The sequence below is a fragment of the Bacillus sp. SH5-2 genome (assembly GCF_008368905.1).
Lineage (GTDB): Bacteria > Bacillota > Bacilli > Bacillales > Bacillaceae_G > Bacillus_A > Bacillus_A luti.
This window is the reverse complement of the sequence record NZ_QOSD01000016.1, coordinates 1-57,671: the sequence shown is the minus strand read 5'-3', so window position 1 is coordinate 57,671 and position 57,671 is coordinate 1. Positions and strand designations below refer to the sequence as shown.

The 57,671-nt window shown below is 35.2% G+C and carries 47 protein-coding genes, 4 pseudogenes, 1 riboswitch and 3 other annotated features (1 of these 55 running past the window's edge); of the genes and pseudogenes, 37 read left to right on the top strand and 14 right to left on the bottom strand.

Features of this window, described 5'->3' with window-relative positions:
* A protein-coding gene (locus DN410_RS12365) for a ketoacyl-ACP synthase III (RefSeq protein WP_149176738.1) crosses the window boundary here: on the bottom strand, nt 1-789 show its 5' portion. Its footprint begins 195 nt before the window's first position; 789 of the gene's 984 nt are visible here — the first part of the coding sequence; the start codon lies at nt 787-789; its stop codon lies off the left edge, out of view.
* Nucleotides 790-969: 180 nt separating this feature from the next.
* On the opposite strand from DN410_RS12365, the gene DN410_RS12360 reads away from it, so the two are divergent.
* The 6 genes from DN410_RS12360 to DN410_RS12335 all read left to right on the top strand — a co-directional run bounded on the left by DN410_RS12360 (nt 970) and on the right by DN410_RS12335 (nt 7,187).
* Nucleotides 970-1,509 carry a cobalamin biosynthesis protein CbiN gene (locus DN410_RS12360; RefSeq protein ID WP_149176737.1) on the top strand — a complete coding sequence of 180 codons (540 nt, stop codon included), beginning with the start codon at nt 970-972 and terminating at the stop codon, nt 1,507-1,509.
* Nucleotides 1,510-1,992: 483 nt separating this feature from the next.
* Nucleotides 1,993-3,252, top strand: a complete 1,260-nt coding sequence (gene hflX, locus DN410_RS12355; protein WP_149176736.1) for a GTPase HflX — start codon at nt 1,993-1,995, stop codon at nt 3,250-3,252.
* 285 nt (nt 3,253-3,537) lie between these two features.
* A complete protein-coding gene (locus DN410_RS12350; protein ID WP_149176735.1) occupies nt 3,538-4,749 on the top strand; it encodes an MFS transporter in 1,212 nt (403 codons plus the stop codon).
* A 10-nt stretch (nt 4,750-4,759) separates the two neighbouring features.
* A complete protein-coding gene (gene cysK, locus DN410_RS12345) occupies nt 4,760-5,677 on the top strand; it encodes a cysteine synthase A (protein WP_149176734.1) in 918 nt (305 codons plus the stop codon).
* Nucleotides 5,678-5,756: 79 nt separating this feature from the next.
* Nucleotides 5,757-6,269: a GNAT family N-acetyltransferase gene (locus DN410_RS12340; RefSeq protein WP_149176733.1), complete on the top strand. Its 513-nt coding sequence runs from the start codon at nt 5,757-5,759 to the stop codon at nt 6,267-6,269.
* A gap of 93 nt (nt 6,270-6,362) precedes the next feature.
* Nucleotides 6,363-7,187 (top strand): DUF4037 domain-containing protein, encoded by an 825-nt coding sequence (locus DN410_RS12335; protein WP_149176732.1) that lies wholly within the window; start codon nt 6,363-6,365, stop codon nt 7,185-7,187.
* Here the strand turns inward: DN410_RS12335 and DN410_RS12330 are convergent.
* A pseudogene (locus DN410_RS12330) lies at nt 7,180-8,754 on the bottom strand (putative polysaccharide biosynthesis protein); the annotation flags it as partial. The gene DN410_RS12335 and the pseudogene DN410_RS12330 overlap by 8 nt on opposite strands.
* Nucleotides 8,755-8,974: 220 nt before the next feature.
* Nucleotides 8,975-9,197: a binding site (T-box leader), on the top strand.
* Between the two features lie 300 nt (nt 9,198-9,497).
* On the opposite strand from DN410_RS12330, the gene DN410_RS12325 reads away from it, so the two are divergent.
* The gene (locus tag DN410_RS12325; RefSeq protein WP_149176731.1) at nt 9,498-10,835 is read left to right on the top strand and encodes a sodium-dependent transporter; all 1,338 of its coding nucleotides are present in this window, start codon (nt 9,498-9,500) and stop codon (nt 10,833-10,835) included.
* Nucleotides 10,836-10,866: 31 nt separating this feature from the next.
* On the opposite strand, the gene DN410_RS12320 is transcribed toward DN410_RS12325, so the two are convergent.
* Nucleotides 10,867-11,580 (bottom strand): polysaccharide deacetylase family protein, encoded by a 714-nt coding sequence (locus DN410_RS12320; protein WP_149176730.1) that lies wholly within the window; start codon nt 11,578-11,580, stop codon nt 10,867-10,869.
* Nucleotides 11,581-11,906: 326 nt separating this feature from the next.
* On the opposite strand from DN410_RS12320, the gene DN410_RS12315 reads away from it, so the two are divergent.
* The 5 genes from DN410_RS12315 to DN410_RS12295 all read left to right on the top strand — a co-directional run bounded on the left by DN410_RS12315 (nt 11,907) and on the right by DN410_RS12295 (nt 15,252).
* Nucleotides 11,907-12,170, top strand: a complete 264-nt coding sequence (locus tag DN410_RS12315; RefSeq protein ID WP_149176729.1) for a CD3324 family protein — start codon at nt 11,907-11,909, stop codon at nt 12,168-12,170.
* Nucleotides 12,171-12,330: 160 nt separating this feature from the next.
* Complete coding sequence (locus tag DN410_RS12310) at nt 12,331-13,017, top strand: DUF421 domain-containing protein (protein WP_002193997.1); 687 nt, start codon at nt 12,331-12,333, stop codon at nt 13,015-13,017.
* A 110-nt stretch (nt 13,018-13,127) separates the two neighbouring features.
* The gene (locus DN410_RS12305) at nt 13,128-13,769 is read left to right on the top strand and encodes a FusB/FusC family EF-G-binding protein (protein WP_149176728.1); all 642 of its coding nucleotides are present in this window, start codon (nt 13,128-13,130) and stop codon (nt 13,767-13,769) included.
* Nucleotides 13,770-13,932: 163 nt separating this feature from the next.
* Nucleotides 13,933-14,829: an RCC1 domain-containing protein gene (locus DN410_RS12300; RefSeq protein WP_149176727.1), complete on the top strand. Its 897-nt coding sequence runs from the start codon at nt 13,933-13,935 to the stop codon at nt 14,827-14,829.
* 222 nt (nt 14,830-15,051) lie between these two features.
* Nucleotides 15,052-15,252, top strand: coding sequence for a hypothetical protein (locus DN410_RS12295; RefSeq protein WP_149176726.1), 201 nt, complete (start codon nt 15,052-15,054; stop codon nt 15,250-15,252).
* 162 nt (nt 15,253-15,414) lie between these two features.
* Here DN410_RS12295 and msrA read toward each other — a convergent pair whose 3' ends face one another.
* Both msrA and DN410_RS12285 read right to left on the bottom strand, forming a co-directional pair.
* Nucleotides 15,415-15,951 carry a peptide-methionine (S)-S-oxide reductase MsrA gene (gene msrA / locus DN410_RS12290; RefSeq protein WP_149176725.1) on the bottom strand — a complete coding sequence of 179 codons (537 nt, stop codon included), beginning with the start codon at nt 15,949-15,951 and terminating at the stop codon, nt 15,415-15,417.
* 90 nt (nt 15,952-16,041) lie between these two features.
* A complete protein-coding gene (locus DN410_RS12285) occupies nt 16,042-16,800 on the bottom strand; it encodes an SDR family oxidoreductase (protein WP_149176724.1) in 759 nt (252 codons plus the stop codon).
* A gap of 259 nt (nt 16,801-17,059) precedes the next feature.
* Nucleotides 17,060-17,305, top strand: a binding site (T-box leader).
* A 38-nt stretch (nt 17,306-17,343) separates the two neighbouring features.
* Nucleotides 17,344-17,583: a binding site (T-box leader), on the top strand.
* A gap of 151 nt (nt 17,584-17,734) precedes the next feature.
* Between DN410_RS12285 and ilvE the strand changes: the two genes are divergently transcribed.
* From ilvE to ilvA, 6 genes are read left to right on the top strand one after another with little or no spacing between them, the layout of a single operon-like run.
* The gene (ilvE, locus tag DN410_RS12280; RefSeq protein ID WP_149176723.1) at nt 17,735-18,634 is read left to right on the top strand and encodes a branched-chain-amino-acid transaminase; all 900 of its coding nucleotides are present in this window, start codon (nt 17,735-17,737) and stop codon (nt 18,632-18,634) included.
* Between the two features lie 22 nt (nt 18,635-18,656).
* Nucleotides 18,657-20,372, top strand: a complete 1,716-nt coding sequence (ilvB, locus tag DN410_RS12275; RefSeq protein ID WP_097951479.1) for an acetolactate synthase large subunit — start codon at nt 18,657-18,659, stop codon at nt 20,370-20,372.
* Nucleotides 20,369-20,599, top strand: coding sequence for an ACT domain-containing protein (locus DN410_RS12270; protein ID WP_071730313.1), 231 nt, complete (start codon nt 20,369-20,371; stop codon nt 20,597-20,599). Before ilvB ends, DN410_RS12270 begins: the two co-directional genes overlap by 4 nt.
* 14 nt (nt 20,600-20,613) lie before the next feature.
* Nucleotides 20,614-21,621 carry a ketol-acid reductoisomerase gene (ilvC, locus tag DN410_RS12265; RefSeq protein WP_149176722.1) on the top strand — a complete coding sequence of 336 codons (1,008 nt, stop codon included), beginning with the start codon at nt 20,614-20,616 and terminating at the stop codon, nt 21,619-21,621.
* A 50-nt stretch (nt 21,622-21,671) separates the two neighbouring features.
* Nucleotides 21,672-23,345: a dihydroxy-acid dehydratase gene (ilvD, locus tag DN410_RS12260; RefSeq protein WP_149176721.1), complete on the top strand. Its 1,674-nt coding sequence runs from the start codon at nt 21,672-21,674 to the stop codon at nt 23,343-23,345.
* A gap of 31 nt (nt 23,346-23,376) precedes the next feature.
* Nucleotides 23,377-24,639, top strand: a complete 1,263-nt coding sequence (gene ilvA, locus DN410_RS12255) for a threonine ammonia-lyase IlvA (RefSeq protein ID WP_149176720.1) — start codon at nt 23,377-23,379, stop codon at nt 24,637-24,639.
* An 80-nt stretch (nt 24,640-24,719) separates the two neighbouring features.
* Here the strand turns inward: ilvA and DN410_RS12250 are convergent, their stop codons facing one another.
* Nucleotides 24,720-24,947, bottom strand: coding sequence for a hypothetical protein (locus DN410_RS12250; RefSeq protein WP_149176719.1), 228 nt, complete (start codon nt 24,945-24,947; stop codon nt 24,720-24,722).
* Nucleotides 24,948-24,999: 52 nt separating this feature from the next.
* On the bottom strand, nt 25,000-26,103 hold the full coding sequence (locus tag DN410_RS12245; protein WP_149176718.1) for a CapA family protein: 1,104 nt from the start codon (nt 26,101-26,103) through the stop codon (nt 25,000-25,002).
* Nucleotides 26,104-26,320: 217 nt separating this feature from the next.
* Between DN410_RS12245 and DN410_RS12240 the strand changes: the two genes are divergently transcribed.
* From DN410_RS12240 to DN410_RS12230, 3 genes are all read left to right on the top strand, one after another.
* Nucleotides 26,321-27,037 carry a DUF554 domain-containing protein gene (locus DN410_RS12240; RefSeq protein WP_149176717.1) on the top strand — a complete coding sequence of 239 codons (717 nt, stop codon included), beginning with the start codon at nt 26,321-26,323 and terminating at the stop codon, nt 27,035-27,037.
* A gap of 18 nt (nt 27,038-27,055) precedes the next feature.
* Nucleotides 27,056-27,907, top strand: a complete 852-nt coding sequence (locus DN410_RS12235) for a GNAT family N-acetyltransferase (RefSeq protein ID WP_149176716.1) — start codon at nt 27,056-27,058, stop codon at nt 27,905-27,907.
* Between the two features lie 167 nt (nt 27,908-28,074).
* Nucleotides 28,075-29,289, top strand: coding sequence for a multidrug efflux MFS transporter (locus tag DN410_RS12230; RefSeq protein WP_097951487.1), 1,215 nt, complete (start codon nt 28,075-28,077; stop codon nt 29,287-29,289).
* Nucleotides 29,290-29,337: 48 nt separating this feature from the next.
* On the opposite strand, the gene DN410_RS12225 is transcribed toward DN410_RS12230, so the two are convergent.
* Nucleotides 29,338-30,099: a DODA-type extradiol aromatic ring-opening family dioxygenase gene (locus DN410_RS12225; RefSeq protein WP_149176715.1), complete on the bottom strand. Its 762-nt coding sequence runs from the start codon at nt 30,097-30,099 to the stop codon at nt 29,338-29,340.
* A gap of 203 nt (nt 30,100-30,302) precedes the next feature.
* Between DN410_RS12225 and DN410_RS12220 the strand changes: the two genes are divergently transcribed.
* The 6 genes and pseudogenes from DN410_RS12220 (at nt 30,303) to DN410_RS12195 (ending at nt 36,082) form a co-directional block, all read left to right on the top strand.
* The gene (locus tag DN410_RS12220) at nt 30,303-31,226 is read left to right on the top strand and encodes an alpha/beta hydrolase (RefSeq protein WP_149176714.1); all 924 of its coding nucleotides are present in this window, start codon (nt 30,303-30,305) and stop codon (nt 31,224-31,226) included.
* 193 nt (nt 31,227-31,419) lie between these two features.
* Nucleotides 31,420-32,064, top strand: coding sequence for a LytTR family DNA-binding domain-containing protein (locus DN410_RS12215; protein WP_149176713.1), 645 nt, complete (start codon nt 31,420-31,422; stop codon nt 32,062-32,064).
* Nucleotides 32,065-32,191: 127 nt separating this feature from the next.
* Nucleotides 32,192-33,706 carry an acetyl-CoA hydrolase/transferase family protein gene (locus tag DN410_RS12210; RefSeq protein ID WP_149176712.1) on the top strand — a complete coding sequence of 505 codons (1,515 nt, stop codon included), beginning with the start codon at nt 32,192-32,194 and terminating at the stop codon, nt 33,704-33,706.
* A gap of 170 nt (nt 33,707-33,876) precedes the next feature.
* Nucleotides 33,877-34,320 (top strand): GNAT family N-acetyltransferase, encoded by a 444-nt coding sequence (locus DN410_RS12205; RefSeq protein ID WP_149176711.1) that lies wholly within the window; start codon nt 33,877-33,879, stop codon nt 34,318-34,320.
* Nucleotides 34,321-34,347: 27 nt separating this feature from the next.
* Nucleotides 34,348-34,703 (top strand): annotated as a pseudogene (locus DN410_RS12200) (YunG family protein).
* Nucleotides 34,704-34,756: 53 nt separating this feature from the next.
* Nucleotides 34,757-36,082 carry a bifunctional S-methyl-5'-thioadenosine deaminase/S-adenosylhomocysteine deaminase gene (locus tag DN410_RS12195; protein ID WP_149176710.1) on the top strand — a complete coding sequence of 442 codons (1,326 nt, stop codon included), beginning with the start codon at nt 34,757-34,759 and terminating at the stop codon, nt 36,080-36,082.
* 132 nt (nt 36,083-36,214) lie between these two features.
* Here the strand turns inward: DN410_RS12195 and DN410_RS12190 are convergent, their stop codons facing one another.
* Entirely contained in the window at nt 36,215-37,618 is a 1,404-nt protein-coding gene (locus DN410_RS12190) for an alpha/beta hydrolase family protein (RefSeq protein WP_149176709.1), read from the bottom strand.
* A 590-nt stretch (nt 37,619-38,208) separates the two neighbouring features.
* On the opposite strand from DN410_RS12190, the gene DN410_RS12185 reads away from it, so the two are divergent.
* Nucleotides 38,209-39,834 (top strand): peptide ABC transporter substrate-binding protein, encoded by a 1,626-nt coding sequence (locus tag DN410_RS12185; RefSeq protein WP_149176708.1) that lies wholly within the window; start codon nt 38,209-38,211, stop codon nt 39,832-39,834.
* Nucleotides 39,835-39,888: 54 nt separating this feature from the next.
* Here the strand turns inward: DN410_RS12185 and DN410_RS12180 are convergent, their stop codons facing one another.
* On the bottom strand, nt 39,889-40,419 hold the full coding sequence (locus DN410_RS12180) for a GNAT family N-acetyltransferase (RefSeq protein ID WP_149176707.1): 531 nt from the start codon (nt 40,417-40,419) through the stop codon (nt 39,889-39,891).
* 237 nt (nt 40,420-40,656) lie between these two features.
* Complete coding sequence (locus tag DN410_RS12175; RefSeq protein ID WP_149176706.1) at nt 40,657-41,952, bottom strand: Nramp family divalent metal transporter; 1,296 nt, start codon at nt 41,950-41,952, stop codon at nt 40,657-40,659.
* A gap of 494 nt (nt 41,953-42,446) precedes the next feature.
* Here DN410_RS12175 and trhO point away from each other — a divergent pair, with 494 nt between their 5' ends.
* The gene (trhO, locus tag DN410_RS12170) at nt 42,447-43,406 is read left to right on the top strand and encodes an oxygen-dependent tRNA uridine(34) hydroxylase TrhO (RefSeq protein ID WP_149176705.1); all 960 of its coding nucleotides are present in this window, start codon (nt 42,447-42,449) and stop codon (nt 43,404-43,406) included.
* A gap of 177 nt (nt 43,407-43,583) precedes the next feature.
* Here trhO and DN410_RS12165 read toward each other — a convergent pair whose 3' ends face one another.
* The gene (locus tag DN410_RS12165) at nt 43,584-45,059 is read right to left on the bottom strand and encodes a hypothetical protein (protein WP_149176704.1); all 1,476 of its coding nucleotides are present in this window, start codon (nt 45,057-45,059) and stop codon (nt 43,584-43,586) included.
* Between the two features lie 175 nt (nt 45,060-45,234).
* Here DN410_RS12165 and panE point away from each other — a divergent pair, with 175 nt between their 5' ends.
* The gene (gene panE, locus DN410_RS12160) at nt 45,235-46,179 is read left to right on the top strand and encodes a 2-dehydropantoate 2-reductase (protein WP_149176703.1); all 945 of its coding nucleotides are present in this window, start codon (nt 45,235-45,237) and stop codon (nt 46,177-46,179) included.
* Nucleotides 46,180-46,233: 54 nt separating this feature from the next.
* Here the strand turns inward: panE and DN410_RS28475 are convergent, their stop codons facing one another.
* Nucleotides 46,234-46,362 (bottom strand): hypothetical protein, encoded by a 129-nt coding sequence (locus tag DN410_RS28475; protein WP_255446740.1) that lies wholly within the window; start codon nt 46,360-46,362, stop codon nt 46,234-46,236.
* A 139-nt stretch (nt 46,363-46,501) separates the two neighbouring features.
* Nucleotides 46,502-46,648: riboswitch (cyclic di-AMP (ydaO/yuaA leader) on the top strand.
* 144 nt (nt 46,649-46,792) lie between these two features.
* On the opposite strand from DN410_RS28475, the gene DN410_RS12155 reads away from it, so the two are divergent.
* From DN410_RS12155 to DN410_RS12135, 5 genes are all read left to right on the top strand, one after another.
* Nucleotides 46,793-48,619, top strand: coding sequence for an APC family permease (locus tag DN410_RS12155; RefSeq protein ID WP_149176702.1), 1,827 nt, complete (start codon nt 46,793-46,795; stop codon nt 48,617-48,619).
* A gap of 602 nt (nt 48,620-49,221) precedes the next feature.
* Nucleotides 49,222-50,382, top strand: coding sequence for a non-hemolytic enterotoxin NHE subunit A (gene nheA, locus DN410_RS12150; RefSeq protein WP_149176701.1), 1,161 nt, complete (start codon nt 49,222-49,224; stop codon nt 50,380-50,382).
* Between the two features lie 37 nt (nt 50,383-50,419).
* Complete coding sequence (gene nheB, locus DN410_RS12145) at nt 50,420-51,628, top strand: non-hemolytic enterotoxin NHE subunit B (RefSeq protein WP_149176700.1); 1,209 nt, start codon at nt 50,420-50,422, stop codon at nt 51,626-51,628.
* A 118-nt stretch (nt 51,629-51,746) separates the two neighbouring features.
* Nucleotides 51,747-52,826, top strand: a complete 1,080-nt coding sequence (gene nheC, locus DN410_RS12140; RefSeq protein WP_149176699.1) for a non-hemolytic enterotoxin NHE subunit C — start codon at nt 51,747-51,749, stop codon at nt 52,824-52,826.
* 233 nt (nt 52,827-53,059) lie between these two features.
* The gene (locus DN410_RS12135) at nt 53,060-53,686 is read left to right on the top strand and encodes a LysE family translocator (RefSeq protein WP_149176698.1); all 627 of its coding nucleotides are present in this window, start codon (nt 53,060-53,062) and stop codon (nt 53,684-53,686) included.
* A gap of 284 nt (nt 53,687-53,970) precedes the next feature.
* On the opposite strand, the pseudogene DN410_RS12130 reads toward DN410_RS12135, so the two are convergent.
* Nucleotides 53,971-55,401: pseudogene (locus DN410_RS12130) on the bottom strand (IS4 family transposase).
* Between the two features lie 187 nt (nt 55,402-55,588).
* Here DN410_RS12130 and DN410_RS12125 point away from each other — a divergent pair.
* Both DN410_RS12125 and DN410_RS12120 read left to right on the top strand, forming a co-directional pair.
* The gene (locus DN410_RS12125; RefSeq protein ID WP_149176697.1) at nt 55,589-55,987 is read left to right on the top strand and encodes a BlaI/MecI/CopY family transcriptional regulator; all 399 of its coding nucleotides are present in this window, start codon (nt 55,589-55,591) and stop codon (nt 55,985-55,987) included.
* A gap of 2 nt (nt 55,988-55,989) precedes the next feature.
* Nucleotides 55,990-57,653: pseudogene (locus tag DN410_RS12120) on the top strand (M56 family metallopeptidase).
* Nucleotides 57,654-57,671: the final 18 nt, after the last annotated feature.

Below are 57,671 nucleotides of genomic sequence, written 5' to 3'. Positions count from 1 at the left end.
TTCACAAATAGATTCGATCATTCGTAAGTTAGCACTATGAGGAATGAACCAGTCTATATTATCTATTTGCATATTTGCGGTATGTAATAGTTCTTTTATACCTGCTGGCACTGTGCGTGTTGCCCATTTATATACTTCTCTTCCATTTTGAACGATTTTTTCATTTGTTTGCAGTGGTGTGTCATTCATAGTAGTAGATAAGTTTGTTCTGTATAGATGAATTCCGCCGTCACCATTTGTTCCCATGTGAGCGGCGATAAAGCTTGGTTTTTTTTCATCTTTTTCTAACAAAATAGCTCCAGCGCCATCACCGAATAAAATACAGGTCGTTCTATCGGTGTAATCAGTAACTTTAGATAATGTCTCTGTCGCTACGACAAGTACTTTTTCATGTGATCCAGAAGTGATTAAGCTATTACCAACATGTAGACCATATGTGAAACCAGCGCAAGTCGCATTTAAATCAAAAGCTAGTGTATGAGGTATGTTGAAGTGTTGTTGTATTTGACACGCGACACTAGGAAAAACATAGTCAGCGGTTGTTGTAGCAACAATGATACAGTCGACATCTTCTAAGTTCTTTTTAAATGTTGTACATAAATTTTCAATTGCTTTAATGGCTAAGTTTGAGGAGTATTCTTCTTCGCTAGCAATCCTTCTTTCTTTCATTCCTGTTCGTTGTACAATCCATTCATCATTCGTATCGATCATTTTTTCTAAATCATTATTAGACAATATTTGATCTGGAACATGAGTACCAATTGCAGTAATACGTGACTTAGAATGCATAGGAACATCTCCTAACTTATTTTTTATAACTTGATACTAATACTAGATACTAATGAAGTCAATAAAGAACTTTATAATTTAATATATTTATATAAAAATAAACAAAAAGGAGTTTGAGAGAGAATGTCAAAATAATATACAGAAAGCTTCTGAAATTGATAATGAAAGGGTCTGAGATTCTTGAAAAGAATCATATATTTGTTATCTCTTGTTTTAATTTGTAGTTTTATTTTTTCAGATAAGTCCTATGCTTGTGATTGTACTAAAGCATCACCAGAAGATAGGTTACAAAAAAATGATGTAGTGTTTGAAGGTAAAGTTTTAGAAGTTCAAGAGAAAGATGGGGAAATGAAAACATTATTTGAAGTGAAGAAAATTTGGAAAGGGACAAGCTCTTCGCAAATTATTATAAATACAAGTTTTAGTAGCTGTACATTTCGTTTTGCAGAGGGAGGAGAGTATCTAGTCTTTTCTTCTTATAAAGGGAAGAAGCAGTTAGAGACATCTATTTGCAGTGGAACGAAGAGATTAGATGAGGCAGAGATGGAGAAACAGGCTTTAAGACATATTGCAAAAGAGTCTGTTCCGACGAAGAAAGTGGATTTAAAAGGAGAGATGGTGAGCAGTTTAAGTTGGTGGGAAGTTGCTATCATTTCCGTTGGTCTATTATTAATCATTGCTTTTGTTATTTTTGTTGTGAGAAGAACTCGCAAAAAATGACGATTAAAGTAAAAATATAAAGATTTTCTTTCGTGTGATATAGGTTGTTAAACCTTGTGAAAGCGAATTACTTATGCTACACTTTATGTAACTTAAAATGAACGGAGGGGCTTCCTTTGATCTTAATCAGATTACGTCTCAATACTTTGTGCCAATAATTGAATAGCGCTCAAAGGCTCTGTCTGTGTGCAGAGTGAACGGGATTGGTCTGCCTATTTTAAAGGAACCCTTTATTAAGCTTATATGTGAAAAAGAGGGAGGGACGAATACGCCCTCTTTTTGTTTTGCCTTTATAAATAGAATGGGATCGTATAGGTGAACACTTATTGTGGATACGTATATGATCTTGAGGCTTATTGACTATGAGATAGGATGAAAGTATAGCTTTCTCCTGTTTCTTTGGTGAACCCTTATCCGTTTACGAAAACACAGGCAGCGACCTGTGTTTTTTATTTTACGTAATCGAAATGGAGGAATAAATATATGGAAGAATTATTACAAAGAGCAGTTTTAGTTGGAGTAAATTTAGGTAATGAAGCTGATTTTGCATATTCGATGGAAGAGTTAACAAATCTTGCAGAAGCTTGTGATGTAGAGGTAATTGGGCAGGTAACGCAAAATTTACAACGAGTAAATCCGTCACATTATATTGGAAAAGGGAAGATTGAAGAAGTAGCAGCCTATGTTAATGAAGTAGATGCGAATATGGTCATCTTTAATGACGAATTATCTCCTTCGCAAATTCGAAATTTAGAAGCGGATTTAGATTGTAAAGTAATCGATCGTACCATATTAATTTTAGATATTTTTGCGCAACGTGCGAAAACGAAAGAAGCGCAGCTACAAGTAGAAGTAGCACATCTTCAATATATGATGCCTCGTTTAATCGGTCTTCGTGAGTCGTTAGGGAGACAGAGCGGCGGCGTTGGTACGAAAAATAAAGGTGTCGGTGAGAAGAAATTAGAGTTAGATCGTCGTAAAATTGAAGAACAGATTTCAGTTTTAAATAAAGACCTAGAAGCACTTGTTGCACAGCGTCAAACACAGCGAAAGCAACGTAAGAAAAATGAAATTCCTGTTGTAGCATTAGTAGGTTATACGAACGCAGGAAAATCAACGACGATGAATGCGATGCTTGAAATTTATAATGGTACAGAAGAAAAACAAGTATTTGAAAAAGATATGTTATTCGCGACGTTAGAAACATCTGTACGAAATATTGATTTGCCAGATAATAAATCATTCTTATTAACAGATACAGTTGGATTTGTAAGTAAATTACCACATCATCTTGTGAAAGCATTCCGTTCAACGTTAGAAGAAGTAGCGGAAGCAGACTTACTTATTCATGTTGTAGATTACGCAAATCCAAATTATGAACAGTTAATTGATATTACAAATGAAACGTTAAAGAAAATTGGAGTAGAAAATATCCCAACCATTTATGCGTATAACAAATCAGATATGGTAGATGTTGAAATTCCGAAAGTACAAGAGGAGCGCGTTTATTTATCAGCGAAGAAACATGTTGGAATGGAAGAACTTGTAGAAATGATTCGCTCAAACATTTATAAAGAGTATACGAAATGTGAAATGTTAATTCCGTATGATCAAGGACAGGTAGTTTCTTATTTCAATAATCATGCGCACGTTCTATCTACGAGTTATGAAAACGAAGGTACGAAATTAGAAATAGAATGTAAGACGAGTGATTACGAAAAGTATAAGCGTTTTGCGATATAAAAAAAGGCGATCCTGATATGTTTTAGGATCGCCTTTTTTGCGTAGATGCAAGCCTACTTATTGTCCTAACTTAGTATAAAAGAAAATACAGAGAGTGTATATGAAAAAAATCTGATGAAACAGATGTGAAAAATATGTTATTTCGGAAGTGATATTTCTGGAAAAAGAAACGAAACCAGTATAGAATAGAAATGTTTCAAAAGTCAGAATTTATTGGGGTTAAAGTTTTCCTTTATTACACTTAATGTAATAAATATATTTTGTACAGGAAGGAGCGATTCATATATGCAGGCAGTTTCACAAAAAAACACAGTAGAAACACCGACAATATACCGAATATTATTTGCGATTAGTTTCGGGCATTTTTTAAATGATTCGATGCAAGCCGTGGTGCCGGCGCTGTTTCCTATTTTGGAAAAAACAATGAATTTATCCTATATGCAAGTAGGATGGATTGCGTTTGCGTTAAATATGACTTCATCGATTATGCAGCCGGTTTTTGGTATGTATTCGGATAAGAAGCCGTCACCATTTTTGTTACCGCTCGGTATGTTTTCGAGTATGCTTGGGATGATCGGACTTGCTTTTGCATCGAACTTTATTATTGTTATTATTTCTGTTTTATTTATCGGATTAGGTTCTGCAGTCTTTCATCCAGAAGGTGCCCGAGTTGCTTATATGGCGGCAGGGGCAAAACGAGGTTTAGCGCAAGCGATTTATCAAGTGGGAGGAAATACAGGGAATTCTCTAGCTCCTATTTTTACAGCATTAATTTTCGTTCCGCTCGGTCAAATTGGTTCTTTAGGTTTTACCGCCTTTGCTGCGGTAGGAATTGTATTATTAATTTTCGTATCTAATTGGTATAAGAATGAATTAGCAACTGGAGCTGTGAGAAGGAAAAAGAGGGCTGCGCTTGAGGCGGAAAATGCAATTGTAAGTACGCATATTAAATTTGTTATTATACTTCTTGTTTTCCTTACTTTTGTACGCTCTTGGTACGGTGCTGGTATCGGGAATTTCTATCAATTTTACTTAATTGAACATTACGGTTTATCTATAAAAAATGCACAGTATTTCGTATTCGCATTTATGATTGCTGGTGTATTAGGAACTTTCTTTGGTGGACCGTTAGCAGATCGATTTGGTAAGAAGAAAATTATTGTATTTTCAATGCTAGGTTCGGCGCCACTGGCACTTTTGCTACCTCACGTTTCGCTCGTTTGGGTCGTACCGTTATTTTTATGTATCGGTTTTATTAGCTCAAGTAGTTTTAGTGTAATTGTTGTTTACGCGCAAGAGCTTGTTCCTGGAAAAGTAGGAATGGTATCTGGATTAATTGTAGGGCTTGCGTTTGGACTCGGCGCTTTAGGATCTGTAGTCCTTGGGAAATTAGCTGATATATATAGTCTACAATTTATTATGTTACTATGTAGTTGTCTACCATTAATTGGACTTACTTCATGGTTATTACCAAGTGATAAGAAAACGATAGAATAGGGGATGCACTATGAAATTATGTGAAAACGTAACAGAATTAATAGGGGATACACCTGTTGTCCGATTATCTAAATTTATTCCAGAAGACGCAGCGGATGTGTATGTGAAATTAGAAATGTTTAATCCGTCACGTAGTGTGAAAGACCGTGCTGCATATAATTTACTGCACGTTGCTGAAGAGAAAGGTCTCATAAAACCAGGAGATACGATTATTGAACCAACGAGTGGGAATACTGGGATTGGTTTAGCAATGAATGCAGCTGCTAAAGGATATAAAGCGATTTTAATTATGCCGGATAATATGTCTAAAGAAAGAATTAACTTATTGAAAGCATACGGAGCAGAAGTAGTTTTAACACCAGCAGAACAAAGAATGCCAGGAGCAATTGCGAAGGCGTTAGAACTACAAAAGCAAATTCCAAATAGTTTTATTCCGCAACAATTTGAAAATCCAGCAAACCCGAATATTCACCGTTATACGACTGCACTTGAAATTTATGAACAAATGGATGGAGAGCTTGATGCTTTTGTTGCAACGGCAGGAACAGGCGGAACGATTACAGGGACTGGGGAAACGTTAAAAGAGAAACTACCAAACTTATATATTGCAGTAGTAGAACCAAAAGGATCACCTGTTTTATCAGGCGGTGTTCCGGGTCCTCATAAACTAGTAGGAACAAGTCCAGGGTTTATCCCGAAAAACTTAAATACAGAAGTGTATAACGAAATTATTCAAATTGCAGACGAAGAGGCGTTAACGACAATGAGAAATTTAGCTAGACAAGAGGGGTTATTAGTTGGGCCGTCTTCAGGGGCCTCTGTTTACGCAGCAATTATGATTGCAAAACGATTAGGTGCTGGTAAAAAAGTTTTATGTATTGCACCTGATACAGGTGAACGTTATTTGAGTATGGGATTATTTGAATGAAAATGATAGAAACAGCTTAATCGTGAAATTGTCACGATTAAGCTGTTTATTTTAGGGTGTAAAGAGGGGGAGAATGACAATGAAACTATTAAAACCAATGCATGAATATAGCGAACAAATTATGGGGTATCGAGAGGCGTTTTTACAATCAGGAGAACAACCACATGGCAGCAGTTCTTTACAAAATTTTGATTCCCTCGATGAATGGTTTGAAAAAGTGAGAAAGCAGGAACTAGGAGAAAATTTACTGGCTAATCGAGTACCATCTAGTCAATTTTTAAGTTTTGAAAAAGGGGAACTTGTAGGTTTTGTGAATATTAGACATCGATTAAACGAAGAATTATTGCGGGAAAGTGGACATATTGGATATAGTGTCCATCCGAATAAACGTCGTCAAGGTTACGCTACGAAACAACTACAACTTGCGTTAGGTGAAGCACAAAAATTAGGATTGCAGAAAGTGTTAATAACTTGCGATAAAGTTAATATCGGTTCTGCTAAAACGATTCAAAAGGTTGGCGGTGTGTTAGAAGATGAAGTAGTTTCTGTTCGTACTGATGAAGTAGTTCAGTGTTATTGGGTAGAAATATGATGTAGTGAGAGTTTGAAAAGGAAATATAATGTGTAATATTGAAATAGATAAATGGAAAGCAAGGGGAGTATAGCAGTTTTAGGGGGAAATGAAATGAGATTAAAAGAGAAAGCAATAGAAATGTCGGAGATTTATAGGGGAAATCCGAAAGTGGAGGCTATTATTTTAGCAGGCTCTGTAGCAAGAAAATTAGAAGATGAACATTCAGATATTGAATTACATATTTTATGGTCAGAACCACCAGAGGATGAAGATCGTAGGGCTCCTATTAATAGTATTGATGGGACAATTTTGTCATATCATCCTTATGAGGAAGAAGAATGGTCGGAAACATATTTGACGAAAGAAGGAATTAAATTAGAGATTAGTAATTTTTTAACAGCAACAGTAGAGAAGGTTATTTCGGATGTGGTAGATCAATATGATATAAGTTATGAAAAACAATGTATTGTATCATCGGTGCATGATGGTGTTAGTTTGTATGGGGAAGAGAAAGTGAATGAACTAAAAGAGAGAGTGGTAGTATATCCAGAAGATCTAGCGAAACGGATGATTTCAGAAAACCTTTGGTTAAGCAATCGTTGGCATAATCGAGAGGCTCTTTTAAAACGAAAAGATTGGCTTATGCTATATGATGTTATTTGTGAAGTGCAAAGAAATATATTTGGGACCTTATTTGGTTTGAATAAAATGTATGTGCATCATCCTGCATTTAAATGGATGCCGCATAATGTAGAACGAATGAGTATTAAGCCTGAAAACTTATATGAGCGTATGGCGAATACGTTGATAGAGAAACCGGAGTATAGTGTACAGGAGTTAGAAATGTTAATAAAAGAGGTATTACATTTAGTAGAACACCATGCTCCAGAATTACATATCGCTGAACAACAAAAACATATTCAATATGCAAAATAAAAAGAAGAGATGTAACAATAGAGTAAACAACCCCTCCTACAGCGCCACATATAAATACAATAAGCAGTGATTCGATATAAGATTGTCCAGGGATTAACCATTTTAAAATTACTTTTAATGCAATTACAACAGCAGACATTGCCGCGGAGTAAATCGTAATAAGGAATACTGTTTTTGCTGTTTCACCCATTTTAAATTTCGCAAATTTAATGATGCAGTACAACATAATAACATTTGAAACGAGGTATCCAAGAATTGTTCCAAGTACAGCACCGTGTCCGCCAAATAAGTGTAAGAGCGGTGTATTCACTAAAACCTTAACGAGAATACCGACTGAGAATGCAATCATTGTTTTTCTTTGATAATCAATGCCTTGTAAAATAGCTGCTGAAACTGTGAAAACTGCACTTAATATAGCGGAAGGTGCAAATGAAATTAAATATTGTGATCCATCAAGTGCAATTTTAGGATCTACATAAACCATGCGGAATGCATCATAAGCGATGCTAGCAAGGCCGAATGCAGCTGGGATGGTGAAGAATAACAATACTTGGAATATCTTTGAAATTTGTTCTTGTAATTCTTCTAGTTTCCCGCTTGTATAAGATTTCGTTATAGCCGGAATAATTGTTAACGAAAATCCAGTTGCAAGTGAAGCTGGAATCATAATTAACTTTTGTGCATAGTTCGTTATATAAGCGAACACTGCATTCGCTGTTTCTAACGGCTCTCCCATTGCTCTAAGGACATCAGCTACAGTATATTGATCTACTAACGTATAGAGCGGAATTGCAATACCGACAAAGACAATCGGGATTGCATAGCGAAGTAATTCTATATAAATATTTTTTAATGGAATATTGGATGCCCTTGATTTTAATTCGCCTTCGGGAGGTTTTAATCGGTTATATTTTTTCCAGTACATCATTAAAATAGAAACGCTGGCAAGTGCCCCGATAACAGCACCAAACGTAGCAACTGCAACAGAAGAAGCTACTGAACCTCCTAATAATTTTGAGACGATAAAACTACCAACTAAAATGAAAACAACGCGTGCAATTTGTTCTACCACTTGAGAAACAGCACTAGGTTTCATATGTTGAAATCCTTGGAAATAACCACGCGTAACACTCATAGCTGGTACGATAATAAGTGCGAAGCTTAATGCTCGCATCGTAAGTGTTACATCGGCAATAAATTGTGGATCTGGCGTTTTCGAGCGAATAATAAATTGTGATATGTACGGTGCTCCAATAAATAAAATTAAAAATCCTAAAAAGCCCATAAACAACATCAATTTTACGCTCGAGTTATATAATTTTTTACTTGTACTATAATCACCAAGCGCATTATGTTTTGCAACAAATTTGGAGACGGCAATAGGAATGCCAGCTGTTGAAAAGCTTAATAAAATACCGTACCAAGAGTATGCATATCCATATAAAGCAACCCCTTGCGTTCCAACTAATAATTGAAAAGGGAAGAAGTATATAAAACCTAATATACGTGAAATCATTGTGGCACCGCTTAATAAAGCAGTTCCTTTTAAAACTTTTGACGTCGACAAAATTCTTTCCTCCTACTCACGCTATCTTACATTCATCGTATACTACTATAAACCTGCTAGAGAAGTTAATACAGTATAAACCATAAATGTTCTAATACTATTCATTTAAAAGTCATATTTTGAATTTTTAAATAGAATGTAATACATAAAAATTCAAAATATAAGTTGACACTATTTTTAATGTATGATAAAAATGATAGTAATCAATTCGGAAAATAATATTTGGGCAATGAAAGGGTATAGTAGTGAATATCTCCCTATTTCAGAGAGCTGATGGTTGGTGTGAATCAGTATATAGATTATTCATGAAGTTCGTCCTGGAGCATCTTTCATAAATCTCGCGTTGTGAGGAAATGAAAGACGGTAGTTTATACCGTTATCAAATAAAGTGGTGAAGATTGTTTCACAACTAGGGTGGTACCGCGATATTTATCGTCCCTACGTATTTACGTAGGGACGTTTTTTATTTAGGTCTTACTTTGTTGTGGCTTCATAACTAGGGTGGTACCGCGATATTTTATCGTCCCTACGTATTTGCGTAGGGACGTTTTTTATTTAGGTCCTAACTTTGTTGTATCTTCATAACTAGGGTGGTACCGCGATATTTTTGTCGTCCCTACGTATTTGCGTAGGGGCGTTTTTTATTATTAGGGAGGAAGTGAGGGTATTAGAAAAGAGTATTGATAGAACAATATAAATACTGAATTGTAAAAAAGAAAAAGATAAAGAGAGGAGATTAAAAGATGAATTCACAGCAATGGACATCGAAATTAGGTTTCGTATTAGCTGCAGCAGGTTCAGCAATTGGTCTAGGGGCGATTTGGAAGTTCCCGTATATGGCCGGAATTGGAGGAGGCGGCGCGTTCTTCCTTATTTTCATCGGTTTCACATTATTAATTGGTTTACCGCTATTATTAGCTGAATTCGTTATCGGAAGAAGCACACAAAAAGAGGCCGTTGATGCGTATAGAGAAATTGCACCAAAAACATTATGGCCATGGTTAGGGAAATTAGGAATTGTAACATGTTTCATATTACTTTCTTTCTACAGTGTTGTAGGAGGATGGATTTTATTATATTTATGGAATGCAATTACAGGTAGACTATGGGAAGGAAATGGAGCATACGAAGCTACGTTTGGTGAAATCATTTCCAATCCGTATTTAGCAGTTGGATCACAGCTATTATTCATCCTTATTACTATTTTTATCGTAAGTAAAGGTGTACAAAATGGTGTTGAAAAAGTAAATAAATATTTCATGCCAGCACTATTCGTTTTATTCTTTGTATTAATCGTTCGTGCACTTACATTAGACGGTGCTGGAGAAGGAGTTCGTTTCTTCTTACAACCTGATTTCTCACATGTAACATCAGAAATCGTTTTATACGCAATGGGACAATCGTTCTTCTCGTTATCTGTCGGTGTAGCCGTTATGGTAACGTATAGCTCTTACTTACCGAAAGAAGAAAGTTTACCGCGTTCAGCATTTTCTATCGTAGCTTTAACGCTTGTGATTACATTACTTGCAGGACTTGCAATTTTCCCAGTAGTGTTCGCATTTGGGATGGAACCATCTCAAGGACCGGGGCTATTATTTATCGTACTGCCAGCTATTTTCAGTAAAATGGCATTCGGAAAATTATTCTTCATCGTTTTCTTATTACTATTCTTCTTTGCTACTATTACATCAGCAATTTCGATGTTAGAAATTAGCGTTGCGTCTTTAACTGCGAAAGGTAAAGGGAAACGCGAAAAAATGGCTTTAATCGTAGGGTTATTAATCTTCGTTGTTGGAGTACCATCAGCATTATCATTTGGTATATTAAGTGATCTGAAGATTTTTGGAAAGACAGTCTTTGATTTAGCAGATTATGCAGTTAGTAACGTATTAATGCCACTTGGTGTTTTATTAGTTTCCATCTTTGTTCCTTTAAAAATGAAGAAAGATGTATTAATGAAAGAGCTTGGTGTAAGTAAAAATAAAGGCTATAAACTGTTCGTATTATGGTTATTCTTACTTCGTTTTATCGCACCAATTGCGATTATTATCGTATTCTTAAATGTACTTGGCATTATATAAAAAGAAAGGTAGCGTATCGCTCTAGGATACGCTACCTTTTTATTTTGCTCTTTTTTTGCAATTCATTTACTGTTACGAACTGATATCCCTTCTTAGATAAAGAGTCTAAAATACCTTCAATGGTCTGTAAATTTTCATTAGACTCATCATACATAGAGTGTAATAAAATGATAGAACCTGGTTTTACATTTTTATTAACGTAGTCAATTTTATCAGCCGCAGATTTATAAAAAGTATCAGGTTCAAGATCCCATGTAATCGTTTCGATATTATTTTTATTTAAATAATATGGTAGTCCAATTAATTTTTTTCCGTTAGGGGGTCTAAAATCAATTTCGTCTGTAAATCCTGTTTGACGGATTAATGAATTTGTTTTTTCTATTTCTTCTTTAATAAAAGATGGTGTTTTAAAAACCATTCTGTTATGAGAATATGTATGGTTTCCAATTTGGTGTCCTGATTGTACGATAGCTTCTCCTAACGATAGCTTTTTTTCTAATTCATTTCCAATTAAAAAGAAAGTAGCTTTCGCATTGTATTTATCTAGTAGCGGTAATATTTGTTTTACATTGTTAGTAGGACCATCATCAAAAGTTAAAGCAATCACTTTTTCATTTGTTTTTACGTGGTTTGTTAAATCTCCAAACAATTGAAAGCTTCTTGCGTTCATCAATTTGTATGTTCCGAATAACGCTATAGTAATAATGAATAATGTAACGACTGTAATGATTATTTTCTTCTTCATAACGTAACCTCACTATATTTTTGTATTGGACTAAAAAGTATTATATCAAACTAAGTAATTTCGTGCGTTAAAAAGGATGTGGATGCAAGGAGAAGGGATTTATCATATAATAAAATGCAAAAGGTATATTAGGAGGTGTTTACATGGCGATTATAATTCAATTGCCAGACACTGCAGCGTCTCATGCAAAGCCAAGTATGGAAATGGCGATACTTTGCGTGAGGTAGACAAGTAATATACAATCGCCTAAATGAGCTCGTATCATTTTTTATATTTGGCTTTGCACCTTATTGAAATGAACCATAAAAAATAAGGGGCGAGCAGAAATGAAATACGTTAAAGCTGCGACGGTTTTACCAGAAAGTTTAATTATTGAAATTCAAAAGTATATACAAGGTGAAACAATTTACATTCCAAAACAAGAAACAAAACATTATAAATGGGGTACACGATCTGGAGGAAGAAAACAATTAGATGAAAGAAACAAAGCCATTAAAGAAGCGTTTAAAAGCGGAATTGCTATTCATCAACTTGCAGAAGAGTATTTTCTTTCCGGAGAAACGATTAAAAAGATTGTGTATTCTAAATAAGAGAAAAAGAGTCTGATTCAAATGTTATTTTGCATCAGACTCTTTTTGTTTTATATGTATTGGATATATGGACTGTGACTGGGCATACTAATAGAAAAAATGTGCCGTTTTTTTATTAAAAGGTATACAGAGCACTTGAAAAGTAGAAAGGTGAGCATCTATGAATCATATTGGACAAATAACGATAGAGCTTTTAATTGGTTTTTTTGTTCTGTTAATTGCTACGAAAATATTAGGGAAAACACAAATATCTCAGCTAACACCCTTTGATTTTATTTCTGCTATTGTTCTTGGTGAGCTTGTTGGAAATTCAATATATGACCCTAAAATTAAAGTGTGGTCTATTTTATATTCAGTATTTGTATGGGTAATTTTAATTTATACAATAGAAGTGATAACACAAAAAATAAGAGGAACAAGAAGGTTTTTTGAAGGATATCCTTCAATTATTATTCGTAATGGAAAGATTGACCGTGAACAATTAAGTGTAAATCATTTGGACATTAACCAATTACAACAAATGCTTAGGCAACAAAAAGACATATTCTCAATCCGAGAAGTTGAGTATATGATATTGGAACCGAACGGAAATATAAGTGTATTGAAAAAAAGTAAATATGAATCTCCCACTATAAATGACTTAAGTTTAAAACATAAGCCTGTATACTTACCAATTTCATTAATTAGTGATGGAAAAGTAGTGAAAGATAATTTGAGGGAAGCAGGTTTTGATGAAGGATGGCTATATAAACAAATAAAGCAAAAGGGGATTACTAAATTTGAAGACGTATTATACGCAGAATGGAAAACAGATGATGGCTTCTTTTGTCAGGAAATGCAGCGGTAGAGAATAAGCGATGTATGTAATGTTTGTTTCTAAGTTATCTTTTACATATCAAAAAACGTAATCATTGTATACAATAAAACTAGATCAACAATTTGTATGGAGTGATAAAGATGGAAGCTTTTATTAGAAGTGATCAATATAATTTTATAAAATCACAAGCTTATATTTTAGCGAATGGGCATGCAACGGCAAATGATAGAGGAGTAATTCAAGCGTTAAAATCACTTGCGATTGAAAAGATAATACATGTATTTGAGAATTTAACGGATGAGCAGAAAGAGTTAATCGACACGGTATTAACAGTTCAAAATAGAGAAGATGCAGAATCGTTTTTAATGAAAATAAATCCGTATGTCATTCCGTTTCAGGAAGTTACAGCACAAACATTAAAAAAATTATTTCCTAAAGCGAAAAAGTTAAAACTGCCTGATATGGAAGAAATAGATATGAAAGAAATATCTTATTTAAGCTGGATTGATAAAGGATCAAGCAGGAAATTTATTATAGCGAAAAATGATAAAAATAAGTTTGTTGGTCTGCAAGGAACGTTCCAAAGTTTAAATAAAAAGAGCATTTGTTCATTATGTCATGGACATGAAGAAGTTGGTATGTTTTTAGTTGAAATTAAAGGTGATGTACCAGGAACTTTCGTTAAAAAGGGAAACTATATTTGTAAAGATGGTGTAGCTTGTAATCATAATATGAAATCGCTTGATAAATTAAACGATTTTATTGAGAGATTAAAGAAATAAAATGGAAGACCTCTAGTGCTTAAACTGGAGGTCTTTATTTGGGAAGAAGTAATAACAGGCTTCTTTTGTAGCTGTAGATTTATAAAAAAAGTCAGGTCATTTATAATGAAATTTGATAAAAATATCTAATTGGACACGGTTGTTTATATGCAAGGAGGTAAACATGAATTATATTTCACCGAAAGAAGAGGTATTAAAAGTGAAACGGTGGTCTAGAGATACGATAGCAGCAGGTCGTGGTCATACCGTTGCTCTTAAATCGGATGGTACGGTTGTGGCAGTGGGACGAAATAAAGAAGGAGAATGCAATGTAAGCAGTTGGTGTGATATTGAAGCCGTCGCAGCGGGCAATGTTCATATGGCGACGAACACAGGTAATGCTCATACAATCGCTCTTAAAAGTGATAATACTGTGGAAGCGGTGGGATGGAATAAGCATGATCAATGCGATGTGAACGACTGGCATAATATTGTAGCGGTTGCAGCAGGGTGGCGTCGTACCATTGGCCTTAAACCGGATGGCACGGTAATGGCAGTAGGGCGAAATAAAGAAGGAGAATGCAATGTAAGCAGCTGGCGAGATATTGTGGCGGTCACGGCGGGTGACTGGCATACAGTCGGTCTTCAATTGGACGGTACGGTGACAGCAGTGGGTAATAATCGATATGGCCAATGCAGTGTAAGTAGCTGGCTTGGCATTGTGGCGGTCGCGGCAGGTTATCTTCATACTGCTGGTTTGAAACGAGATGGTACGGTGATGGCAGTGGGTAATAATAAGCATAACCAATGCGACGTAAGTGGCTGGAGAGGTATTGTAGCAATAGCAGCTGGTACGAATCATACAATCGGTCTTAAATTAGACGGTACAGTGGTGGCAGTAGGTTGGAATGAGTATGGCCAATGTAATGTAAGTGATTGGCACGACATTGTAGCGATAGCGGCTGGTTGTGCGCATACGGTCGGACTGAAATCAGACGGTACGGTGGTTGCGGTAGGTAATAATGAATTTGGTCAATGTGATGTAGGTAGCTGGTGCAACATTCGATTGCCTGGAAAATAGTCAATTTACAATAAATCATTAGTAATATTATTCTATTTTAGGAGTAATTATGGAATAGGATATGTAGAAAATAATTAAACTTAAATCTGCTGAATAAGAATCCCTTTTGAAAAGGGATTCTTATTATTTTTCGTAAAATGAGGGTCTAAATGGAATTTTTAAACAAACTTTATTGCAAAGTTACAGTAGAAGAGATAAATAAAGTATAGGGGAGATAAAGGAATGTTTAAAAGGTTTTCACTTTCTTTACCGGATGTTTTACTTATATGTATCGTTCTCTACATAACGTACACAAATTCTTTTAGTTTTGGCCAAATGTTAGTAATTTCAATTGCAATCGGAATAATAGGTGCTCTTATTACAAGAATATGTAAGGATTTATTTACTTTCATCTGGTGGACAATTAAACAAAAGAAATCTTGAACATGTTTAATTATTATAAGGAGAGATAAAATGACTAATAAAAAGAATAAAGCTAAAAATGAGATAATACTTTGGACATTAACAGCTGTTGTTTTTGCCATTGTATGGTACTTTTATCAAAAATAAAAACGCATCGTACTAAAAAAGCACGATGCGTTTTTATTATTTTTTTTGCCAATTTTCTTTTATAAAGTCTGCACGACCAGATTCTTTTTGCTCAGTAGCATATTTCTCTGGGTTCTTTTTATAGAAATGCTGGTGGTATTCCTCTGCTTCATAAAAAGGTGCAGCCGGGCGAATTTCAGTTACGATTGGATCTTTAAACACACCGCTTTCTGCTAGAGTTTGTTTTGATTTTTCAGCAAGTTCTTTTTGCGTTTCACTATGATAAAAAATAGCAGTGCGATAAGATGGACCACGGTCAAAGAATTGTCCGCCATCATCAGTTGGATCGATTTGTGGCCAATATAAATCTAGTAATTTTTCATATGGAAAAATAGAAGGATCGAATGTAATTTGTACTACTTCTAAGTGCCCAGATGTTCCAGCTTTTACTTGTTCATATGTTGGGTTTTCTACATGACCACCTGCATAGCCAGAAAGCACTTTATGAATGCCGGGAAGTTCATCAAATGGCTTTACCATGCACCAAAAGCAACCGCCTGCAAAGGTTGCGAGTTCGTATGTTTTTTCGGACATTACTGTAATCCTCCTAAATATATATATTTTATATAGTATTATACAAAAAGTTTTGTTACGCAATAAAAAAGATTCGAAAATATATGTTTTTTATAAACAAGATCCACCGCTCACATCAATTAATTGTCCAGTAACCCAGCGGCTGTCTGGAGAAGCAAGAAATGCAGCAGTATCGGCAATGTCTTCTACTTCACCTAAGCGATTGAAGGCAGAAATAGTAGTGGCGTATTGTTTCATCATTGGATCGCTTAAGAGTTCTGCATTCATATCTGTTTTAATAAATCCAGGAAGTATTGAATTCACTGTTATTCCTCTTGCTCCGAGCTGTTTTGCCAGTGTGAAAGTCATTGTATTAATAGCGCCTTTCGTCATACTATATGCAATGAAATCAGGTAAAGAAATACGAGTAGCAGCGGATGAAATATTAATAATTCGGCTATTGTCACGTAAACGAGATAGAGCTTGTTGAATGATAAAGAATGGTGCTTTTGCATTTACTGAAACCATTCTATCAAAAAATTCTTCAGTCGTTTCTTCAATAAAAGCACCAGGACCAATTCCAGCGTTGTTTATTAAAATATCAAGTTTAGTACCACCAGTTCTTTTTTGTAATTCGTTATCTAAAGAACTATAAAGGGTCTCTACTCCATGTAAAGATTCAAGATTTGCACAGATAGAAAAAGCTGATCCACCATTTGATTGAATTTCATAAACAGTTTCTTCAGCATCTTCTTTTCGATTACCATAATGAACAGCAACTAATGCACCGTCGTTTGCTAAACGTTTTGCAATAGCACGTCCAATTCCTCGGCTTGCTCCTGTAACTAATGCCACTTTTCCTTTTAACATAGTTTTCTCATCTCCTCATAAAATTTTATCTGTTATTAAGTTATTTTTCTTTATGTAGTAATGCGAGCATACTTAAGTAATATATGAGTATGTGTAAGAAGTTCATTCCGATTTTGTTTTGAGAAAAAATAAATAGACTTCTCTTAAATTGATTGAATTTTATTTTTTTTAGAAAAACATGTTGACAATAAAAAGAACAACGTCCTATAATACGTTTAACAAATAAAAGTTAATTAAGAATTTTCTAATTTTAAATGTTGTATATGCAAAGAAGAGGAAAGTAGATGATTATGATCGTTTCAGAGAGCTACTCCTAGGCTGTGAGAGTAGTAACAATCGGATCATTGAAGATCACCTCGGAGCATCGCTTGCGAAAGGGAAACTGAGTAGAGGGCGGCGGTATCGTCTCCGGTAAAAGGACGGGGGTCTAATTGGACCTACAGAGCTTATATTTCGTGAGAAATATAAGGAAGCTGAGTGGTAACGCGAAACTCTCGCCTCAGCAATCAAAGCTACTAAATTTTTATTTTAAAAATAGAATAAGAGAATGCGTAGAAGAGGAGAGTAAATGATAGGCATTGTTTCAGAGAGCTGCCCCTAGGCTGTGAGGGTGGTAACAATCGAGTCTTTGAAAATCACCTCGGAGTACTACTTTTGAAAGTTAGTAAAAAGTAGCGGAGTTGTTTCCGATAAAAAAACAAAAGTCTAATTGGACTTGCAGAGCTTATATTTCGTGAGAAGTGTAAGGAAGCTGAGTGGTACCACGATTCCCTCGTCTCAGCAATGGATTGCTACAAGTATGTAAGTAATCGATTGTTGAGACGAGTATATTTTTAAGATTTGTATACTGAATATTCTGTTAAAATTACTCATCTCAGCAATCGATATAGAAATTGATTGCAAAAATAGAGAAAAAAAAGAGGAGCGATGTGAGATGGGAAACCAGTACATTTATATGAATGGGGAATTTGTAGAAAAAGAAAAGGCAGTAGTTTCGGTATATGATCACGGTTTTTTATACGGGGACGGTGTGTTTGAAGGGATTCGTAGTTACGGTGGAAATGTGTTTTGTTTAAAAGAACATGTAAAACGATTATATGAATCTGCAAAATCTATTTTACTTACAATTCCAATGACGGTAGATGAAATGGAAGAAGCAATTTTACAGACGCTTCAAAAAAATGAGTATGCAGATGCTTACATTCGCTTAATTGTCTCAAGAGGAAAAGGGGACTTAGGACTTGATCCGAGAAGTTGCGTGAAACCGAGCGTTATTATCATTGCAGAACAATTAAAATTATTCCCACAGGAATTTTATGATAATGGACTAAGCGTTGTATCTGTTGCATCAAGACGTAATACGCCAGATGCATTAGATCCACGTATTAAGTCAATGAACTACTTAAATAATGTACTTGTAAAAATTGAAGCGGCACAAGCAGGAGTGCTAGAGGCTCTTATGTTAAATCAGCAAGGATATGTTTGTGAAGGGTCTGGAGATAATGTTTTCGTTGTGAAAGATGGAAAAGTGTTAACACCACCTTCATATTTAGGGGCGTTAGAAGGCATTACGAGAAATAGTGTTATCGAGTTATGTGAGCGACTGAGTATCTCATGTGAGGAAAGACCATTCACTCGCCATGACGTATATGTAGCGGATGAAGTGTTTTTAACAGGAACGGCAGCAGAATTAATTCCAGTTGTAAAAGTTGATTCAAGAGAAATTGGGGATGGGAAACCAGGAAGTGTAACGAAACAATTGACAGAGGAATTTAAAAAGTTAACGAGAGAAAGAGGCGTACGTGTTCCAGGTCTTGCAGAGAGCTTAGCATAGAAAGGGAGAGGAGTTAATTGAAATGGAGCAGCAGTATACAGCATGTGAGAAATTACAGTGTGAAGAAGTGACAGGTGCCGGACACGTTATTCAATGTTTGAAAAAGTTAGGAGTAACGACTGTTTTCGGTTATCCGGGCGGGGCGATTTTGCCAGTATACGATGCGTTATATGGAAGTGGTTTGAAGCACGTTTTAACTCGTCATGAACAAGCTGCCATTCATGCGGCTGAAGGATATGCAAGAGCTTCTGGAAAGGTCGGGGTAGTATTTGCTACCTCTGGCCCAGGGGCGACGAATTTAGTTACAGGCTTAGCAGATGCTTATATGGATTCGATTCCTTTAGTTGTTATTACAGGGCAAGTTGCAAAACCTCTCATCGGAAAAGACGGGTTTCAAGAAGCTGATGTTGTCGGAATTACAGTACCTGTTACGAAGCATAATTACCAAGTTCGTGATGTGAATCATTTATCACGTATTGTACAAGAAGCTTTTTACATCGCTGAAAGTGGGCGACCGGGACCTGTATTAATTGATATTCCAAAAGATGTTCAAAATGAAAAGGTAACAAGTTTTTATAATGAAGTAATTGAGATTCCAGGGTACAAACTAGAGCCTATGCCAGACAGTATGAAGCTTAGAGAGGTAGCTAAAGCAATTTCAAAAGCGAAACGTCCACTTCTTTATATTGGAGGAGGTGCCATTCATTCAGGTGCATCTGATGAGCTCCTCAAGTTTGCGAGTGAGAATCGTATTCCAGTCGTTTCCACTTTAATGGGACTTGGTGCATATCCGCCGGGAGATTCATTATTTTTAGGAATGCTCGGTATGCATGGAACGTATGCTGCAAACATGGCAGTAACGGAATGCGATTTACTGCTTGCTTTAGGTGTTCGCTTCGATGATCGTGTAACAGGAAAATTAGAGCTCTTTTCCCCTCATTCGAAAAAGGTACATATTGATATAGATCCTTCGGAGTTTCATAAAAATGTAACGGTAGAGCATCCAGTTGTTGGAGATGTGAAAAAAGCGTTACACATGCTGTTACATATGCCGATTTATACACAAACGGATGAATGGCTTACGAAAATCGAGGAATGGAAAGAGGAATACCCTCTTTCCTACAATCAAAAAGAATGTGAGTTAAAACCACAGCATGTTATTAGTCTAGTAAGTGAATTAACGAATGGTGAAGCGATTGTTACGACAGAAGTAGGTCAGCATCAAATGTGGGCTGCTCATTTCTATAAGGCGAGAAAACCTCGGACGTTCCTTACATCTGGTGGACTAGGAACGATGGGATTTGGTTTCCCGGCAGCAGTTGGTGCTCAGCTTGCGAAAGAAGAAGAACTCGTCATTTGTATAGCAGGTGATGCTTCTTTTCAAATGAACATTCAAGAACTACAAACAATTGCTGAAAATAACATCCCTGTAAAAGTATTTATTATAAATAACAAATTTTTAGGAATGGTAAGGCAATGGCAAGAAATGTTTTATGAAAATCGTTTATCGGAATCGAAAATTGGATCACCAGATTTTGTGAAAGTAGCAGAAGCTTATGGAGTGAAGGGATTAAGAGCGACAAATTCAACCGAGGCGAAACAGGTAATGTTAGAAGCATTTGCTCATGAAGGTCCTGTCGTAGTTGATTTTTGTGTAGAAGAAGGTGAAAACGTATTTCCGATGGTTCCACCAAACAAAGGGAATAACGAAATGATTATGAAGAGGTGGGAAGAATGAGTCATACTTTTTCACTCGTTATTCATAACGAGCCAAGCGTCTTATTACGTATAAGTGGAATTTTTGCTCGGCGTGGTTATTATATTTCTTCTTTACATTTAAACGAAAGAGATACTAGTGGTGTTTCTGAAATGAAACTCACAGCAGTTTGTACTGAAAATGAAGCGACATTACTCGTTAGTCAGTTGAAAAAATTAATTGATGTACTGCAAGTAAATACATTATAAGGAGTGTATGGAATATGAAAACGTATTATGAGCAAGATGCAAATGTAGAGTTATTACAAGGGAAAACAGTTGCGGTAATTGGTTATGGATCTCAAGGTCATGCACAGGCACAAAATTTACGTGATTCTGGTGTGGAAGTTGTAGTTGGTGTTCGACCAGGTAAGTCTTTTGAAGTAGCAAAAGCAGATGGGTTTGAAGTAATGTCTGTTTCAGAAGCAGTTCGAACCGCGCAAGTTGTACAAATGTTATTGCCAGATGAACAGCAAGCACATGTGTATAAAGCAGAAGTAGAAGAGAATCTCCGTGAAGGACAAATGTTACTGTTCTCACATGGATTTAATATTCACTTCGGACAAATTAACCCGCCAAGTTACGTAGATGTAGCAATGGTCGCGCCAAAAAGTCCAGGTCATCTCGTTCGCCGTGTATTTCAAGAAGGAAATGGTGTTCCGGCATTAGTCGCAGTACATCAAGATGCAACAGGCACAGCATTACATGTAGCACTCGCGTACGCAAAAGGTGTAGGGTGTACACGTGCAGGTGTAATTGAAACGACATTCCAAGAAGAAACGGAGACGGATTTATTCGGAGAGCAAGCTGTACTTTGCGGCGGGGTAACTGCACTTGTGAAAGCTGGTTTTGAAACATTAACAGAAGGCGGATATCGTCCTGAAATTGCATACTTTGAATGTTTGCATGAACTGAAGTTAATTGTTGATTTAATGTACGAAGGCGGTTTAACGAACATGCGCCATTCTATATCAGATACGGCAGAGTTCGGGGATTATGTAACAGGATCGAGAATTGTTACAGATGAAACGAAGAAAGAGATGAAACGAGTACTTACAGAAATTCAGCAAGGTGAATTCGCGAAGAAATGGATTTTAGAAAATCAAGCAGGTCGTCCAACGTATAATGCGATGAAAAAAGCAGAGCAAAATCATCAGTTAGAAAAAGTAGGAGCAGAGCTTCGTGAAATGATGAGCTGGATTCATGAGCCGAAAGAATTAGTAAAGAAATAGAGTATGAGAGTATATATAAATGACAAATACGTAAGAAGGGATTTGACAAGATGAGAAGTGACATGATTAAAAAAGGTTTTGATAAAGCTCCGCACCGTAGTTTATTAAAAGCAACTGGTTTGAAAGATGAAGATTTTGATAAACCGTTCATAGCGATTTGTAATTCTTTTATTGAAATTATTCCAGGGCATAAGCATTTGAATGAGTTTGGGAAACTTGTAAAAGAAGCAGTTCGTGCGGCAGGTATGGTACCATTCGAATTCAATACAATTGGAGTAGATGATGGTATTGCGATGGGGCATATCGGTATGCGTTATTCCCTTCCAAGTCGTGAAATTATTGCTGATTCAGTAGAAACAGTTGTAAATGCCCATTGGTTTGACGGTATGATTTGTATCCCAAACTGTGACAAAATTACACCAGGTATGATGATGGCTGCACTTCGTATTAACATTCCAACTGTGTTTGTTTCGGGTGGACCGATGGCGGCTGGAAAAACATCTAAAGGAGAAGTTGTTGATTTAAGTTCTGTTTTCGAAGGAGTAGGAGCTTATCAATCTGGTAAAATTTCAGAAGAAGAATTAAAGGATATTGAAGATCATGGCTGTCCATCTTGCGGTTCTTGTTCTGGTATGTTTACCGCGAACTCTATGAATTGTTTATGTGAAGTGTTAGGTTTAGCACTTCCAGGTAACGGGAGTATTTTAGCAATTGATCCAAGACGTGAAGGATTAATTAAACAAGCAGCAGAGAAATTGAAAATTTTAATTGAGAGAGAGATTAAGCCGCGCGATATTGTAACAGAAGAAGCAATTGATGATGCTTTTGCACTTGATATGGCGATGGGTGGCTCAACGAATACAGTATTACACACGCTAGCACTCGCACAAGAGGCAGGGCTAGATTATGATATGAGCCGTATTGATGCTGTTTCAAGACGTGTACCGCATTTATGTAAAGTAAGTCCAGCTTCTAATTGGCATATGGAAGATATTGATCGAGCGGGCGGAATTAGTGCAATTTTGAAAGAGATGAGTCGAAAAGAAGGGGTACTTCATTTAGATCGTATTACTGCTACTGGGCAAACGTTAAGAGAAAATATTGCTGAGGCGGAGATTAAAGATAAGGAAGTTATTCATTCTCTCGAAAATCCTCATAGTGAAGAAGGTGGGCTACGTATATTAAAAGGAAACCTTGCGAAAGATGGGGCAGTTATTAAAAGCGGAGCAACCGAAGTAAAACGATTTGAGGGACCTTGCGTTATTTTTAATTCGCAAGATGAGGCGCTTGCGGGCATTATGCTTGGGAAGGTTAAGAAAGGGGATGTAGTTGTTATTCGTTATGAAGGACCAAGGGGTGGACCTGGTATGCCAGAAATGTTAGCACCAACATCAGCAATTGCTGGAATGGGATTAGGTGCTGATGTTGCATTATTAACGGATGGACGTTTCTCTGGAGCTTCACGTGGTATTTCAGTAGGGCATATTTCACCAGAAGCAGCAGCTGGTGGAACGATTGCACTTCTTGAACAAGGGGATATTGTATGTATTGATGTTGAGGAACGCTTGCTAGAAGTAAGAGTGAGTGATGAGGAATTAGAAAAGCGTAAAAAAGAATGGAAACGACCAGAACCGAAAGTGAAAACTGGCTGGCTTGGACGTTATGCGCAAATGGTAACATCGGCGAATACAGGGGCAGTCCTAAAAATCCCGAATTTTGATTGAGCCAATTTAAAAGAGATAAGGATGATATGAAATGGTGCAAAAGGTAAAGGAGAGAGTGAAAATTGAAGATATCTTAATGGCTCATAATTGCATGAAAGATATCGTTATTAAAACACCGTTACAACGTGATACAGTTTTATCTGAGAAATATGATTGTGACGTTTATGTAAAACGAGAAGACTTACAATTGATTCGCTCTTTCAAAATTCGTGGTGCTTACAATTTAATCCAAAGTTTACCGAAAGAGCAATTACAAAATGGTGTTGTTTGTGCAAGTGCTGGTAATCATGCGCAAGGAGTTGCTTACACATGTAATTTATTGAAGATTCCGTCAAAGATTTTCATGCCGACGACGACACCTAAACAAAAAGTATCACAAGTACAATTTTTCGGTGGTGATTTTGCAGAGATTGTATTAGTTGGTGATACTTTTGATAGCTCTTTTCAAGAAGCACAGCGTTATTGTGAAGAAAATAGGATGACGTTTGTTCATCCGTTTGATGATCCGTATGTCGTTGCTGGTCAAGGGACAGTGGCAGTTGAAATTATGCATGATATGGAGAAATCGGTTGATTATATCTTTACAGCAATTGGCGGTGGTGGATTAGCATCAGGTGTTGGTACATATGTAAAAGGTGTTAGTCCTGCTACAAAGGTCATTGGGGTAGAGCCAATGGGAGCTGCATCTATGAAAGAGGCTTTTCTTCAAAATGATAATGTGGCATTGGAGAAAATAGATAGTTTTGTTGATGGAGCAGCAGTTAAAAAGGTAGGAAAGTTAACATTTGAAACATGTAAAGATGTAATTGATGACATCGTTTTAGTACCAGAAGGAAAGGTTTGTACGACGATTTTAGAACTGTATAAGAAAAATGCGATTGTAGCTGAACCAGCTGGTGCACTCTCTATTGCAGCGCTTGATTTATACAGAGATGAAATTAAAGGTAAAACAGTTGTATGCACATTAAGTGGTGGAAATAATGATATTGATAGAATGCAAGAAATGAAAGAACGTTCGCTCATTTATGAAGGACTAAAACATTACTTCATTATTGAATTCCCGCAGAGGTCGGGAGCGTTAAGAGAGTTTCTTGATAAAGGATTAGGGCCAGAAGATGACATTACTCGCTTTGAGTACATTAAGAAACATAATAAAGAAAATGGCCCAGCACTAGTCGGAGTAGAGTTGAAACATAAAGAGGACTATGAGCAATTAATTACTCGTTTTAAAGAAAATAATATTCAATTTATGGAGCTTAATAAAAACCCTGTTTTGTTTGATTTACTTATTTAATAGAAGGAAAGGGTTAACATCCAAATAAAAAAGATAGATACAAACGGAGAAATATACTGCTTGTTCTATCTTTTTTATATTTAAACGAAATACTCACCATATTCAAGAAGGATAAAGCTAGCTAGCCAAAAAAATATTGCGATCCGAATGATTACGTACATTGTAAATTCAAAGGAAGAGAGTTTTCTCTCACGTTTTATGTTTTTTAGAAGTCTAACAGAAAAAAAGGAACATAAAAGCAGAACTGCTATAGATATTTTATATACGTTTTCTATAAGACTTATATTTTCTAATAAATTTTTCAGCATATTCATCACCTATTCTCTAATGTATGTTACAGAGAAATGGATCTTGCATTGATTAGTTGCGTTTGTTTATTATTTTCCCCGTACTATCAATTTCTACATCAGTTGAAATCGTTTGTAAATATTGTAGAGCTTTTCTCTTTTCTTCCTCATTTACAGGGGAAACTTGGTTGTTACGGATGATGTAAGGATTGAATGACATTTGGACATCCTTTCCTTTAAAAGTTAAAGTTAATACGCCGGTTTCGGCACTTTTTCCGTTCACATAACTTGGGAATAAAAAGTTTCCTAATGAGTAAGCGACAGGAACGTTATTATAATATTCAAACCCTTGTAACCAATGCGGATGACTTCCAACAATCGCGTCGGCACCTGCTGTAACCATTTTATTTACATATTGTTTTTGATAATCTACTGGACGATTGGATTTTTCGACACCCCAATGCATATAGACAATTAAATAGTCTGCATCTTTCTTTTGCTCTTTAATTGTTTTTGTTACAAGATTTAAATCATATCCATTCGCAACGCCAGGTTTATTGTCATCAGCTACCCAAGTAAAATCAGGCATAAATCGGACGAAGGAAAGGAATTTGAATTTTTTCCCTTTTACAGTCATTTCTCGTGCGGTATATGCATCTTTTGCATTTTTTCCGGCGCCAATGTAAGGGAACTTTAATTTTTCTACGTGAGAGATTGTATCTAATAATCCCTCTTGACCATAATCAAGTGTATGATTATTCCCGATATTTACGATGTCATATCCAGTATTTTTAATAGCTTGTAGTGTGGATGGATCACTTTTAATCCAAAACAGCTGTCCAGGTGCTTTCTTTTCTTTCGTTGTAAATGCTGATTCTAAATTCACGAAAGAAATATCAGCTTTTTTTATTTCTTCTTTTACATGTTGGAATGGATAGTCAGCCCCGTTTTTTTCGATTACCGGACGTAATTGCCAATCAAACATTGTATCACCAGAAAAGGTGAGTGTAATTTCCGGGTCTTCTATTTTCTTGTCGTTTGTTGAAGCAGTTTTGCTAGATTTGTTTTGGAAATCGGGTTTGTCTTTCGCTTTTGAAGTAAAAGAGTAGTTAATTAATACAACAATTGGTGTAATGCAAAAGGCTATTAACAAAAATCGTTTTAGTAAAGTTTTCATAAATACCTTCCCTTTTGAGTTTATCCCGCTATTTGTGGGCAGCAAAATTTCCGCTGATTAAAGTTTCGCTTTATGTATTGCTACAAAAAATTGCGGTTTATGTAGCGAAAAAACATTTGTTAATATTCTCAATATTAAGTTAACATATAGATAACCTGTAAATCAATGAATAAACCAAAATATAGAAATAAAGAATTCGAAGGGTGAAGAATAAGAAATGGTTATATTAGGAGCAGTTGTAAATGGGATTTGTATTATATTTGGTACTTTACTTGGTAAATTATTTAGTAGAATTCCAGAAAGTATGAAGGGAACCATAATGCACGCAATCGGTTTAGCGGTTACTGTGCTTGGACTTCAAATGGCATTGAAAAGTGAAAATTTTCTTGTTGTCATACTAAGTTTAGTCATTGGTACGGTAATCGGGGAATGGCTACAACTAGAGGGAAAGTTAAAACTGTTAGGGGATTGGTTAGAAAATAAGGTTGGATCGAAAGGGAAAGGGAGCATATCAGAAGGTTTTGTAACAGCTACTTTAATTTTTGCAATTGGTGCGATGGGGATACTTGGTGCACTCGACAGCGGGATTCGCGGAAATCATGATATTTTATTTACAAAGGCGATTATTGATGGATTTATTTCTATTATATTAACGACAACTCTAGGGATTGGCGTAGTGTTTTCAGCAATTCCGGTGATTTTATATGAGGGTGGTATTGCGATTTTTGCAACACAAATTAATAGTTTGGTCCCGAAAGAATTAATGAATCAATTTATAGTGGAAATGACAGCTACGGGCGGTATTATGATCGCTGCTATTGGATTGAACTTACTTGGTGTTATTAAAATTAAGGTTGCAAATTTACTGCCAGGTATATTGGTAGTTGGAATAATTGTGTCACTTATTTATGGTTACGGTTTAATAGTTAAGTAGTAGGGGGTGGAGATACATATGGAGGAATTTCAATTTACAAAACGTGTTCATAAAATATTTCAGATTGCAGCAGAAGAGAGTGCGTGTAACATCATTCACCCGGTCCATCTATTTATAGGTATGTGTAAAGAAGGTACAGGAGTTTGCGGGGAGTTATATATGTATTTGTTTCATAAATCGGGTACGGATTTTTTAGAAAAACTTTCAATACAAAAACAAACTGATTTAACGAATCAAGAGTATAAAAAAATAGGGCAATATAAATTATCTTATAAGGCGATAGAAATTTTACAAATAGCGAAGAAACGTATGGAACGCTTTCAGCAAGTATTAATGAACGAAGGTCATGTTATGTATGCACTATTTCGCGCGGATACGTTTATTGAAAATCAACAAATACAAAAAGATATAGTACGCATTATATCTGAGCCAAGAGATTTAGCGGTCGATTTAAAAAGTTTTGTTCCTAATTATAATCATTTAACTTGTAATGTTAGAAGAGCTAACCCTTCTGATTTTGAAAAATTAGTAAGTTTTGTGAATGAGGAATTTGGTGAACGTTGGTTACATTCAATAGAGTATGGATTTCGTACATATAAAGAAAATTTACCTATTTATATAGCTACACAAGAAGAAGTGATAGTAGGTTTTGCTTGTTATGACGTAGTGAGAGGAAAGAAAGGATTGTTTGGTCCAATGGGCACAGCGAAACAAAATCGTGTGAAAGGTGTAGGGAAGCAATTGTTACATCGTTGTTTACATAGTATGAAGCAAGAAGGATATGAATACGCAATTATTGGACAAGCAGGTCCAATTGAGTTTTATGAGAGAAATTGTGACGCTCGTTTAATACAGATAGAGAATAAGTAACCAACTCCATATATGGGAGTTGGTTTTATTATGAAAAAGATGTAGAGATATAGTGATTCTTATTGGAAAATAGCGGGTTTTGTAGTAAATCTTACAAATAAAGCAAATTACTAAACTTTTTACAAGAAAGGGTGTAGAATGGGTATCGAATGAAAGAAGGTGTGAAAATGGCCAGCTGGAAACGAAATTTAATGATTTGTTGGCTAGGTTGTTTTACCACTGCGGCCGGTATGAGCTTAGTAATTCCTTTTTTATCTTTTTATATTGAGGAATTAGGGGTGACTGGCACTTCTAGTATTGCACAGTGGTCGGGACTTGCATTTGGTGTAACGTTTTTAATGGGTGCGATCGTATCACCAATATGGGGAAAGCTTGGTGATATACATGGACGGAAATTGATGCTTATTCGTGCGAGCCTTGGTATGGCGATTATTATGACGCTTATGGGATTTGTAACGGATGTGTATCAATTAGTCGCACTAAGATTTTTAATGGGAGCAGTATCTGGTTTCCTTTCAACGGCGATGACATTTATTGCAGCAGAAACTCCGACAGAGCATTCAGGTTGGGCGATTTCCACAATTTCAACTGGTGGCGTGAGCGGTTCATTACTTGGACCATTACTTGGAGGCTATTTATCTGAATTGATTGGAATGCGCCATGTCTTTCTTGTTACAGGAGCTTTTTTATTCCTTTCTTTTCTAATCGTCTTTTTCTTCTTACATGAAGAAAATCACTCTGCCAAGGCAAAAAAAGCACAGCCGAAAAAAGTTTGGACGATGGTTCCAGCAAAGCATTTAATTATTAGTTTATTTGTAACAACATTTATTATTCAACTTGCTAATATGTCTGTTCAGCCAATTGTTACATTGTACGTGAAAAATTTAGTTGGTCCTCAAACTGCGCATATTGAAACGATTGCGGGTGCAGTTATGTCAGCGACGGGCTTAGCAGTTATTTTAGCAGCACCAAGACTAGGACGATTATCAGATCATATCGGTCCTCAAAAAACGTTAGTAGTAGCATTGTTTGCTGCAGGAATTATTTTTATTCCGCAAGCATTTGTAACCTCAGCTTGGCAACTATTAATTCTTCGATTTTTATTAGGTATCGCACAAGCAGGATTATTACCTTCCGTACAAACTCTACTAAAACAGCATACGCCAACCCATGTAACGGGACGAATATTTGGGTATAATCAATCGTTTCAGTTTTTAGGAAATATGATTGGACCATTACTTGGTGGACAAATTGCAGCGCATGCAGGCTTCCAATACGTTTTCTTCTCTACATCATCACTATTATTTATTGCGTGCATTTGGGTTTATTTTCATAATAAGAACGAAGAGGTATCCGAGAAACGACATTTGGAAGTTAGTTAACTAAGTGAATGAAAAAAGGATGAAGCAACGATTGCTTCATCCTTTTCTTTAAAACTGGAGACAAAGATAACTTAATGTACCAAGCTCATAACTACGATGAATGACTTCACCGTTATTTTCACCACTGCCCATAGCAATAAATAAAGGAACAAAATGCTCTGCTCTTGGTACTGCTAATTGTGCATGAGGCGCATAGTTTTCCCAATTAAACAATGCATCTTTATCGTTAGTCTGCATATGTTTTATAATCCAATCATCAAATTCAATTGCCCATTTTTCAGGTGTAGTTTGATTCCATTTCAGTGCTCGTAAGTTATGAACGGTAACACCGCTACCGATTACTAAAATATCTTCTTGTCCAAGTCCTTTTAATGCTTCTCCAATCTTAAATTGTTCTTTTGCAGAAAGGAATGGATTTACTGATATTTGTACGACAGGAATGTTTGCTTCTGGATACATGCGATGCAAGAGTGTCCATGAGCCATGATCTAAACCTCTCGTCATATTATGATGGACTGCAATGCCTTTATTTTTTAATTTTGTTTCTAACATAGCAGCAATGCTAGAAGAGCCTTTCGCACGATACTTGATTTCGTATAACTCAGGAGGGAAGCCCCCAAAATCATAAATTGTTTCATATTCGTTATCTGATGAGGAAATTGTTAATACTTCACTTTCCCAATGAGCAGTGAAAATAACAATTGCTTTCGGTTTGTATGTTTCACCAAGTGTTTTTAAAAAACTTGTATAATCTGTATCTTGAATAGCGAGCATCGGTGATCCGTGTGCTAAAAATAATGATGGCATCATAGTAGAAACCTCCTAAAATTATATGATTACTTTATGTAAGTAACTATATAATTTTATTTTATATTCGTCAACAAAATAGTTTGACAGCTAATCGGAAAAGGAAGGCATTTGTCATAATGAAAGCAATTGCATATAATATATAGTAAGAAAAATGAATAGCTATTCATTTTTGGAGATACATAACAGATTTGGGGGCTGACGAAATGAACGTACAGGAAAGTTTCGTTACGGCAATGGATGGATCGGAAATTTATTTACGCAAGTGGTTACCGGAAGAAAATCCACGAGGGGTTATTCAAATTGCGCATGGTATGACAGAACATGCAGGTGTTTATACAGACTTTATTGATGCGTTATTAGAAGCAGGGTATGGTGTTTATGCGCATGATCATAAAGGCCATGGGAAAACAGTAAAAAGAGAAGAAGACTATGGTCATTTTGAACCAGATATAGGGTGGAATCAGGTTGTGTCTGATGTGATCTTAGTTTCGGAAATGATAAAAGAAGAGCAGTCATGTCCATTATTCTTACTTGGTCATAGTATGGGATCTTTCCTATCAAGACGAGCTGTGCAACTTAGAGGTGAACTATATGATGGATTTCTTATTTCAGGAACTGGTGGGAATCCAGGGTTTTTAGGAGTCATTGGTCATAAAGTAGCGACAGTTGAGATGAAATTGCGCGGGGCAAAAACGAAAAGTCCGATGCTAAACTTTTTATCTTTTGGAAACTTTAATTCGAACTTTAAGCCTAATCGTACAAATTTTGATTGGCTATCTTCAGATAATGATCAAGTTGATAAATATATTGCGGATCCGTTATGTGGATTCATTTGTACGACGAGTTTTTATCGAGAATTATTTTTTGGTGTATTAGAAGTGAATAAATTAGAAGAATACAAGAAGACGCCAAGCAATCTTCCGATACATATATTCTCTGGAGACCGTGATCCTGTTGGAGATATGGGGAAAGGTGTAAAAGAAGTATATGAAAATTATAAAAAATGTGGTGTGAAAGATGTAACGCTGCGTCTATATGAAAATGGAAGACATGAAATGTTCCATGAAGTGAATAGAGAAGAAGTATTTAATGATTTGATTTCGTGGTTAGATGCGCATATTGGATAAGAAAAAACCTCACTTCAGCATGAAGTGAGGTTTTTTGAAAAACTGGAGGAATGGTTATGAGTGAAATTTGTAAATAAAGAATATGTAGAAATAGATTTTCAAGATGTTAAGAATAATTTCTACTCAACCTTTTTATAAAGCAACAAATGCTCGTTCATAATAGTAGTATAATAGTGAATGAGGTGTTAATAGAATGGAAGATAAAACAATAGGTTTACTATTAGATGTTGTTGGGGAATTATTTTCAGATGAAATTTCAATTGCTGTATCGAATACGAAAGAATATATATACTATCGGCCAAGTAAACGAATTGATTTAAAGATTAGCGCCGGAGATCCTATAAAGGAAGGAACGATTGCTCATAAAGCAATGGTGACGAACCAAAAAACCTCTGAGTTTATTAATCGGGATGTTTTTGGGATTCCTTATCATGGTATGGCGGTACCATTCTCAAACAATAGAAAGCTTGAAGGGTGCGTAACAGCTATTTATCCAGCTTTAACGGATGGAAAATCAGTCGTTACTTTAAAAACAACGGACGGCTGGATTCCGGTTCCTTTTTCAAAGGTCATGTATTTAGAGGCGAAAGATAAAAAGACGTATGTGAATGCAGAAGAGTTAACAGGAACACATAAATACTCTCTACAAGAATTCGAATACTTACTTCCGAAAGATGCATTTATTAGATGCCACCGTTCATTTATTGTAAATGTTAATCATATTAAAGCGATTTATCCTGATACGCATTCTACTTTTTTACTTTCTATGGATAATGGTGAGAGGGTACCGGTTAGTCAATCATACGCTAGTTATTTTCGTAAGCTTCTAGGATTCTAAATTATTCTGCTTTAGAACCTAGATTCGCTGTTTTATCTGAATTTTCGGCATTGTATACTAAAATCCCTATTTGGATACTGTTAAAGTGTAAAATAATTATGAATATTCACAGGGAGAGGGATTACATATGGAGAATAATTTGGATAGAATTAGGGATCAACGTCTGAAAGATCGTGTAGTTACACCTGAAGAAGCAGCTTCATGGATTGAAAGTGGAATGACTTTAGGCTTAAGTGGGTTTACACGTGCAGGTGATGTAAAAGCAGTCCCATTTGCGCTTGTAAACCGAGTTAAGAATGATGAATCTTTTAAAGTAAATGTTTATACTGGGGCTTCTTTAGGTTCTGATGTAGATAAATTATTTGCTGAGGCAGGAATTTTAGGGAAAAGATTGCCTTTCCAAGCTGATGCGACAATGCGAAAAGGAATTAATAACGGAGACTTTTTATTTGTAGATCAGCACTTATCTCATACAGCAGAGTTACTCCGTGCTGACGTTATGGATATAGATTTCGCTATTTTGGAAGCGGTTGCGATTACTGAGGATGGAATGATTATTCCGACGACTTCAATTGGAAATTCCTTAGCATTTTCTTTAAATGCTAAGTCCATTATTATTGAAATGAATATGGCTCAATCCGCGCAACTAGAGGGGCTACATGATTTATATGAACCAGGTAAACAAGGAGAAAGGCTTCCGATTCCTCTTGTGAAAACGGATGATCGAATTGGAACGATTGGCATTCCGATTGATGTTGAAAAAGTGAAAGGGATTGTATTTACGAATCAACTGGATTCGCCATCAACAATTGTTCCTCCAGATGAAGAAACTGTTATTATGGCACAGCATTTAATAGAGTTCCTTCGAAAAGAAGTCGAAGTAGGCCGATTAACAAATCGTTTAGCGCCGTTACAATCGGGAATTGGTTCAGTAGCTAATGCAGTTCTTCATGGAATGTTAGATTCCGAGTTTGAAGATTTAGAAGTGTATTCTGAAGTTTTACAGGATGCGGTCTTTGATCTTATGGATGCTGGAAAAGTCAATTTTGCATCCTGCTGCTCGATCACGCTCTCAGAAGAGAAAATGCAACAAGTATTTTCTAACTTTGAAAAATATCGTGACAAATTAATGATGCGTCCGCAAGAGATTTCTAATCATCCTGAAATAATTCGTCGCCTTGGATTAATCTCGATTAATACTGCTTTAGAATTAGATATATACGGAAACGTCAATTCTACTCACGTTTTGGGTACAAAAATGATGAATGGTATTGGTGGTTCTGGTGATTTTGCAAGAAATGCCCGCCTAGCTATCTTCGTTACAAAATCGATTGCGAAAGGTGGTAACATTTCAAGTATTGTTCCTTTCATTTCACATGTAGACCATACGGAACACGATGTAGATGTTATCGTTACTGAACAAGGGTATGCGGACTTAAGAGGACTTGCACCAAGAGAAAGAGTGGAACTCATTATTGAGAATTGCGCACATCCAATGTATCGTGATCAACTACGTGCTTATTACGAAGAAGCAAAAACAAGAGGTGGACAAACGCCTCATGTTTTAGAAAAAGCTTTTTCTTGGCATACGAATTATGCTAAAAATGGAACGATGCTTGAGGCGGTAGTAGAAACTGTATAGAAGTGTAAAAATGATTCTTAATATAATATGTTATAAAGATTGAAGGGGAAATTGTTACCTATAATAAAAATGTATAAAAGAAACCTCTTATTTACGAAAATAAGAGGTTTTTTAAATTACTTTTCGAATCATTTTAATAGTTTACATATCGAAAGTGAGGAGAAAAAGTCATGAAGATAAGAGAAGCTTTCTTAAGTGAAGCAAATGAGTTAAGTGAACTCGCACTACATTCAAAAGCAACTTGGAATTATAGCGAAGAATTTATACTTGCTTGTAAGGAAGATTTAACAATTACAGAAGAGTACATAAAAAATCATTTTGTATATGTTTTAGAAAATGAAAATACGAAGATTGGATTTTTCTCATTTTTGCGTAGTGAAAATGCTCTCGATTTTCTATACATTCATCCTGATTATAAGGGGAAAGGATATGGGGAAAAACTTTGGGGATTTGTCGTAGAAAAAGCTATTGGATTAGAGTTAACGAGTTTTACGATTGATAGTGATCCGAATGCAAAAGGATATTACTTGAAAATGGGAGCAGAGTTAATCGGAGAGACACCATCAAATGTTTTTAAGGATCGTTTACTGCCTCTTTTGAAATATAATGTGTAAAACTATGAATAGTAGGAGAAGCTGAGAATGGATAATGTAAAGAAAAAGCAAATATATGAAGCACTAATAAGATCGTGGTCGATTGAAACAAGCTCAAAATGGACAATTGAAAATCCAGCAAAGGGACAATGTGGTGTTACAGCTTTAGTCGTTCAAGACATATACGGAGGAGAGATTAAAAAAAAGTAAGAGAGATGTGGCACTTTTATAACTTTATAGATGGGCAGAGATTTGATTTTACAGAGACTCAATTCAATGGGAAATTGAATTATATGGATGAAAAATCAAATCGGGAAGAAGCATTTGCAGATACAAATGAAAAACAATATAGCATTTTGAAGGAAAAGATAATGAAAGAATTTAAATTATCTTTTGACTCTTAATCTTTAATAAGTTACTATAATGGTGGTAACTTATTAAAGGGAACTTCATAGAGTTGAAAGGGGAAATACTTTTGAAAACAACTTATGTAAACGCTACAATCGTAACGATGAATGAACAAAATGAAGTGATAGAAAATGGATATATCATTGTAGAAAATGATCAAATTATAGATGTGAATAGTGGAGAATTCGCTAATGGTTTTGAAGTAGATGAAGTAGTTGACATGAAAGGAAAGTGGGTTTTACCAGGGCTTGTTAATACACATACACACGTTGTAATGAGTCTCTTAAGAGGTATTGGTGATGATATGTTATTACAACCATGGCTTGAGACGAGAATTTGGCCACTTGAAAGTCAATTTACTCCAGAACTTGCGGTCGCTAGTACGGAATTAGGATTACTTGAAATGGTGAAAAGTGGTACAACATCATTCTCTGATATGTTTAATCCAATTGGAGTAGATCAAGATGCAATTATGGAAACGGTATCAAGAAGCGGGATGCGAGCTGCTGTTTCAAGAACGTTATTTAGCTTTGGAACGAAAGAGGATGAAAAGAAAGCAATTGAAGAAGCTGAGAAATATGTGAAGCGTTATTATAACGAAAGTGGTATGTTAACTACGATGGTTGCACCACATAGTCCATATACATGTTCCACAGAGCTGTTAGAAGAGTGTGCTCGTATTGCAGTAGAAAATCAAACGATGGTTCATATTCATCTTTCGGAAACAGAGCGTGAAGTACATGATATTGAAGCACAGTACGGAAAACGTCCAGTAGAATATGCAGCAAGTTGTGGATTGTTTAAACGACCAACAGTTATTGCACACGGTGTAGTATTAAATGAATATGAGCGTGCATTTTTAGCAGAACATGATGTTCGAGTAGCTCATAACCCGAATAGTAATTTAAAACTAGGTTCTGGTATAGCGAATGTAAAAGCGATGCTAGAAGCAGGAATGAAAGTAGGAATTGCAACAGATAGTGTGGCGTCTAACAACAATTTAGACATGTTTGAAGAAATGCGCATCGCAACATTATTACAAAAAGGTATTCATCAAGATGCAACAGCATTACCAGTTGAAACAGCACTTACACTTGCGACTAAAGGAGCTGCTGAAGTAATCGGCATGAAACAAACGGGATCGCTTGAGGTTGGAAAGTGTGCTGATTTTATTACGATTGATCCGTCTAATAAACCACATTTACAACCAGCAGATGAAGTGTTATCACATCTTGTGTATGCTGCGAGTGGTAAAGATATAAGTGATGTAATCATTAACGGGAAACGTGTCGTTTGGAATGGCGAATGTAAAACGTTAGATGAAGAGCGTATTATATTTGAAGCAAGTCGTTATAAACGAGGTTTACAAAGATAGGTATTTTCAGGATGTGGAGAAACTCTTCTCCATATCCTGTTTTTGTGTCTGAACCTTTTTTATTAATAAAACAGAAGAGAATGATTTAGAAAAAATCACTAGTTTCAAAAACCCTTCACGTAATAATGATTATTATGAAGGATTTTGATGTTTCTTATTTTTTGTCGCGTTGACCCATTTAATAATGTCCTGGATGACGTATTCAGGAACATTAGCAGGGATTTCATATTCACTAGGAAGACTTAATTCCCCATCACCCTCCGTGAAGAAATGATTCAATTTTGGGTATTCATTGAACTGAACATTCCTGCGGTTTGAAAGCCCTTCCTGCCATTTTGTATATTCATTTTTTACTGTTACTTGATAATCGCGTGCTCCTTGCAGAATCAGTAAAGGCTCTTTTCGTGATCTTGCCTCTTCAACTGGACGCCATCTAGAAACATCATACATAAAATGAGGCGATCCAAAATTGTAGCCAGCTGGAGGATGGTCAGGATTGAAAGTAGGATCTTGGATAAAAGCGAATTGTCTTTTTAGTTCATCGATTACTTCCTTTGACGCCCCTAGGTATTGATTCTGATCAATGGCAATGTCAGTCAATGGGCGTGCAGGTGGTGCGAGTAAGATACTTCCTCTAACAAGTGAGGAAGGTGATTTGCTTAGTATACGCGGCATTGTGCCAGCTCCTAGACTATGTCCAAGAATGAAAATATTATTTGGATCAATGCCTTCCTGCTGCGCTGCTGATTTTGCTGCATATATGGCATCATCTGTAGTATCACGGTCTAACGTAACAGGTTCTGCACTCATCTTTAATGCGTGTTCTAAGGTGCGTTTTTCATAGCGCAACACTGCAATTCCGTTGGACGAAAGGCCTACCGCAAGGTCTCGTAAGATTTTTGTTCCCATATATGTACTATCGCGATCATGGATGCCAGCACCATGAACAAGAACAACTACGGGTACCTTTTCACCAGGCTTATGTTTCGGAACTGTTAATGTGGCTGGTAACGGATAGGTAGAATTTCCAATGACGATTTCACGTTCTTGATAGGAAGCAGGTTGATCATATCTAGGATGCGGGATAATATAAGATTCCGGAGGCGTCCTTACCCCAACCTCATCTACTTTCCCGCCAGGTGTGAATTTAAGGAGTAACGGTATGGTAGTTCCTTTAATAGTTCCTGAAATTTCCACCGTCTGATGGACTAAGTTTCGTTCTTTTATCACGGGGGTTCCCATGCTTTTTATCCCGCTCCAGCCACTTTGTGTCCACCAGTTTTGTAATGTGTTTGCTGTAAACTTGGATTGAAAAGCAGCAGACGTCAACTGAAGTGCCTCTGCATACTTATCTTGCTGGAGATATTCAAAAAATAATGATGTACGCTCCGTTAAAGAGACTCGTTTTTTTTCTACAGATGGTTCCTCATGTGTATCCGCGTGAATAGCTGTTGTAAGCGGAAAAGATGAAATGCCTAAAGAAAAGAGCAGGGTAAAGGAAAGTACTGATTTTTGTATTTTCTTTTTTTTATTCATGTTTTAACCTCCAATATGTGATGGTAAAAAACAGGTATGATAAATTAAGGTTCTGTTGTAACAACGTCTAAATCATTGATATGTTCATCTAAAACCAACAGTTCTGGTTTTGGCGTAATCGCTCTGGTAACTCCTAACCTCTCTTTCTTCCTTCACTTTATATTTTGACTATACGAAACAAAGTTCTCGTTTTTCTTACTTGATCCTTACAAAATCCTTAAGTGTATAAGATTTGTAAAATATCACTTTCTACTTGACCTGAATTCCAAAAAACAAAGTGGCATTGCTGAATGGAGATACGAAGATATCCCAACCAAACTGTACCCTATACGTCTATTAAGTTAGTTATGGGGAAATTTACATGAAACAGAAGAAAAGTTAAAACAGAAAGGGAGGTATGCAATAAGAGATTTTTTATAAACACTTGAGCGAACGGTGCAGATTATACATTCAATCTTTAGCTATCCTTTTAAAAGGATAGCTTTTTTCTTGGACGAATAAATATTCAAAAGAATGTCGCATCTTTCTGTTCATATTTCTGCTATAATATATAACGCTTTATAATATTTTAAATGTAAGGAGAACAACTCATGAAGCGAAAGAAGAGCCATTTAATGGTAATGGCACTTGTTACAACTTTATTATTAACAGCTTGTAATAATAAAGCGAATAAAAGTGACACAGAGGCAAAAAAACAAGTGTTAAATGTAACAGTATCAGAAGAAATTCCTTCTCTTGATACTGCGAAAACGATGGATGGTACATCAGCACACGTTATGCAAAACATATTTGAAGGCTTGTATGTATTAGATGATCAAGATCAGCCTATTCCAGCGGTAGCAAAATCGTTTAAAAGAAGTGAAGATGGTAAAAAATATACATTTGATTTGCGTAAAGATGCAAAATGGTCAAATGGAGACAGTGTGACAGCGAATGATTTTATGTTTGCATGGAAACGTGCAATTAGCCATGAAACAGCGTCTCAATATGCGTCCATGCTCTTTTACGTGAAAAACGCGAAAGAGATCAATAAGGGAACAATGCCTCTTGATGAACTTGGGGTTAAAGTTATAAATGATTATAAGTTAGAAGTAGAACTAGATCAGCCAATTCCTTACTTTTTACAGCTGTTAGCATTACCTATATATTTACCACAGCATGAATCGTTTTTGAAAGAACAAGGGAGCAATTATGGGCTTGAACCTAGTAATCTCATATATAACGGCCCATTTGTATTAGAGAAATGGAAGCATGAACAAGAATTTCAATTGAAGAAAAATGGTGCATATTGGGATGAAAAGAAAGTGAAGTTAGACGAAATAAATTTTCATATTGTAAAAGACACAATGACGGCTGTGAATTTATATGAAGCTGGTGATTTGGACCGAGTACCTATTAATTCACAATTTGTAGACAAGTATAAAGGGAATAAGGAATTACATATGTCAAGTGATCCTGGAATCGCTATGCTACGTTTTAATGAGAAGAATAATACGTTAGCAAATAAGAAAGTTCGTCAATCAATTTTACTCGCGTTAAATAAAGAGGATTTTGTTGCTCACTTTATTAATAACGGAGCAAAACCTGCAAGTGGACTTGTACCAGTTGGTCATATAAATGAAAAGACTGGCAAGGATTTCAGAAAAGAAAACGGAGATCTTTCTTCATATGATTTACAAACTGCGAAAAAAGTTTGGGAAGAAGCGAAAAAAGAACTTGGAGTAGAGCAAGTAAACCTCGAGTTTTTAACGTTTGAACAAGATAACGCAAAACGTATGGCAGAATATATAAAAGGTGATTTAGAAAAGAATTTACAAGGACTCACGATACAAATTAAACAACAGCCATTTAAACAAAAGTTACAGTTAGAACAAAGAGGTGATTACGATATAACTATGGCAAATTGGGGACCTGACTATAAAGACCCAATTAGTTATTTAGAACTATTTACGACGGGTAACCCGAATAATAAAATGAGTTACTCTAATCCTCGTTACGATGAATTAATAAAGAAAGCGAAAAATGAGCTAGTACTAGATTCGGAAAAACGATGGGAAGTGTTGCGAGAAGCTGAGCAAGTCTTATTAGAAGATGCAGCTGTTGCACCGCTTTATCATATTGGTTCAGCTTATGTACAAAAGGATTACGTAAAAGGAATTGAAAAGCATCAATTTGGTGGTGTTTATACTTATAAGAATGCTTATATCACTAATTAATAAATACAAAAAACCTTACTTTTTAAAAGTAAGGTTTTTTACGCATAAATTCTATTAAACTGATTTTAATAAAGCATAAAAATTTGTGTCATAGGGAATATCATCTTGATACATATAATTTTTTAGAACTCCTTCTTTTTCAAAGCCTAGTTTTAATAGCACTTTATTTGAAGCCTCATTTTCAAGAAATACAATTGCCCCAATACGTTTTAAATGAAGGGTGTGAAAACCATATGATATAACTTCAGAAACGGCCTCAGTAGCATATCCATTTCCCCAGCGTTCAGGGAAAAAGGCATAACTTATATTGGCTCGTTTATGCTCAGAAGACCAATCGTGAAAACCAATTGTTCCAATAAGTTCTTTCGTATCTTTTAATTCGATGCCCCATTTTATACCATTTCTTGCATTGTAACTCAATTTGAAATTAGTAAGGATTTGTTTTACTTGATCAACATCCTGTAATGGTTTTTGACCATAATAGCGCAGTACATCAGTATTAGAAAAGCATTTTAATATACCTGGTGCATCTTCTTCGGTAAGTTCTCGTAGAATGAGTCGATCGGTTTTCAATATAGGAAACATGCTTTCACTCCATTTCTTCTGAAACTAGAATGTGTTGTTATTATATAATTTAGTCTGAAAATAAAGATTATTCAAGGTGTAATGAAGTTATTGTCTTGAAATAGACCATAGAATTTATTTTGAAAAGGTGTTGGGATGTGAAGGGGGTCGAAAGTTTTTTTAAAGAGTTTGTAGAGTTAATACAAATAATGAATTGAAAAAGAGTATTCCAAGTTTAATTTGGAATACCCTTTTTCATTACCCTACAAAAGTTTGATACAACAAGAAAATATTTAAAACGATAACAAGTGCAGCGATGATCCATGCGATGAATGTTGTAATACGATGGTTAACGAGTGCACCCATTATTTTTTTATTACTTGTAAACATAATAAGTGGTACTAAAGCAAAAGCAATACCGAATGATAAGACAACTTGACTCATTACGAGAGCGTAAGTTGGATTCACGCCTAAAGCAATAATAACGAGAGGTGGAATCATTGTTATAAATCGGCGTAAATACAACGGAATATGCATGCGAATAAATCCTTGCATAATAATATCACCTGACATCGTACCGACAGAAGAGCTAGATAATCCGGCTGTTAAAAGTCCAATTCCAAATAAAGCAGCTGATGCAGGCCCAACTAAGTTACTGAATTGGTTGAAAGCAACATCAAGATCTTCGACATGCAAGCCGTTTTTAAAGAATAGTGCAGCAGCAACAATTAACATACTCGCATTAATTGCTCCAGCGATAACCATTGCAATAATAATATCAATGAATTCGAAACGAAAAATCTTTTTCTTTTGTTCATCATTTGTTCCGACTACGCGGCGCTGGGTTAAGGCGGAATGTAAATAAATTGCGTGCGGCATTACAGTTGCACCTAAAATTCCTGCTGCTAAAAGAATACTATCTACACCTTGGAATTTTGGAATGAAAAGTCCTGAAAGAAGAGGACTTAATTCCGGTTTTGCGTAAAAGACTTGTACACCAAAAGCAATAACAACGATAAAAATCATTCCTGTTATGATAGCCTCTAATGGACGGAAGCCTCTGCGCTGAAATTCAAGAATAATAAATGATCCAGCAGCTGTAATTAAAGCAGCCGGTAACATCGGAATCCCAAATAATAAATACAATCCGAGTGCGGCTCCAATAAATTCAGCTAAATCAGTCGCCATAATAACGAGTTCGCCTTGTATCCATAAACCAATGGATACAGGTTTCGGAAAGTTTTCTCGAGCAATTTCAGGAAGGTTTCTTCCTGTAGCGATTCCTAATTTAGCCGATAAAGTTTGAATTAATACAGCCATTAAATTAGAAGCGAGTATTACCCAAAGTAATAAATATCCATATTGTGATCCAGCGGCAATATTTGTCGCGAAATTGCCAGGGTCAATATAAGCAACTGATGCGATGAAAGCAGGACCTAAGAATGGTAATAGTCTTTTTAAGCCTTTCGTTTGTCCACTTAATGCTAAATGCGCTGATTGAACAGTTGTACTTTGAGAAGGGACTTGTTCATCTTTTGTTATATCTTTGTTCATAGTAGTTTTCCCCTTTAGAATCTTAACTTGATGAAATTATTGTATTTATTGTTACTTATTATTTCAATACATTTAAATATATTATGTGGCAATTTCATTTGAACATAAAAGTTTCCTTAATGCAAATTATATGACTGTGCGCAAAGAATGGTGTAATGATGCAAAAATATATTGGGAGTTTATGGTCGCTGAATAAAGGAGAAGATAATAAATTAGAGGGTTGTTTTTGAAATTTATGTGAACATACAGCCCATATTACAGCATATTAATTGATGGAAATGAAATTGTATGATATATAATATATTGGGATTGCAACATAACCGTAGTGTTTTGTTCTGTGATCTTGTTTTTATTTCTGTTAACTTATAGAAAAAATTGTAAATAGAAGAAAATAGGCTACGTACAATTTTGTATATATTTTCTTATTATATATGTTTTGATATGAACGTTAACTTATACATGATTTTAAAATTTAGATAGGTGGTAGAGATACATTGGCAACTACAAAACCATATAGAGTATTACTATATTACATGTACACAACAATTGAAAACCCAGAAGAATTCGCTGCAGAGCATTTAGAATTTTGTAATTCACTTGAGTTAAAAGGAAGAATCCTTGTAGCTAAAGAGGGAATTAACGGAACTTGTTCTGGTACTGTAGAGCAAACAGAGAAATACATGGAAGCAATGAACAATGATCCACGTTTTGACGGTATCGTATTTAAAATAGATGAAGAAGAAGGGCATGCATTCAAGAAAATGCACGTACGTCCTCGTCCAGAGTTAGTTACACTTCGTCTAGAAGATGACATTAACCCACACGAAATAACTGGGAAGTATTTAGAGCCAAAAGATTTTTATGAAGCAATGAAACAAGAAGATACAGTTATTATTGATGCACGTAATGATTATGAGTTTGATCTAGGTCACTTCAAAGGTGCGATTAAACCGGATATTGAATCATTCCGTGAATTACCAGACTGGATTAGAGAAAATAAAGAAACACTTGAAGGTAAAAAGATTTTAACTTACTGTACAGGCGGAATTCGCTGTGAGAAATTCTCTGGTTGGTTAGTTCGAGAAGGCTATGAAGATGTAAGTCAGCTTCACGGCGGAATTGTAACGTACGGAAAAGATCCAGAAGTACAAGGTGAGCTATGGGATGGTCAATGTTACGTGTTCGATGAGCGTATCTCTGTACCAGTAAACCAAAAAGAACATGTTATCGTTGGTAAAGACCACTTTACAGGTGAACCTTGTGAACGCTATGTAAACTGTGCAAATCCAGAATGTAACAAGAAAATTTTATGTTCTGAAGAAAACGAAGCGAAATACTTACGCGCATGTTCTCATGAGTGTCGTGTAAGCCCACGTAACCGCTATGTAATACAACATGAATTAACTGAAGAGCAAGTAGCTGCTGCATTAGAGAAGATCGAAGCAGGGAAGTAAGTGGAATTCGTGTAATAAAAAAAGGTACTTCAAACTTTATGTTGGAGTACCCTTTTTATATTGTCCGGTTCAGCCTTTTGTCGGTTTCTGTCGGTAAGTCGATATATCCGAAAAATCGCTGATAAAAATTTCATTTACTGTAGCGTACCACGTATTTCAATGTAAAAACAATCTTCTTTACTTCGAACCATCTTTCTCTCTCACAGCAGACAGCACAGTTTGTTTTACCCATGCTTTTCTTCTTCGATGCTGTACACCCCATTGATATAACCCTTGCGCACCTAAAATAAGTGAAATGACTATACCGCTAATTGCTATTAAAAGCGCGAAAAATTCAAGGGGCGAAGATATTTTGTTTGAATCGGTGTTTCTTAAAAGATCAATCATAGTAAAGCCTAACATTTGGCCTACTACAGAGTAGAGGGTTAAAATTAATAATAAAAGGCTATCTTTTTTTGAAGCGACGTTTTCTTGATATTTAAATAAACTATCAAGGTTTTGTTTCGCGTTTGCATATAAAATCTCAATATTAAATAGCTTTCTTAAGCGGAAGAAAATATCTTCACTTTGTGATTGAGATACTAACTCTAACGAAAAATAATTAGCTGTAAACGAATTAATCGAATAAATTAATTTCTCTATTTCATTTGTATCTTGTTCAATATTTAGTTCAGCATAAGCGTTTGCCATTTTTAATAAAACGATTTTATGAAATAAATTTAATAATAAAGCGTAATAAAATTCCCCGTACATTTGACTCGCAAGTTTAGTAAATTCACTTTCTCCCTCATTTGTTACACATGTGAATATATGTTCTTCCATTATGAAATAGCGATTTGGAGCCCATCTCTGGTAAGCGTGTTGTTTTAAATAATTATGAATATAAGGAAGGTTATTTGCACTTACATAAGCTTTGCCATCACTTGTTAATCCGGAAAGACTAGAAGTGCGATAAACATCGACTTCATTTAGTTCTATATCTGCTTTTATAGATAATAAAGTTTGAACGTACATTCTTTGGTCTTCAAAGAAAGGAAAGGTTTGAAAGTAAGAGCTTCTTAATCTCTTCTTCTCAAAGAAATCTGTTACGCCATGAAATAAATAACCAAAAATGAATCTTTCCACTTGGGAATACTTTTTTCCATTACATTCAATACAAATCGTTTCGTTTGTATCATTTCTAGTTTCAAGTACACGGAAGTGGGCAGCGAATTCAATCGCTTCTGATAATGTCATGTTTGGAGCGGTTTCTACTTCTGTCCGAATGGTTAAGAAGCCAAGCTCATAAGGGCAAAGTGTTACATCAATAGAATGAATCTTGAATGGAACGGAAATAAGATTTGTTGTTAAATGTCCAGTTAAGTTAAGGTCTTTAGAATAGCGTTGCAACCCTTTTTGATGCTCGGAATGAGGAAAGAGAATTTTATTTGTAAAGGAAAGATAGTATGCTTCCATATTTTGATGTGAAACTTGAAACTTTCCGTAGTATGTATTTTCATTTTCAAGATGGTCGAGTCGAAAAGGGCGAAAATCATTTTTCTGTAAGAAAGGGAACATATTTTGTTCATACCCAGTTTTAAAAGAAAACGGGAATATAAATTGAAATATAGCTGTTGTTACATCTTTTTCTTCGATTGTTTGTATTGCCTCCATTTACATTGTTTCCTTTCCATATATGCTATAAAAACAACATGCCCAAATTTATTTGAAAATAACCACTGTTTTATACTCGAGTAAGAATGAAAATTCAGCTTATTTAGTAGGGGACATGTATAATGTTATGTATACTAAAAGTTATAAATTTGTATTTTGAAAAGGGGGATGTTGTATGCGGATTTTAGTATTAGGAGCTGGTGGCGTCGGAGGCTTTTTTGGTGGCCGATTAGTTGAAAAGGGAGAAGATGTTACGTTTCTTGTTCGTAGTAAACGGAAAAAACAATTAGAGGAAAGAGGACTTGTAATCCGAAGTGTTAATGGGGATTTTTCCTTCCAACCGAAATTAATAACGAAAGAAGATAGAACTTCTCCATTTGATGTTATTTTATTTTCAACAAAAGCGTATCACTTAAACGAGGCAATTCAAGATTTGAAGCCATTTGTAGGTGAAAATACTGTAATCATTCCATTGTTAAATGGTATCGCTCATTTATCATTATTACAAAAGGAATTCGGTGAGGAAAAAGTAATTGGCGGTTTATGCTTTATCGAGACGACGTTAAACGATCAAGGAGAAATTGAACAAACTAGCGCTGCCAACAGACTTGTGTTTGGAGAAATTAAGTCTCAAGATTCAGAGAGAATAAAGCATATTTCTAAAGCATTTGCAGGTACGAAATCTAGTTTTGTTTTAAGTGAAAATATTACGCAAGATATGTGGCATAAATATTTATTTATTACTGTAATGTCAGGTGTGACAACATTAATGCGTGCACCAATAGGACCGATCCGTGAAAGTGAAGGTGGACACGATTTTATCCAAAACTTATTTGAAGAATGTGTGCAAATTATGAGATATATTGGGGCACCAGTTAAGGATGATATTACCGAGGAACATATGAAAACGATTGATAAAATTTCATATGATATGAAGTCATCGATGCAGCGGGATATGGAAAAAGGTTCGTCTGTTGAAGGGAAGCACTTACAAGGATATTTACTAGATGTAGCAGAACAATTTTCTATAGAAGCACCATTATTAGGAGCAGTATATCAAAATTTGAAAGTGTATGAAGAAATGAGCTTTAACAGATCAGCAATAGAATTGGATGTATGAAAAAATAAAAAAGAAAGCAATATATAAGTGTATTGCTTTCTTTTTTGTGACAAATTATTTATTTCTTTTCGTTCTATCTGTCAAATTTATTTCCTGTTCACGTTTACTATACAATTGATTAATTTCATTTGCTAATGCATCTAAATAGGAATCGGAAAAAATGGGCTTTTTTTCTTTAGACATATGGGTCTCCTTTATCGATTTTTTAGTATTCATTATGTATATTTATCGGCGGATTATGCGCAATCATTTTAATTTTTTCTTTTTAAAAATTTTTGTTTACATTTTGAAAATAAAGGAGTATTATAATCCACAGTTTCAATTTTCTAAATCGCTGAAACCGCATGGTACGGGGGACCCGTTCTTATGGATTAGTTCTTAATCCAATGGGGTGAATCCTTGAAAAAGGTAGGGCTACTCATAGGTCCGAATCCGACAGCTAACCTCGTAAGCGTTATATTGAGAAGGAAGGTGGAGCTTGTGCGACAAAAAAGATAATGTCTACAAGTCTATTTCGCTATGGCTTGTAGACATTTTTTGTTTTCTGAAGAAATAGTTTGCTGGCTATAACAAGCAGAATCGTTCGTACAAAATTATTGGAGAGTGGACAGCTGTGGTTTCATCTATTAAAAGGTTTTTAATTGGAAGGCCGTTAAAATCAACTGAGTTAGGAGAGCAAAAGCTTAATAAAACGAAGGCGCTAGCCATTCTATCTTCTGACGCATTGTCATCAGTTGCATATGGTCCAGAGCAAATATTAATTGCATTAGCAGGTCTTGGAGCAGTAGCTTATTGGTATTCAATTCCGATAGCTGTTGGGGTATTAGTATTATTGACAGCCCTTATTTTATCTTATCGCCAAATTATTTTTGCTTATCCGCATGGCGGGGGCGCATATGTTGTATCAAAAGAAAATTTAGGGATGAATCCAGGCTTAATTGCTGGAGGATCTTTATTAGTCGATTATATTTTAACAGTTGCAGTAAGTGTGTCTGCAGGTACAGATGCGCTCACATCTGCTTTTCCTAGTTTACATGCACATAATGTAATCATTGCGATTATATTTGTTATATTTATTACCATCTTAAATTTAAGAGGCGTAACGGAATCAGCTTCCGTTTTAGCATATCCGGTTTATTTATTCGTTTTAGCACTATTTATATTAATTGGTGTAGGGATATACAATATTTTAACGGGTCACGTGTCACCGACTTTACACACGCCGATTGGAACACCAGTTGCAGGAATTAGTTTGTTCTTACTGTTACGAGCATTTGCATCGGGTAGTTCGGCTTTAACAGGAGTTGAGGCGATCTCTAACGCAATTCCAAACTTTAAAGATCCTGCACCTAACAATGCAGCGAAAACATTGCTGGCAATGGGAGCATTACTTGCAGTGTTATTTTCAGGGATTGTTTTCTTAGCTTATTATTACGGAATTTCTCCAAGTAAAGAAGTAACAGTTGTTTCACAAATTGCTGAACAAACATTTGGACGTAATTTCATGTACTATTTCATACAAGGTACAACAGCTTTAATATTAATCCTTGCTGCTAACACAGGATATTCTGCATTTCCGTTATTAGCAGTAAACCTTGCAAAAGACAAATTTATACCGAGAATGTTTACGATTAGAGGAGATCGCCTAGGTTACTCAAACGGAATTATTATACTTGGAATCGCATCGATTATTTTAATTGTAGCTTTCCAAGGGCAAACAGAGCATTTAATTCCGTTATACGCAGTCGGTGTATTTATTCCATTTACCCTTTCTCAAACGGGTATGGTATTAAAATGGCTTCGTGAAAAACCTGAAGGATGGGCTTTGAGATTAACGGTTAATTTAATTGGAGCAGTTATTAGTTTTATCGTAATGAGTATGTTCTTTTTAACTAAATTCGCACAAGTTTGGTCAATCCTTATTTTCTTACCTGTCATTATCTTCTTGTTCCACCGAATTAAGAAGCATTATGATGCAGTAGGAGACCAACTAAGTTTAAAAACTTGTGAACGGATTGTTCCGATTGAAGGAAATGTAATTGTCGTTCCTGTAGCTGGTATGACACATGTAGTAGAAAATTCATTGAACTATGCGAAGTCTCTTTCTGCAGATCAAGTAATCGCGGTATATGTTGCTTTTGATAGAGAAGAGGAAAAGAAATTTGAAGAGAAATGGAAGAAGTGGCAACCTGAAGTAAGACTTGTTACATTACATTCTCATTATAGAAGTATTATTCAGCCGCTAACTAAGTTTATTGATACAGTACAATATAAAGCGAGCGAATCAAATTATCGAGTTACTGTCGTTATACCACAGTTCATTCCGAAAAAAGGTTGGCATAACATTCTTCATAATCAATCTAGTTTACTCATTCGTGCGTATTTACTCTATAAGCGAAATGTTGTTATTACGACAGTTCCATATCATTTGAAAAAGTAAGAAGGTTTTTAGGGATAGCTTCAAGAAATTGAAGCTATCCTTTTTGTGTATACACTATGCATAATTGCATACGAGTTAAAAAAATATATCAATATAATTTTTATATCTATGAGTAAGTAGAGGTTTTTCTTGTGATATATGGATATTTCAATTGAAAAAGTGAAGCGGATTATATTTTGAAATAAAGACATGAAAGCTTGAAAATAAAGGGGATGAAAATACTTCTTTACGTTATATAAATAGCTGTGTTTAAATGACCTTACAGTACAAAACTTACATGAAAACAAAACGAAATTTCATACGTCTGTACAAAAAATATTTTGAAATGAATAATATTTATTTGTAATAAATTCATTGTATGAATGTGGAATTTGTAGTGAAAGAGAAATTTTATACAATATTATTCATACTAACCACATATGAAAAGTTATGAAACGTTTTATCACAATATGTAAGTACTGTAGCAATAAAAGTTGGGAGAGATGGTTCGTACGTGAATCACGGTGAGAGAGTTCTCTATTTTAACCATCTCAAACTATGTGCAAGAAAATAGAATAATAAAATGCGATAGTAATAGTTGCTAATACATAGGAGGAGTTAAAGTGAAAAAGACTTTAATTACAGGGTTATTGGTTACAGCGGTATCTACGAATTGTTTTATTCCTGTAAGCGCTTACGCTGAGGAGGGGCAAACAGAAGTGAAAACAGTATATGCACAAAATGTAATTGCTCCAAATACATTATCTAATTCAATTAGAATGTTAGGATCACAGTCACCACTTATACAAGCATACGGATTAGTTATTTTACAACAGCCAGATATTAAGGTAAACGCGATGAGTAGTTTGACGAATCATCAAAAGTTTGCAAAGGCAAATGTAAGAGAGTGGATTGATGAATATAATCCGAAGTTAATTGACTTAAATCAAGAGATGATGAGATATAGTACTAGATTTAATAGTTATTATAGTAAGCTCTATGAACTAGCAGGAAACATAAATGAAGATGAACAGGCAAAAGCAGATTTTACAGGCGCATATGGAAAATTACAATTGCAAGTACAAAGCATCCAAGAGAGTATGGAGCAAGATTTATTAGAGTTAAATCGATTTAAAACGGTATTAGACAAAGATAGTAGCAACTTATCAATTAAAGCTGATGAAACAATAAAAACACTACAAGGATCAAGTGGAGATATTGTGAAATTAAGAGAAGATATTAAAAGAATTCAAGGGGAAATTCAAGCTGAATTAACGACTATTTTGAATAGACCTCAAGAAATCATTAAAGGTTCCATTAATATCGGTAAACAAGTATTTACAATTACAAATCAAACTGCGCAGACGAAAACAATTGATTTTGTTTCTATCGGTACTTTAAGTAATGAAATTGTAAATGCTGAAGATAGCCAAACGAGAGAAGCAGCTCTTCGCATTCAGCAAAAGCAAAAAGAGCTACTACCACTTATTCAAAAGTTATCACAAACTGAAGCTGAGGCGACACAAATTACATTCGTTGAAGATCAAGTGAATAGCTTTACAGAACTAATCGATCGTCAAATTACAACATTAGAAACGTTATTAACGGATTGGAAAGTTTTAAACAATAATATGATCCAAATTCAAAAGAATGTTGAAGAAGGCACATATACAGACAGTAGTTTACTTCAAAAACATTTCAATCAAATTAAAAAAGTAACTGATGAAATGAATAAACAAACAAATCAATTTGAAGATTACGTTACAAACGTTGAAGTACATTAAACAGAAAAATAATTAGCGATATAGGGAGAGAAGAAAAATGACAAAAAAACCTTATAAAGTAATGGCTCTATCAGCACTTATGGCAGTATTTGCAGCAGGAAACATTATGCCAGCCCATACGTATGCAGCTGAAAGTACAGTGAAACAAGCTCCAGTTCATGCGGTAGCAAAAGCTTATAATGACTATGAAGAATACTCATTAGGACCAGAAGGCCTAAAAGATGCAATGGAAAGAACAGGTTCAAACGCTTTAGTAATGGATCTGTACGCTTTAACAATTATTAAACAAGGTAATGTTAACTTTGGAAATGTATCGACTGTCGATGCAGCTTTGAAAGGTAAAGTGATTCAGCATCAAGATACAGCTAGAGGAAATGCGAAGCAATGGTTAGATGTATTGAAACCACAGCTTATTTCAACAAATCAAAATATTATTAACTACAATACGAAGTTCCAAAACTATTATGATACGTTAGTTGCTGCGGTAGATGCAAAAGATAAAGCGACTCTTACGAAAGGGTTAACTAGATTATCAAGTAGTATTAATGAAAATAAAGCACAAGTAGACCAATTAGTAGAAGACTTGAAGAAATTCCGAAATAAAATGACGTCGGATACGCAAAACTTCAAGGGTGATGCAAATCAAATTACATCTATTTTAGCTAGTCAAGATGCAGGGATCCCGCTTCTGCAAAATCAAATTACAACGTACAATGAAGCAATTAGTAAATATAATGCAATTATTATCGGTTCATCAGTTGCGACAGCTCTAGGGCCAATTGCAATTATCGGCGGTGCTGTTGTAATTGCGACAGGTGCAGGAACACCGCTAGGAGTCGCATTAATTGCAGGCGGAGCAGCAGCAGTAGGCGGTGGTACGGCTGGAATCGTATTAGCGAAGAAAGAGCTTGATAATGCACAAGCTGAAATTCAAAAAATCACTGGACAAATTACAACTGCTCAATTAGAGGTAGCGGGATTAACAAACATTAAGACACAAACTGAGTATTTAACAAATACAATTGATACTGCAATTACAGCGTTGCAAAACATTTCAAACCAATGGTATACAATGGGATCAAAATACAATTCCTTACTTCAAAATGTAGATGCAATTAGTCCAAACGATCTTGTTTTCATTAAAGAAGATTTAAACATTGCAAAAGATAGCTGGAAAAACATTAAAGACTATGCAGAAAAGATTTATGCTGAAGATATTAAAGTAGTAGATACGAAAAAAGCATAATAACAATGAAACTGTTATAGCATTATGCATAGATAAAAGGTATTTAAATAATAGAGAGCTCCTGTTCAGTAGTGAGCAGGAGCTTTTTATATCCTTATAAAGAAAATAGGTGATAAGTATGCGCAATAATTTCTATAAAAAATGTCTTTTAACGCTAATGATTGCTGGGGTGGCAACGAGTAATGCGTTTCCGTTACATCCATTTGCAGCAGAACAAAATGTGAAGGTGTTACAAGAAAATGCCAAAAATTATTCTCTCGGACCAGCAGGATTCCAAGATGTAATGGCGCAAACGACATCGAGCATATTCGCAATGGATTCATATGCAAAATTAATTCAAAATCAACAAGAGACTGATTTGAGCAAAATAAGTTCGATTAATAGTGAGTTTAAAGGGAATATGATTCAGCATCAAAGAGATGCAAAAATTAATGCGGCATATTGGTTAAATTATATGAAGCCTCAAATTATGAAAACGGATCAAAATATTATTGATTACAATAATACTTTTCAAGCGTATTATAATGACATGTTAATAGCGATTGATCAAAAGGATAGTGTAAAGTTAAAAGCGGATTTAGAAAAATTGTATGCGGATATTGTAAAGAATCAAAATGAAGTAGATGTATTATTAGGGGATTTGAAAGCTTTTCGCGATAGAATGGCGAAAGACACAAATAGCTTTAAAGAGGATACAAATCAATTAACAGCGATTTTAGCAAGTACGAATGCGGGCATTCCGGCTCTAGAGCAACAAATCAATACATATAATGATTCGATCAAAAAGAGTAATGATATGGTCATTGCTGGTGGTGTACTTTGCGTAGCATTAATAACATGTCTTGCTGGCGGACCGATGATTGCGATTGCGAAAAAAGATATTGCAAATGCAGAACGAGAAATCGCCAATTTAAAGGATAGAATTTCTGGAGCACAAGCAGAAGTCGCAATTTTGACAGATGTAAAAAATAAAACAACAAATATGACTGAAACGATTGATGCAGCAATCACAGCATTGCAAAATATATCAAATCAATGGTATACAGTAGGTGCAAAATATAATAATTTACTACAAAACGTAAAAGGAATTAGTCCGGAAGAATTTACGTTTATAAAAGAAGATTTACATACAGCGAAAGATAGCTGGAAAGACGTAAAAGATTATACAGAAAAATTGCATGAAGGCGTGGCGAAGTAAACAGTGGACTAGTTCTGCTGTTTATTTTTTTATCCTTTTTTTGTGAGATTTGAACTTATAATTTGATAAATAAATTTTCCATGTGTTTTATCAATGTGGCTTTTGGATAATGTTTAGCCAAATTGATACTAATAACCTAGATAAACTTATGATTAAGCTTTTAATATTTAATGTTTTAATGAAAAAAGTTATACTGTAAGCAAAACTAAAAATTGGAAAGGAAATACTAGAACATGGAAAATTATTTATTATTTATCCTTACAGCAATGCTAATCATAATGATGCCTGGTCCCGGTTTTGCACTAGTTACAAAAAATACTATCTCACATGGTAAAAATGGTGGGATAAAGACCGTCTTAGGAACGGTATCTGGAATGATGATTCATACAATAATGGCTACGTTAGGACTCTCTGCCATCCTAATGAAATTTGCTATGTTATTTACATTTATAAAATATGCTGGGGCTTTTTATTTAATTTACTTAGCTGTAAAGTCAATTAAAAGTGCCTTTTCTAAAAAAGAGGACATGTCAGGTACAATGGAAATGAACTCTAAGGATATTGGAACGATTAAAAGCTTTAGACAAGGATTTACTACGGCAATTTTAAACCCAAAAACGGCTGTATTTTTCCTAAGTTTTTTACCTCAATTTATTGTGAGTAATCAAAGTCATTTCTTCCAATTTCTTTTGTTAGGACTCACCTTTACGACTTTGACCGCAATATGGTACTTGCTTTATATCTCGCTAATACGCCAATTAAGAACTTTTTTAAGAAAAGAACGAGTGAACCGTACAATGGAGGGTATTACGGGCGCAGTATTATTAGTATTTGGAGTTAGGTTGTTTTTCCAAAAATAAAGATGTATAAGAAAAGAGAAATAAATAATGGCGGTTATTTTTCTTTTTTTTTTTTCTAAAGCTACTATTTTATAATTGATTTTACATCTTCATACCAATTTTCTTATCTCAGGGTATTTGCTTTTCTTAGTTTGATTGTGATGTGGTGGGCCCCCATCGCCATCAAGTTAAGACTGCATTACGAATTTTTCAGGAGAGTTTTTTTACTTTTTATAGGGGATCAATGTAGATTATTTAAAAACTCTCATACGAAATAAACCCTAATGGGTTTTGTCTTTTTTCAATTAGGCAGCTAGATCTTCAGATATGGCACAATTATAAATGACACCTAATATATCAAAGACTGTTTTTTTCTCGTATCGATGAGATTTTCGTCCGTTGCGCTGTAGGAGGTTAAACAGACGAAGGAGAATCTTTGATAATTCTTGGGTGTCTTTTTGTATGGATCGAAACAGAAGAGAAAAATAATCTTTAATCATATATATAGCTTTATATTCACTTAGCTCTTGTTTCCTCTTCATAAGAAGTAGCTTCCGCATTAGAAACATAATAGAGGAACAGAGTAGGATGGCAATCAATTGCCCATACAAATGGCATTCCAATCGTTCTCGTTTTATCTTTTTACAATGATGGATGTGAAAGAATGATTTCCACGTTTTAAATAAAATTTCGATTTGCCAGCGTAAAGAATACCAATCATGTACTTGTCCCTTGGGGACAATATCTGTAGGGGTGTTTGTCATATATACATTGATACCACTGAGTCGTTTACTACGAGGAGAATACTTTATTCCTTTCTTTTTTTCTCTTACAGTTTGATCTTGTAATCGTTTTCGTTGCTGTTCTTTTGTTAATCGATGAACAATTACACGAGCTGATACTTTATCGATCATTCCTACATAAGCATCAGCTATTTCATATGTTTGTCCTGGCTGAAGAGAGTTCATTAAGACCTCCATATCTATCTGTATATACTCCGTGCCTTTCTTGATTCTTCCGTCTTGAAAATAATCAGGGTTAGGATTTTTTTGATAAATACGTGTATTTGACTTGATACGCGAGATATATTAAGCCCTTTTATCTTGTATATGTTGAAGATCTTTTAAATGAAAATAACCTAAATCTCGGATGCATAAATCATTTGCTGTTACAGTCGGGACACACAAAGAACCGTAGGTTCGATCATGTTGTTTACCTGGACCTGTATGAATATGTAGGAACTGTCCGCTTAACAGATCATACTCAAGTTGAATTTTCATCCCAACTGTATGACTGCACCCTCCTGCACCTGGATAAACGAATGAAAAGATATCTGGAAGTTGAAATGCGGTGGAATCCAGAATCCGAATACGCTTGAAAACAGAACTGTATGGAGAAGAAATCGGTATAAATGAGGCTAATTTTTGCTTTAGAAGTTTTGCTAATATGTGTTGTAAAAATTGGACGGCTGCTTTATTAAATCGTTGATTTAGCCCCTCAGGACTAATGAGAACTTCCGTTGATGCTTCTAAACAGCTAGATAGCTGAGTTAAAGAAGTCGTAGCGACATTTTGACTCATCCATACACATAAAGCAACTAAATCTTTTGCTTGGTACTTACTTGTTCGTTGTACAAAGCCAACATCTCTAGCAAGATTTCCTAAGATATTAGGGGATAAAAAGCTTTGAACTTCTTGAGCAAATAGTTGTAATTCATCAGATACAGAAATAGACATACAAAAACTCCATCCTTTCTATATATTTCTATGAAAAGAATAGCTTATTTTCATTGTTTTTGTGATTAATTTCTTTAATTTTAAGAAAATTTATTCATAATCCTAAAATATGGTTGACAATTAAGGATTACATTTGTAATATCGCTTTATAGATCACAAATGTAATCCAAGGGAGGAATTCTACATAATGAAAGAATTACCTAAAATCTCTGACGCTGAGTTGGAAATCATGAAAGTTCTTTGGTCAAAATCTCCTCAAACAGCAAATGAAATGATCGAGTCTCTTCAGATAACAACGGATTGGAAACCTAAAACAATTCGAACGCTTATTAATCGATTAGTACAAAAAGAAGCTGTTTCTTACCATCAAGACAAAGGTCGTATGTATTCGTATTATCCTTTAGTGTCGCAAGATAGTTATCTACAAGTAGAAACAAAATCTCTACTCAAGCGCTTCTACGGTGCGGCATTTAAACCTTTATTTGTGAATTTTTTAAAAGAAGAAAAGCTATCTCCAGAAGATATCAACGAACTTAAACGTATTCTGGACGAGAAGACTGAGGGGAATCAAAGGAAGGATAGATAATAATGATAGATATCTTTGCAAACGTCTATTTACCTAGCTTTTTTGATTGGTTGATAGAAACCTCAATTATGGCCAGTATAGTAGTTGGTTTAATCCTATGTGTCAAAATCTTACTTAGGAGTAAGTTAACCCCACGATGGCAGTATATGTTATGGATGATATTAATTATAAGACTTTTATTACCATGGTCACCAGATAGTTCTTACAGCATCTATTCTCTCCTTTCTGACAACAATGGAACTGCTGTTACCTTTCACCAAGATCCTGTAGCTGTTTCTTCTGCAAAAGAAAGTATGCAAGAAAAAACATATATAGGCGACACCATAAAAGAGAATACCTACACACCTAGTTCAACACAACAAGACGAAGAAAGTAAGAAACAAACATACAGTAATCAAAATCAAAATGATGATACATTTTCATTTTATACAACCGTTTTATATATTTGGCTTGCCGGGGTTATCATTCTAACTTTTGCAACTGTCATTATGAATTGGCTTATGCATGGCTTACTCATTTTAAATTGGTTTAATCCGATTCTTTGGTACGCCTACTCATGCATGCGGGAAGATCAAGAATTGGCATGCGATGCACTTGCTCTTACATTTATAGATTCAGAGGAACAAATTGCATATGGTCATACCATTATTAGTCTTTTAGAACACTACTCAAGTTATTATCAAGTACCAAGCCTAGCGAATTTAAGTAGAAATAAAAGAACGTTGAAAAGGAGAATTCTTATGATTAAAAAATTCCAAAAGAAATCGTATCGTTGGTCTGCACTCGGAGTTGTGGCGGTCATTGCTGTTTCATCTCTATCCTTACTAAATGCACAGGCAGAAGAACCGAAAGGAAATTCAAAAGAAAATATACCAACTGTTAATGCGAAAGATACGGCATCAGAATCCATTTCTATAATTATAGAAAAATTGGTGGGTACGCCAGACAAGGCAATGGAAGACTGGGGAATGTCAAAAGAAAGGTATGAAACAATGACTGAGGAACTCTCTGCAGCTAAAAAATATTTGACGAAAGAAGAATTTAAACAGCTCGTAGAATTGAGACAGGATGACCTTTCTATTCAGAAAAAGGCAATGGTTCAAGTAGGAGATAGAAAGCGGTACAAACGCGAACTTTTAAGTCAAGAAGACGATCAAAAATTAACAGAAAATTCGAATAAGTAAAATCCTCTTTGGGAAAAATCAGGAAACATTTTACATTTACTGTGAAGGAAGCACAAAAATTAGTTGATTTTCCAATTAAAAAACCAACTTATGTAGCGAAAGGCTATGAACTAAAGAAGGAAGAAGTTGAAACAGAAATTACAACGAAAAAGCTGAATCCTATTATTCAATCAGAATATAGAGCCGAGGAGTTTGGCTATACAATTTATCAATCCGCCATTTTAGAAAAAGGAAAAAATCCTGGAATTATAGAACCAGGAGAAGATCCATTTTATGAGGGGATTAATGACAATGACAAGATAGAAAATTATGAATTGGAGGGTGCGCAATTCACCTTTGCTAAGATGACTGGAAGTAATGGAAAGCGCATGAAAATGATTATTCCTGCAAAAGGAAAGGACAATGCCTATCAAGTTGTAATTATCGATGATGTTTTAGATAAAGCTGAATTAGAAAAGATTATGCTTTCCATGCTGAATTAAAAAATAGAGTTCTTAAGA

Bases quoted from the DNA above. Each gene is read 5' to 3' on its own strand.
- hflX (WP_149176736.1), top strand. From the start codon at position 1,993: ATGGAAGAATTATTACAAAGAGCAGTTTTAGTTGGAGTAAATTTAGGT.
- DN410_RS12350 (WP_149176735.1), top strand. From the start codon at position 3,538: ATGCAGGCAGTTTCACAAAAAAACACAGTAGAAACACCGACAATATAC.
- cysK (WP_149176734.1), top strand. From the start codon at position 4,760: ATGAAATTATGTGAAAACGTAACAGAATTAATAGGGGATACACCTGTT.
- DN410_RS12340 (WP_149176733.1), top strand. From the start codon at position 5,757: ATGAAACTATTAAAACCAATGCATGAATATAGCGAACAAATTATGGGG.
- DN410_RS12335 (WP_149176732.1), top strand. From the start codon at position 6,363: ATGAGATTAAAAGAGAAAGCAATAGAAATGTCGGAGATTTATAGGGGA.
- DN410_RS12325 (WP_149176731.1), top strand. From the start codon at position 9,498: ATGAATTCACAGCAATGGACATCGAAATTAGGTTTCGTATTAGCTGCA.
- DN410_RS12320 (WP_149176730.1), bottom strand. From the start codon at position 11,580: ATGAAGAAGAAAATAATCATTACAGTCGTTACATTATTCATTATTACT.
- DN410_RS12315 (WP_149176729.1), top strand. From the start codon at position 11,907: ATGAAATACGTTAAAGCTGCGACGGTTTTACCAGAAAGTTTAATTATT.
- DN410_RS12310 (WP_002193997.1), top strand. From the start codon at position 12,331: ATGAATCATATTGGACAAATAACGATAGAGCTTTTAATTGGTTTTTTT.
- DN410_RS12305 (WP_149176728.1), top strand. From the start codon at position 13,128: ATGGAAGCTTTTATTAGAAGTGATCAATATAATTTTATAAAATCACAA.
- DN410_RS12300 (WP_149176727.1), top strand. From the start codon at position 13,933: ATGAATTATATTTCACCGAAAGAAGAGGTATTAAAAGTGAAACGGTGG.
- DN410_RS12295 (WP_149176726.1), top strand. From the start codon at position 15,052: ATGTTTAAAAGGTTTTCACTTTCTTTACCGGATGTTTTACTTATATGT.
- msrA (WP_149176725.1), bottom strand. From the start codon at position 15,951: ATGTCCGAAAAAACATACGAACTCGCAACCTTTGCAGGCGGTTGCTTT.
- DN410_RS12285 (WP_149176724.1), bottom strand. From the start codon at position 16,800: ATGTTAAAAGGAAAAGTGGCATTAGTTACAGGAGCAAGCCGAGGAATT.
- ilvE (WP_149176723.1), top strand. From the start codon at position 17,735: ATGGGAAACCAGTACATTTATATGAATGGGGAATTTGTAGAAAAAGAA.
- ilvB (WP_097951479.1), top strand. From the start codon at position 18,657: ATGGAGCAGCAGTATACAGCATGTGAGAAATTACAGTGTGAAGAAGTG.
- DN410_RS12270 (WP_071730313.1), top strand. From the start codon at position 20,369: ATGAGTCATACTTTTTCACTCGTTATTCATAACGAGCCAAGCGTCTTA.
- ilvC (WP_149176722.1), top strand. From the start codon at position 20,614: ATGAAAACGTATTATGAGCAAGATGCAAATGTAGAGTTATTACAAGGG.
- ilvD (WP_149176721.1), top strand. From the start codon at position 21,672: ATGAGAAGTGACATGATTAAAAAAGGTTTTGATAAAGCTCCGCACCGT.
- ilvA (WP_149176720.1), top strand. From the start codon at position 23,377: ATGGTGCAAAAGGTAAAGGAGAGAGTGAAAATTGAAGATATCTTAATG.
- DN410_RS12250 (WP_149176719.1), bottom strand. From the start codon at position 24,947: ATGCTGAAAAATTTATTAGAAAATATAAGTCTTATAGAAAACGTATAT.
- DN410_RS12245 (WP_149176718.1), bottom strand. From the start codon at position 26,103: ATGAAAACTTTACTAAAACGATTTTTGTTAATAGCCTTTTGCATTACA.
- DN410_RS12240 (WP_149176717.1), top strand. From the start codon at position 26,321: ATGGTTATATTAGGAGCAGTTGTAAATGGGATTTGTATTATATTTGGT.
- DN410_RS12235 (WP_149176716.1), top strand. From the start codon at position 27,056: ATGGAGGAATTTCAATTTACAAAACGTGTTCATAAAATATTTCAGATT.
- DN410_RS12230 (WP_097951487.1), top strand. From the start codon at position 28,075: ATGGCCAGCTGGAAACGAAATTTAATGATTTGTTGGCTAGGTTGTTTT.
- DN410_RS12225 (WP_149176715.1), bottom strand. From the start codon at position 30,099: ATGATGCCATCATTATTTTTAGCACACGGATCACCGATGCTCGCTATT.
- DN410_RS12220 (WP_149176714.1), top strand. From the start codon at position 30,303: ATGAACGTACAGGAAAGTTTCGTTACGGCAATGGATGGATCGGAAATT.
- DN410_RS12215 (WP_149176713.1), top strand. From the start codon at position 31,420: ATGGAAGATAAAACAATAGGTTTACTATTAGATGTTGTTGGGGAATTA.
- DN410_RS12210 (WP_149176712.1), top strand. From the start codon at position 32,192: ATGGAGAATAATTTGGATAGAATTAGGGATCAACGTCTGAAAGATCGT.
- DN410_RS12205 (WP_149176711.1), top strand. From the start codon at position 33,877: ATGAAGATAAGAGAAGCTTTCTTAAGTGAAGCAAATGAGTTAAGTGAA.
- DN410_RS12190 (WP_149176709.1), bottom strand. From the start codon at position 37,618: ATGAATAAAAAAAAGAAAATACAAAAATCAGTACTTTCCTTTACCCTG.
- DN410_RS12185 (WP_149176708.1), top strand. From the start codon at position 38,209: ATGAAGCGAAAGAAGAGCCATTTAATGGTAATGGCACTTGTTACAACT.
- DN410_RS12180 (WP_149176707.1), bottom strand. From the start codon at position 40,419: ATGTTTCCTATATTGAAAACCGATCGACTCATTCTACGAGAACTTACC.
- DN410_RS12175 (WP_149176706.1), bottom strand. From the start codon at position 41,952: ATGAACAAAGATATAACAAAAGATGAACAAGTCCCTTCTCAAAGTACA.
- DN410_RS12165 (WP_149176704.1), bottom strand. From the start codon at position 45,059: ATGGAGGCAATACAAACAATCGAAGAAAAAGATGTAACAACAGCTATA.
- panE (WP_149176703.1), top strand. From the start codon at position 45,235: ATGCGGATTTTAGTATTAGGAGCTGGTGGCGTCGGAGGCTTTTTTGGT.
- DN410_RS28475 (WP_255446740.1), bottom strand. From the start codon at position 46,362: ATGTCTAAAGAAAAAAAGCCCATTTTTTCCGATTCCTATTTAGATGCA.
- nheB (WP_149176700.1), top strand. From the start codon at position 50,420: ATGACAAAAAAACCTTATAAAGTAATGGCTCTATCAGCACTTATGGCA.
- nheC (WP_149176699.1), top strand. From the start codon at position 51,747: ATGCGCAATAATTTCTATAAAAAATGTCTTTTAACGCTAATGATTGCT.
- DN410_RS12135 (WP_149176698.1), top strand. From the start codon at position 53,060: ATGGAAAATTATTTATTATTTATCCTTACAGCAATGCTAATCATAATG.
- DN410_RS12125 (WP_149176697.1), top strand. From the start codon at position 55,589: ATGAAAGAATTACCTAAAATCTCTGACGCTGAGTTGGAAATCATGAAA.